Below are 55,690 nucleotides of genomic sequence, written 5' to 3'. Positions count from 1 at the left end.
TGGACCGGCTCTCGACCGACAAGATGCCGATGGCCGGACTGGTGCTCAACCGCACCCACCCGGTCCTGAGCTCGCTGTCCGCCGAGCAGGCGCAGGTCGCGGCGGATCGCCTGGTCCCGGAGTCCGAGAACGGCGCGACGCCGGAACCCGAGACGGAGACGCCGGAAGCGCTCGCGGCCGCGGTACTGCGCATCCACGCCCATCGGGCCGCCACCGCCAAGCGGGAACAGCATCTGCTGCACCGGTTCACGGGCGCCCACCCGAGCGTGCCCATCGTGGCCGTCACCGCGCTGCCCTTCGAGGTGGCCGATCTGGAGGCGCTGCGCGCCGTCGGTGACCAGCTCGTCGAGGCCGGCGCCAAGCCCGCCTGACGCGGACCCGCCGAGGCCTCGCCTCGGTTGTCGGCTTTCGACCCTTTGGTTTGAAATGCCCGATCCGACCCCGGACACGGATCGAGCCCGCATCCCGCGGGCTCGATCCGTTCTGCTTATAGGGGGGATCTAGGTAAGGGATACTCGCTTACATCGCTACCTTCTGTGATCGCTGGACGCGGAAGAAGTCCGCCCAGCTCGTCACCTCCGGGTGCTGCTTCAGCAGCGCACGGCGCTGCCGCTCGGTCATACCGCCCCACACACCGAACTCGACTCGGTTGTCGAGGGCGTCAGCACCGCACTCCATCAGCACCGGGCAGTGCCGGCAGATGGTGGCGGCCTTGCGCTGTGCCGCGCCACGCACGAACAGCTGGTCGGGATCCACTTCCTTGCATCGGGCCTGGGAAACCCAGGCGATTCTCGCTTCGGCCTGCTCCACGTCCAATCGAGCGATCGGGGTAGTCATGTGCATTTGGTGTGCCCCTTTGCAGTCCGAACACCGGGTCACGGCGCTCCAGAATCGCGAGTGCAGCGCGCAGTTACCCAACCCCACTGCGTTCTGCACCACATTCCACTTTGAGTGTTAGCTCTATCACACTGGGTTCTCAATCTAGATAGTCGTGTATCGGCTGCGCAAGACCGTCCCGAGATTTTCTGGTACGTCCGTCCACGCATTCGTTGCCAAGAACCGGGCAGTCCGTACTTTTGGGGACGAAAGGACACCCGTGGCGGGCGAACACCGAGTGTCCGAAAGGCCAATTAGGCTAGGGCCCGTGCCGATCACACGAACGCTCTGGAGACTGGCAGGCGCGTGCGTCTTGGCAGCCGTGCTGCTGGCCGGATTGCTGTTCCCGCTCGCCGGTGGCTTCGGGTTCATCTCCAACCGGGCCGCCGACGCCGTCGACAACGTCTCCGCCGAACTGGTCGAGGGCAGCGTGCCCGCGGTCTCGACCATGGTGGACGCGAATGGGACGCCCTTCGCCTGGCTGTACGAGCAGCGCCGCTTCGAGGTCCCCAGCGACAAGATCTCCAACAATATGAAGCTGGCGCTGGTCTCGGTCGAGGACAAGCGCTTCGCCGACCACCACGGTGTGGACTGGCAGGGCACCTTCCGGGCCTTCCTGACCAACACCTCCGGTGGCCAGGTCTCCCAGGGTGGTTCCACCATCGACCAGCAGTACGTGAAGAACTACCTGCTGCTCGTGGTGGCCAAGACCGACGCCGAACGCCGGGCCGCCACCGAGACCACCCCCGCCCGCAAGATCCGTGAGATCCGCATGGCGCTGACGCTGGACAAGCGGCTCACCAAGGACGAGATCCTCACCCGGTATCTCAACCTGGTGCCCTTCGGCAACGGCTCCTACGGCATCCAGGACGCCGCGCAGACGTACTTCGGCGTGGACGCCAAGGACCTGACCATGACGCAGGCGGCCATGCTGGCCGGCATGGTGCAGTCCAGCTCCAAGCTGAACCCGTACACCAACCCCACGGGCGTGCTGGAGCGCCGCAACACCGTGCTCGACACCCTGATCCAGAACGTGCCCAGCCGGGCGGAGGAGTTCCGTAAGGCCAAGGACACGGGACTGGGCGTGCTGCCCGAGCCCAAGGGCCTCTCGCGCGGCTGCATCGCGGCCAACGACCGCGGCTTCTTCTGCGATTACGCCATGCAGTACCTGACCAACGCCGGCATCAGCCGCGATCAGCTGGAAAAGGGCGGCTACCTGATCAAGACCACCCTGGACCCGGCCGTGCAGGACCAGGTGCGGGACTCGCTGGCCGCCAACACCAACCCGAACCTCGACGACATCGCCGAGGTGATGAACATCATCGCGCCCGGCCAGGATTCGCATCCGCTGCTGGCCATGGGCTCGAGCCGGGTCTACGGCCTGGACGCCAACGCGCATCAGACCGTGCAGCCGCAGCCGTATTCGATGGTCGGCGACGGCGCGGGCTCGATCTTCAAGATCTTCACCACGGCCGCGGCCATGGAGAAGGGCCTGGGCATCAACGCCACCCTCGACGTTCCGGCGTTCTTCTCCGCCAAGGGCATGGGTAACTCCGGCACGCCCGGCTGCCCGCCGGAGACGTACTGCGTGAAGAACGCGGGCGCCTACAAGGGTTCGATGTCGGTGACCGAGGCGCTGGCCACCTCGCCGAACACGGCCTTCGTCAAGCTGATCCAGGCCGTCGGGGTGGCCCCGACCGTGGACATGGCGGTCCGGCTCGGCATGCGCTCGTACACCCTGCCCGGTACCTCCGGCCATGGGAACCAGAGCCTCGCGGACATGGTCAAGGACCAGAACCTGGGCTCGTTCACGCTGGGACCGGTCGCGATCAACCCGGTGGAGCTGTCGAATGTGGCCGCCACCCTGGCCTCCGGCGGCAAGTGGTGCCCGCCCACCCCGATCCGCGAGGTGGTCGACCGCAGCGGCAAGCAGGTACCGCTGACCCAGCAGGCGTGTGAGCAGGTGGTCGATCCGGGTCTGGCCAATACCCTCGCGGTGGCGCTGGGCCAGGACGTGGTGAGCGGCACCGGAGCCGGTTCCGCGCATTCCGTCGGCTGGAACATTCCGACCTCGGCGAAGACCGGCACCACCGAGAGTCACCGGTCCTCGGCCTTCCTGGCCTTCACCAACGGTTTCGCGGGCGCGTCCTACGTGTACGGCGACAGCCCGACCCCCGGTGAGATCTGCTCGTTCCCGCTGCGCAGCTGCGGCAGCGGAAACCTGTACGGCGGTAACGAGCCGGCCCGCACCTACCTGGGCGCGATGAAGAACGTGCTCGACAAGTTCCCGCCGGCCGTGCTGCCGCCGGTCGACGACAAGTACGTGCGCGGATCGAACAATTCGCAGATCCCGGACGTGATCGGCATGCAGCAGGCCGAGGCCAACGCGGCGCTGGTCGGCGCGGGCTTCCAGGTGTCGGTGGTGACCCAGCCGGGCGCGGGCAAGGGCACGGTCATGAACGTGTCGCCCAATGGGTCGGCGATTCCCGGTTCGGTGATCACCATGTACGTGAGTGACGGCTCGCAGATACCGGTGACCGCGCCGCCGAACGCGCCGCCGTCGGTGCCGGGGCTGCCGGGCATCACGATCCCGGCGCTGCCGCCGATCCCGATCCCGATTCCCATCCCGCGCTAGCCGCGAACGAAAGGCCCGGAGCGAGTCACTCGCTCCGGGCCTTTCGTATTAATAGCGGTAGCGCATGAAGCGCCGCGGTGCCGCCTCAGAGGCGGGCCTTCACGGCCGCCGAGAGCCGGGTGCCGTCGGCGCGCCCGGCGGCCAGCGCGGTCGCGGCCTTCATGACCTGACCCATCTGCCGCATGCCGGGCCGTTCACCGATCTGCTCGGCTACCTGGGCGATGGCGGTGTCGGCGATATCGCCGACCTCGGCCTCGGTGAGCTGGGTGGGCAGGTACTCGTCGATGATCGATTCCTCGGCGCGCTCGTTGGCGGCGAGCTCGCCGCGCCCGGCCTGCTCGTAGACCACGGCGGCCTCATTGCGCTTCTTCGCCTCCTTCTGCAGGACGGCGATGATCTCGGGGTCGGAAAGCTCGCGCGCCTCGGGCCCGGCGACCTCGGCGTTCTGGATCGCCGACAGCAGCATCCGCAGGGTGCCCAGGCGCAGCGCGTCCTTGCTCTTCATGGCGGCGGTCATATCCGTGCGCAGCGTGGTTTTGAGTTCCGACATGAGCGACACGGTACGAGGGACTTCTATCGTGGTCCAGCTCATTTGACTCGATGTTTCTCCGCCGGGTCGCCTATTCTGGGCAAATGCCCGTCTTCTCGACCACCGCCCTCAGCCGTGCCGCCCTGGGAGCCGCCGGGGCCGCGGTCGCCGGAATCGGATACGCGACGCTCATCGAGCGCAACGCCTTCACGCTGCGGGAGGCGACGCTGCCGGTGCTGGAACCGGGTAAGCCGTCGCTGCGGGTGCTGCACATCAGCGACCTGCACATGATGCCGGGGCAGCAGCTGAAACAGGCGTGGCTACGCGAGCTGGATCGGCTGGAACCGGACCTGGTGGTGAACACCGGGGACAACCTCTCGCACCTGAAGTCGGTGCCCGCCGTGGTGCAGGCGCTGGGCGGATTGCTCGCGCGTCCCGGCATTTTCGTGTTCGGCTCGAACGACTACTTCGCGCCGGTGCCGAAGAACCCGCTCAAGTACTTCAAGAAGGACCACAAGCGGGTCTACGGCGATCCGCTGCCCTGGCAGGACATGCGGGCGGCGTTCACCGAGCGCGGCTGGCTGGACCTGACCCATGTGCGCCGCGATATCGAGGTCGCGGGCGTGAAGATCTCCACCGCGGGCGTGGACGACCCGCACCTGAAGCGGGACCGCTACGAGACCGTCGCGGGCGCGCCGAATCCGCTGGCGGACTTGAGCATCGGGCTCACCCACTCACCGGAGCCGCGGGTGCTGGACCGGTTCGCGGCCGACGGCTACGACCTGGTGATGGCGGGCCACACCCACGGCGGGCAGTTGTGCGTGCCCGGATTCGGCGCGCTGGTGACCAACTGCGGGATCGACCGGGCCCGGGTGAAGGGCGCGTCGCGCTGGGGCGCGCACACCCGGCTGCACGTGTCGGCCGGTCTGGGCACTTCGCCGTGGGCTCCGTACCGGTTCTGCTGCCGTCCGGAGGCGACGCTGCTGACGCTGGTCGGCGCGCCGCCGAAGAAGCCGGTGGCCGAGTCGGGGCGCGGCCGAGCCGCGTCCTCGGAGGCTGTCGCACGCTGATCGTCCCGCGGCGATATTGCCCCGGGCTCCCGCCGCGATATACAGCGCGGTATGTAGTCGTTTCAGTAGGGGGCCATCGTGACCAGTGGAGACAACCACCGCGACGAGGCCGGCGGTTCGGAGCCCAATCCGGACTGGTGGCAGGGCACGCCGCCCGCGCAGGAGCAGGGTTGGCAGCCGGGTTATCCGGCGCCGCAGCAGAATCAGCCGCCGGGGCAGCCGTGGCCGCAGCCCGGGTATCAGCCGACCACGCCGATGCCCGCGGGCCAGTATGTTCCGCCGCCGCAGTATCCGCCGACGCAGGCGTTCGCCCGGTCGCCGGAATACGCTCAGCAGCCGGGTTACGGCCAACAGCCGGGCTATCCCCCGCCCTCGGGCGGCGGCAGGGGCCGCGGCTGGCTGTTCGGTGGTCTCGCCGCGTTGCTGGTGGCGATCGTCGCGGTGGTGGGGATCGTCGCACTGGTGAACAAGGGCTCGAATTCGCCGTCGGCCCAGTCGAATACGACCCCGTCGCTGATCAGCGCGCTCACCTCGACCACGGCGAAACCGCCGTCCTCGGGCAAGCCGACGCCGGGCAAGACCACCGCCCCGAAGGCGACCGGTACGCCCGGCGCGGTGATTCCCGGCTATCAGGTCGTGACGATCCCGGACAACGGTGCGGCCTATGACATTCCGCAGGGCTGGAAGCCGGACCACACCGGTCAGGACTCGTTCAGCAAGGGCGCGGACTCCGTTCCGGTGGCCGGGCTGGCGCAGGACGGCGTCGACTACTGCCCGGAGAACGTGCGCACCAACGTGTTCCTGACGCAGTCCGACGAGACCGATCCGGGCAAGGCCGCCGCGGACATCGGGACCCGTCTGGGCCGCATCGGCTGGTCCACCTCCACCGGCACCACGCCCGGCGCGCCGGAGTCGTTCCAGTCCTCGGACGGACAGTTGCAGGGCGTCTACCTGGAGACCAAGGGGACGGCCATCCCGTCGACCGCGGGTTGCGCATCGACCTACTCGATCTACACCTTCGCGTTCCCCGGTGACAGCGGCGCTTTCGTGTTCACGATCGCCGCCGATACCGGTGTCGCGCAGGCGGTGGACGCGACCTTGGCGAAGAAGATCCTCGCCAGCATCCGCCCGATCCAGTAGCGGTACGACGCGTCGGACAGGGGGCCTGCGGTGAGCGGCGAACACGACGACCAGAACATCGACCCGGATCGAACGACCTCCAGCGGCGACTGGTGGCAGGGCCCGGTCCACGACCGCCCCGCCACCCCGCCGCGCTATCGGCCAACCCCGAATCCCCTTGTCCCCGGCCAGAACCCGTACGCCTCGGGCGCGGGCCCCCAAGTGCCCGGCCCGAACCCGCACCCTTCCGGACCCAACCCCCAAGTGCCCGGCCCGAACCCGCACCCCTCCGGACCCAACCCCCAAGCGTCCGGCCGGAATCCACACGCCCCCGGACCGAGTCCTCGAGCATCCGGACCGAATCCCCAAGCGCCCGGACGCAACCCCTACGCGTCGGGTCCGAATCCTTACGCGTCTGGTCCGAATCCCTACGTCTCGGGCCCGAATCCGGTTCCACCGGTCGCGAATTCGTACGGCACCGGCCCGGCCCCTGTCGCGCCCGGATCATCACCCCCGGGCAGCTACCCGCCTCCGAGCGGTGATCGCGGCCGCCTGTGGCTGCTGGCGGCCATCGGCGCGGTCGTGGTGGCGATCGTCGCCATCGCCGCGGCCGTCTTCGTCCTGCGCGATTCCGGCTCCTCCCCCTCCCCCGCTACCCCGTCGTCGTCACCCAAGCCGACCACCGCCGCCCCGCGCACCTCCACGACCGCCCCGGCCTCCACGCTGACCCCACGCATCCCCGGCTACCAGGTGGTGGTTCCCAAGGACCTGAAGGCCGCCTGGGACATCCCCCAAGACTGGACCGTCGACCTCTCCACCACCAAGTACGGCACCGACGCCGACCACATCCCGGCCGCCGGTTTCGCCCAGGAGGGCGTCGACTACTGCCCGAACAACGTGCGCACCAACATGTTTCTGTCCACCTCGGACCTCTCCGACGCCACCGCGGCCGCCACCGATATCGGCGCGCACGCCGCCCGCCTGGGCTGGTCCACCCAAACCTCGTCGAAGGCGGGCACCCCCCAACCCCTCGACTCCGGCGACAACACCCTGCACGGCACCTTCCTGGAAACCACCGGCACCTTCACCGCCCCCGCCGGCTGCGCCACCACCTTCTCCGTCTTCACCTACGCCGTCAGCGCCGGCCCCACCAGCGGCTCCCTGGTCCTGGTCATAGTCGCCGACACCGGCGTCGACCGCTCCGTCTCCCCCGATCTGGCCCGCCGGATCTTCGCCTCTTTCCGCCTCCTTTAGCCCTTCTGACCAGCCGATTTAACACCTGGACAACCGGTGCGCTAAGCTACTGCAGGTTCACTTCACGGGGTGTGGCGCAGCTTGGTAGCGCGCTTCGTTCGGGACGAAGAGGTCGCAGGTTCAAATCCTGTCACCCCGACTGTGTGGTTGAGACACAACTCGGCCCCGGCTCTTTCGAGAGCCGGGGTTTTGTGTTTTCCGAGATAAGAGTCCAGCCAAATCGGCTGGACTCCTTCTCGATGGGTGAGAGCTCAGTTCACCCGCGAGTCGTTCCCTGGCGGAAGGTCACTTGGCCGAGAGGCTGCTCAGCAGGCCGCCGATGACCGGGATCGAGCCGGCGCTTCCGGTGCCGCCGGGTTGAGCCGGGGCCGCTGTCACGGATACCTGAGTGGGAATCTGGAAGGTGTAACCGGTCGTCGGCCAGTAGTACCGGACGACCATGTTGTGGTCGCCCACGGTCTTCGGCGCCCACTGGAAGGACAATCGCGAGGCATCCGTGGCCGTCGAAGCTCCGATAGCGTCATAGCTCGCTTCGACGGAGCCGTTGACCGAGTCGACGAGAGTCACCTGGGCGCCATAGTGGCCGTTGCCCGCGTCGCTGAGAATCACCGTGTAGGTGGAGTTCGCGTAGTGCACGTCACCCGGGACCGTAATGGTGCCATACATATTGACAGTGACGATGTCCGCCGACGCGGGCGCCGTTGTCACGGACGCTGCCCCGAGGGAGATTGCGAGCCCGGCAAGGGCGACAGCCAGCCCACGGCCGATTCGTGTCACGTTCAAGAGTTCCTCCTGTGTCGAAAATCCTCATAGATCGAGGACTCGCGCAGACTACCAATGATCTTGAAATGAGCGGTCCGACCTATACAGCGACCGATTCGATGAAGCGCGTGCCTTCCACTTCCTGGGTAGCCTGCAGAAGCTCCCGACCAGGGGCGAGCAAAGGCCAAGTGCCACAGGAATTCTCGAAGGGGGACGGGCTCGAGTACCACACGCATCCGCTGGGCGGTAGCCGTCACGACTGGGCTCGCTGCTATGAGCACCGCGGCGGTGCTCGCCGAATCGCCCGCGATGGCCGACGTTACCGTCAACAACCTGACGGTCTCAGGCGCCAGTCATTACGTAGGTACGACCTACCAAGTCAGCGGGAAGGGACGGGTAGGCACCCTATTGAGATTCGTCGTCATCCACAATGGCACTGCGGAATATCACACCCTGACCATTCAAGACGGCCAGTCCGCGGCGTCATTCACCTGGACTCCGGCCGACGCCGGCACCTACACGTTCTCGGCCGACGTTCAGGATGGTTTTTACACCGGCACAGAAGGTCCGCTGGATGTGACCGTCTCCGCAGCCCCGCCGACCACCCCGGCTGGAACCGGTAGCGCGAGCTCCATCCCGGTGATCGGCGGCCTCCTCAGCAGCCTCTCGGCCTAGAAGTAGTCACGCCTCACGGAAAGCCCTGGCACGCCGGGGCTTTCACAGTCCGCAGGGCGTTCGCAGCAGGACCGCCCAAGGCCCATGATCGGAACGTCACTCACCTTGCTGAAGGCGGACTCGCAGGTGGTGGCTGAGGTCGCCCGTCAAGGTCATGGTGACCCGGCGTTCGGCGAATCGCCACTGGCCGTCGTGGCGGTGGAAGCGGTCGTTGTAGCGGCCTGCGGCTATGGGTTGCAGGGGCAGGTCCGGGAGGGCTTGGAGGACCGTGAAGTAGGCGCGTGTGGTTGCGGTGTCGGGCGATTCGTCGAATTCGATGGCGATATTGGTCGTGACGTGGTGGGTACGCGGGGTGCCGTCCTCGTAGCGGATGACCATGTGCTGGAGCATCCGCTCGACGTTCGCGCTGCCGCGGACCGAGCCGCCGCCACCGACGAACTCACCTTCGGCGAACAGTGCGCCGACTCCGGCGAAGTCTCCGGCGTCGACGAGTTCGGCGTACCGGGCGATCAGATTCATCACGGCGGTGGTGTCAGCGGCTGTGCTCATGGAGCGCGACGATACGCGGGGGTCAGCCTGCTACGGGGCGAAGTCGGGTGGTGGCCAGGCGGTTTGCGTGGGCGGTGAGGAGGGTGCGCAGGGCGGCGGTGGTGGCGGGGTCGGCGGGGGTGAGGATCGTGAGGGTGTGGTCGGGGTCGTTGGGGCTGGTGAGGCTGTCGTAGGCGACGGTGAGGTCGCCGGCTTCGGGGTGGCGGATGCGTTTGGTGCCGTGGCTGCGGTCCTGGACGGTGTGGTCGTCCCACCAGTCGGCGAATTCGGGGCTGTCCGTGCGCAATTCGTCGATGAGGGCGCGCAGGCCGGGGTCGGCGGGGTGGCGGGCCTGGTTGCGGCGGAGGATGCCGACGGTTTCGCGGGCGATGCGCGCCCAGTCGAGTTGACTGGCGCGGATGCCGGGGTCGAGCAGGGTCAGGCGGGCGGTATTGGTGCCGGAGTCGAAGCCGGGGCCGAAGAGGGCTACGGCGGCGGTGTTGCGGGCGAGGACGTCCAGGCGGAAGTCGGTGAGGTAGGCGGGCAGGGCGGGCATGCCGTCGAGGATCGCCAGGAGTGAGGCGGGCGGTGCGGCGACCGGGGTGCGGGCCGGGGGTGTGGCGCGGCGGGCGATGAGATGCAGGTGGGCGCGTTCGGCGTCGGTGAGGCGCAGGGCCTCGGAGAGGGCGTCGAGGACCGCGGCGCCGGGGGTGCCGACGCGACCCTGTTCGAGACGGATGTACCAGTCGATGCTGACGGCGGCGAGCTGGGCCACTTCCTGGCGGCGCAGGCCCGGCGTGCGGCGCTGACCGACGGTGGGCAGACCGGCTGCTTCGGGGGACAAACGCTCGCGCATGGCGCGCAGGAACGAGCCCAGCTGTTGTCCGGGGGTCGGCGTGGCCATGGTCGCGCTCCGTTCTCTCGCGTCCAGCCTAGGAGGCGGGTGGGTGGTATGCGGAATACCAGGGTGCGGAGGCTCTCCCTGGGTGTCCCGGATTTCGGGATGCTCGTCTTGCCAATCGGACATCGAAGGAGAACCGCCATGACTCGCATCGCACGCACCGTTTCCGCGACCTTCGCCGTGGCGGCCCTGCTGTCCGCCGCCGCGTGCGGGAGTGACAAGGAATCGGCGCCGGCCACGACGACCGCGAATCCGAGTGCGTCCGTTCAGGTTCGGCCCGTGGTGCCCGCTTCGGCCGCGCGGTTCACGGTCACCACCGGGGACGCCACCGCCGATCACGCGTTTCCCGCCGACTTCTACGCGGGCGCGTTCGGGTGCACCGCCGCCAATCGCGCACCCCGGCTGCAATGGTCGGGGGCTCCGGCCGGGGCGAAGAGCTTCGCGGTCACCATGTTCGATCCGGATGCCCCGACCGGCGCGGGCTTCTGGCATTGGGTGAACTGGGATATCCCCTCCACCGCAACCGATTTCACCGCCGGCGCGGCGGGTGTGGCCGGAACCAATGACGCGGGTGCGCCGGGGTATCTGGGCCCGTGCCCGCCCAGCGGGGACCGTCCGCACGCCTACCAGATCTCGGTGCTGGCGCTGGACACGCCGAGTCTGGGGTTGCCCGCGACCACGACCCCCACGGTGGCGTCGTTCTCGATGGGATCGCACATCATCGGCGTCGCGCACCTGTCGCTGACCGCGCGACGTCCCTGACTCGGCGCGAAGGGTCCCGGCCGGGCGGCCGGGACCCTTCGTGGTGGAACCGTTTTCAGCGCGGACGGCGGTCAGCCCAGGTGCAGGCGCCGCATGAGGCGCAGCGTGACCAGGGTCGACTTGAGCTGCTTCTCGTACGGCATGGACGAGCGGGAGGCCATGATCTGCTTCTTCTGGACACCGACGTTGATGGTGTCGGTGTACTTCAGCAGACCGGCCGCGCCGTGCCGGGTGCCGACGCCGGACTGCTTGACGCCGCCCGACGGCGTGCCCTTGGCGGCGTAGCTGGTGATGAAGCCGTCGTTGATGTTGATCGAGCCGGAGTCGATGCGCTCGGCGAGTTTCGTTGCGCGGTCGATGTTTCCGGTCCAGATGGCGGCGTTCAAGCCATACGCGGTGTCGTTCGCGAGAGCCACGGCCTCGTCGTCGGTCTTGTACTTGTAGATGCTGACGACGGGCCCGAAGGTCTCCATGGTGGCCAGCGCCATGTCCTTGGTGACGTCGGTGAGGACGGTCGGCTCGAAGAAGGCCGGTCCGAGGTCGGGGCGCGGGTTACCGCCGGTGACGATGGTCGCGCCCTTCTCCCGCGCCTCGTCGACATGCGCCGCCACGCGCTTCATGTGGTCGACGGAGACCAGCGACCCCATCTCGGGTTCGAAGTCGTAGGACGCGCCCGTCTTCCCGGCGAGTTCCTCCGCGGCCGCGCTGAACCGGCGCAGGAACTCGTCGTAGATGCGCTCCTGCACGTAGATGCGCTCGATGTGCATGCAGATCTGGCCGGCGTTGCCGAAGGCGGCGAACAGGATCGACGGGATGGCCTCGTCGAAGTTGACGTCGTCGAGCACGATCATCGGGTTCTTGCCGCCGAGTTCGAGGCTGCAGCCGATGAGGTTGCGCCCGGACTGCTCGCCGATGGTGCGCCCGGTGGCGGTGGAGCCGGTGAACATGACGAAGTCGACATTGTCGATCAGGGTCGGCCCGACGTCGGGGCCGACGCCGCAGACCACCTGGACGAGCCCGCGCGGCAGGCCCGCCTTGTGCAGCAGTTCGATGCCGTACAGGGTGCACAGCGCGGTCTTGTTGTCCGGCTTCATGATCACGCCGTTGCCCGCGATCAGGGCGGGGGTGGAGTCGGACATGGAGATGGCGAACGGGAAGTTCCACGGCGCGATGACCGCGACGACACCCTTGGGCCGGTGCTCCTCGGTGGAGGAGGTGATGACCGGCATGGGCCCGGAGCGCTTCTTGGGCTTGAGCGTCTTCTCGGCGGTCTTGAGGTACTGCGCGATCACCAGCGGGGTGTCGCACACTTCCTCGATGGCCATGCGCCGGGCCTTGCCGCAGCCGATCTGGATCAGGTCGGCGAGCGTCTCGATCTCGGTGAGCAGCAGTTCGTGGGCCCGCTCGAAGACGGCGAGGCGGTCCTTGAGCGGGCGGGCGGCCCACTCCCGCTGCGCGGCGCGCGCCATTTCGGCGGCGGCGACGACGTCCTCGGGGGAGGATTGCGGCAGGTAGCCGACGACGTCGCCGGTGTAGACCTCGGTCATCTCGAAGGGCTCGCGGGCCTCGCCGGCCTTGCCCGCGGTCACCATCGCGGTCAGCCGGTTGATGAGGGATTCCGTGACGCGCGGCGGAAGCTTCGCCTTACTCGTTGTGCTCATGGGACTCTCTCCACTACTTGCCGCCCGTGACGGCGGTCACCATGACTCAAACTAGAACACGTTATTGTTTAGGACAACGGCGCGGGGTACTTTCGTGCCGGAATCTTGGATCGTCCATAGCGAAAGAAGGGTCGGCGATGACCGCGACGACTGCTGAAACCCCCGCCAACACCGAGCCGCACGCGCTGGTCGAGAAGCGTGGCGCGACGCTCATCGTCACCATGAACCGCCCGAAGTCCAAGAACGCGCTGACCGGCGAGATGCTGGCCATCATGACCGAGGCGTGGGACACGGTCGACAACGATCCGGAGATCCGCTCCTGCATCCTCACCGGCGCCGGCGGCGCGTTCTGCGCGGGCGCGGACCTGAAGAACATGAACAAGAACAAGCCCGAGGACGGCATGAAAGAGGGTTCGGCCTTCGACCCGTCCCGCATGCCGGGTCTGCTCAAGGGCCGCCGTCTGACCAAGCCGCTGATCGCGGCGGTCGAGGGCGCGGCCATCGCGGGCGGCACCGAGATCCTGCAGGGCACCGACATCCGCATCGCCGGTGAGAGCGCCAAGTTCGGTGTGTCCGAGGCGAAGTGGAGCCTGTTCCCGATGGGCGGCTCGGCGGTGCGGCTGCCGCGTCAGATCCCGTACACCGTGGCCGCGGAGCTGCTGCTGACCGGCCGCCACATCACCGCCGCGGAGGCGCTGAACTTCGGCCTGATCGGCCACGTGGTGCCGGACGGCACCGCGCTGGACAAGGCGCTGGAGATCGCCGAGCTGATCAACAACAACGGCCCGCTGGCCGTGCAGGCGATCCTGAAGGTCATCCGCGACACCGAGGGCCTGCACGAGGAAGAGGCGTTCAAGATCGACGCCAAGGTCGGCCTGCCGGTCTTCCGCAGCAATGACGCCAAGGAAGGCCCGCGCGCGTTCGCCGAGAAGCGCAAGCCGAACTTCCAGGGCAACTGAGGAATTCGAGGACTTCCGGGGACTGCTCCCCCGGAGCCGAGGTGGCGACGGAACCTCTCCCGTCACCACCTCGACCGATCAGCGGGCGGCCACTTCCTCGGCCAGGAATCCGCCGGACTGGTGCCGCCACAGCTGCGCGTAGGTGCCTTCACCGCGCAGCAGTTCCTCGTGGCTGCCCTGTTCGACGATTCGCCCGCGATCGAGCACGATGAGCCGGTCCATCCCGGCCACGGTGCTCAACCGGTGCGCGACCACCAGCGCCGTACGCCCTTCCATCAACTCCCAGAGCGCCTGTTGCACCAGGAGCTCGCTCTCGGAGTCGAGGGCGCTGGTGGCCTCGTCGAGCAGCAGGATCGGCGCGTCGCGCAGGATGGCCCGCGCGAGCGCGACCCGCTGGCGTTGCCCGCCGGACAGTTTCACGCCGCGCTCGCCGATGAGCGTGTCCATGCCCTCGGGCAGCCCGTCCGCGAATTCGGTGACGTGCGCGGCCTTGGCGGCGCGCCGCACCTCGTCGTCGGTGGCCTCGGGCCGGGCGAAGCGGATGTTGTCGCTCAGTGACCGGTGGAACATGGCCGGGTCCTGCGGCACGTAGGACAGCAGGCTGCGCAGATCGCTCTGGCGCAGTCGTGAGATGTCCTGTCCGCCGATGCGGATCACGCCGCCGTCGATGTCCATCATGCGCAGCAGCAGCTGGGTGAGCGTGCTCTTGCCGCCGCCGGAACGGCCGACCAGGCCGATGCGCGCACCGCTGGGCACGTCCAGGTCCAGGCCGCGGAACAGCGGCTGCGCCCCCGCGTGCGCGAAGTTCACCTGCTCGAACCGGATGTCGGATCCCTTGGGCCGCAAGGGTTCCGGTTCGGCGATGTCGAGCACGGTCGGCGATTCCAGCAGCAGTTCGGTGAACTGCGCGGCCTCGGTGGTGGTGCTCTCCAGCCGCCGGTAGATCTGGTTGAACCGGAACATGATCCCGGTGGCGTTCCAGTAGTAGGTGAAGGCCACCATGATCACCTCGACCGACGCGTGCCCGCCGCCCACGCCGAGGGCAATGAGCAGTCCGGCCACGTTCACGATCACCATCAGCGGGGTGATGGCGGTGTCGATGTAGAGATTGTTGTAATCCCACGACAGCAACGACTTTCGCCGCTGCACCGCGACCCGCCGCCGGTGTTCGGCGATCTCCTCGGGTTCGGCCGCGAAGGCCCGCACCGCCTGCATGTTCGACAGGGTGTCGGAGACGTGCCCGGATACCAGGGCGATGGCCGCCTCGCGGTCGTCGACGAGATGCTGGCGTCGCCGGATGAGCGGGGCGACGACCACGCCGCTGACGGCGATGAGGCCGAGCAGCACGATGACCAGCATCGGGTCGTAGCGCCACAGCACCACCGACGCGAAGGTCAGCGGCACGAAGGCGGCGACGATCTCGAAGGCGAAGGTGTCGGCGAAGTCCTCGAACCGGGTGGCGAAACTCAGCGCGCGCTTGGTCAGCGAGCCCGCGAAGTTGTTGTGGAAGAACGCGGAGTCCTTGGCGAGGAGTTCGTCCATCGCGGTGTTGTAGAGGTTCTCGATCCCGTTGGCGTCCAGGCGGTTCAGGAAGTGGATGCCGACGCGCCAGCACACCTCGGCGATGAACAGCAGCGCGCCGAATCCCACCACGTAGGGTGCGAGCGCGCCGATGGACGAGTCGCCGGTGGCGGCGACCTTGCCGACGACGATCGCGACCAGCAGCGGCGCGATGTAGAGCTGGCAGATATTGCCGAGGGCGGGCCCCAGCATGGCCGTGATCGTGATGGCTTTGCGCCGGGCCATTTCCCGGCCGTAGTAGCGCAGAACCAGCCGAACCGCGGACGTGCGCGTACTCATTCATCCCCCTCTCGGCTAGTGCTTGCAGAGAGCCCAGAGTGCCCGGAGGGGAGTGATAGCGCTACTGAATTATCGCTGGATGGTTGCGGGATACGGGTGCTGGGCGGCCGCAGAGCCCGGCCGCCCAGCACCGGAGCGGATGCCGATCGGAGCACGTGCCGGCATCCACGTTCGGGGGTTCTACTCGGTCGGTTTGATCGTGCGCCGGACGATGGCGCGCACCACGCCGGGCAGGAATCGCCGCATGTAGTAGGCGGTCCGAGCCTCTCCGGGGAAGACGTAGAGCGGCGTCTTCCGTGCCGCCAGCGCCTTTTCCAGGGTGTCGACGACGAATTCCGGGCTGACGGGGACGGCGTTGCCGAGCACGCTGGCGTTCTCCTCGCGGATCACGTCCAGGAACGGGGTCTCGACCCCGGGCGGGCACAGGACCAACAGACGCACGCCGGTGCCGTGCAGTTCGTAGGCGAGGCTGTCGGCGAAGCCGATGACCGCGTGCTTGGACGCGGTGTATCCGGCCATGCCGGGTGAGGGCAGCCAGCCGACCAGCGAGGCGAACAGCACCACGGTCCCCGCGCCCGCGTCCCGCATGGCGGGCACGACCGCCTGCACCAGGTTGACGGTCCCGATGTAGTTGACGTCCATCATCTTCCGGATCAGGGCCACGTCGTGGTCCAGCACCGAGGCGTGCACGTGGCCGATGCCGGCCGCGTGCACCAGCCGGTCGATGGTCCCCAGTTCCGAGCGCACCTTGTCGACGACGGCCCGCACCTGCGCGGTGTCGGAGACGTCGCATTCGTAGGTGTGGGTGTTGGGCGAGCGCGCGGCGGTGACGGCCAGCCCGTCGGCGTTCACGTCGACGGCGGCCACCTGCCAGCCCGCGGCGGCGAGCCGTTGCGCGACGACGCGGCCCTGGCCGCTGGCCGCTCCGGTGACGAGGGCGGTGCGGCTCATCGGGCCTCCTGGGTCTGCAGAACCGTGGTGGCGTCCTCGAAGGTCATGCGGAGCGCGCCGATCCGGCTGGAGAACAGTGCGCGCCCGGGCAGCCCGAGAGCGCGCAGTTGCTGGGAGACGGGGTGGTCTCCGAGGTGGATGTGGGCGCCGCCCGGCCGTCCCCGGACCTGGCCGGGGTTCATGATCCAGGGTGTGCGCCGCAGGATTCCGTTGCGCGAGGTGTAGGCGTCGATGGCGGCCCCGCCCGCGCCGGCGGGCATCGGGACACCGGCGGCGACCCGCAGCGCGAGCACGAACTGCCCGTCGACGCGGACCTCGCACCGGTGCCCGCGCCCGTCGGGCGTGATGTCGATATCGGCCATGAGCTTAGGGAAGCCCCAGATCGATTGTCCCGCTTCGCAGGTGAAGCTCTGGTTCACCGGCAGCCAGTGGATGTAGGCCCCGGTGCTGTCCTTGCGCCCGGGCTGTTTCGCCATGATCGAGAACGCGAATTCGTGGTACGGCCCGAGGTCGCCGTCGACGTAGCGCACGAAGGCCAGCGAGAGCACGGCCTTGCCGAGCAGGGTGAGCGGCTCCAGCCCGGTGCCGGCGAGCAGTTCGGCGGCGGCCCGGGCGTCGACGAGGAACAGCGCCGAACTCGCGTCCGCGTGCCGGATCCGCACCGGCATGCTGACCTGTTCGCCGAGCACGGTGTGGGCATCTACCATGTTCGAATTAGAACAGGTTTCACTAAGGCGCGCCGGTTGTTTCGCGCAGTTCGTCCGCTCACCGGTCACCTACTTTCATGGTCTGGCGCGCGCTCGGCGACATATGCCTGCGCCCACCGGTAATCGGGCTTCCCGCTCGGGGTGCGGGCGACGGTCTCGGCCACCCAGATCCGCCGCGCCAGTTTGTATCCGGCGAGGCGCTCGCGCACATGGGCCTCCAGTGCCGCCAGGTCGATGCCGCCGTCAGCCGGGGACACCACGGCCGCCACCAGCTGACCCCAGCGCTCGTGCGGTACCCCCACCACCACCGCGTCGTAGACCGACGGATGCGCTTTGAGCGTGGCCTCCACCTCCTCGGGGAAGACCTTCTCCCCACCGGTGTTGATGACCATGTTGCCGCGCCCGATCAACGTGACCGACCCGTCGGATTCGACGCGCGCACGATCGTCGGTGATCACCATGCGCACTCCGTCCACCGTGCGGAACAGCTTGCCGGTCTTGACCGGATCCTTGTAGTAGCCGATCGGCACATTGCCGGTCTTGGCCACCCATCCCTCCCCGCCGGGTGCCACGGGCCGTCCGTCATCGTCGACCACCAGCGCGCCGCGACCGGTGGTCACCCGCGGCGCCCGGGCCGGATCATCGTCTTTCTGCGCGAATCCGATTCCGCCGAAACCGGTTTCGGACGACCCGATGGACTCGGTGACCAGGGTGCTCGGGAACAGTTCCAGCAGTGCGTTCTTCACCGGCTGGGTCAGCTGCGCCGCCCCGGATCCGATGGAGACGAGCGAGGAGGCGTCCACGGGTGCGGCCCGATACGAGTCGACCAGCGGCCGGGCGATGGCGTCGCCGGTCACGACCAGGACGTGCGGTCGTTCCCGCGCCACCACCCGCCACACCTCGTCGGGATCGAAGCGCGGCTGGAACAGCACCGCGTTGCCCGACCACAGCGCCGTGAAGGTCGGCATCATGGCGGCGGCGTGGATGAGCGGCGGCAGCACGAACCAGGTCATGGGGAACTCGTTCTGCGCGGCCACCCGGGACTGCTGGTATTCATCGGCGACGGGTTCCCCGGTGTAGAAGTCGATGCCACCGCCGAGCACCCGCCACATGTCCTCCTGCCGCCAGATCACACCCTTGGGCAGGCCGGTGGTGCCGCCGGTGTACATGATGAAGTGGTCATCGGCGCTACGCGGCCCGAAATCCCGCGCGCCGGGGGCGGATTCGAGCGCCTCCTCGTAGGACTGCGATCGGCTGGCCAGCCCCGCGCCCCCTTGGTCGTCCTCCACGACCAGGGTGTGCCGCAGCTTCGGCAGCTGGTCGCGGATCTCCTCGATGAGCGGTGCGTAGCAGCGGTGGTGCACCGCCATCTCGAGGTCGGCGTTGTCGTAGACGTAGCGCAGTTCCTCGGCCCGGTACCGGTAGTTGATATTGACCGGGACCGCGCGAATCTTGTAGCAGCCCAACAGTGTTTCGAGGCTCTCGACGCTGTTGTGCATATGGAACCCGATATGGGTGCCGGGCCCGGCCCCGGCCGCCGCCAGGTGGTGGGCGAGCCGGTTGGCGCGAGCGTCGAGCTGGGCGAAGGTGAGCCGCCGTGTCCCCTCGATCACGGCGGTCCGGTCCGGCACGGCGTCGGCCGAGTGTTCGTAGAGGTCGGCGAAGTTGCACGCCATGGCCGTTTCTCCTGGTGTGTTCCGGCTAGAGGACGGTGAGCGGCAGCGGCGTGCCCCGGTCGGTGAAGGTGAAGGCCGCCCCGGAACTGAACCGGGTGATGGCGACCTCGTCGGCTTCCCGATACGGCAGGTCGGCACAACCGATCTCGACGGTCAGACCGCATTCCGCGGCGGTGCGGACGCGGGTGTGGAAACGCGGGTTCACCCCGCGCACCAGGGCGTCGAGCGGCGCGAGGTGTTCGCCGTCGAGCAGGGCGGGCCACGCGCCGTCGTCGACCGCACCGCAGCCGCGGCCGATACGCAGTTCGACCAGCTGCTCGCCGCCGGTGGTCTCGGCGCAGACCTCGGCGTCGACGTAGGCGGCCGGATTCAACGCCGGATGCAGGCGCAGCACCTTGGCCAGCGCCGCCATGTCATCGCCGAGCCCGAGGGCCGCGCGGATGCGTCCGGCGGTGAGACCCGCGATGCCCGTGAACTGTTTGCGCAGGATATCCAGGGCCACTTCGGGTTTCGCACGCGCTTCGACCGCCGCTCGATACCCGAGGGTGAGCAGATGATGCTGCAGGCACACCTCGTCGGCGATGCGGATGAGCGCGGAGCGGGAGAAGTCCTCGAACCGCAGATCGCTCAGCAGCGGACCCGAATAGTCGGCCTGCCCGGGATCCTCCGGGTCGATGGGGTCGAGCACGGTGGCGGCGGCCTCGGATCCGGCCACCACCTGCGCGTCCTCGTGCGGGGTCGGCGGTTCGTGTGCGGGGTCGATGGTTACCGTCCACGCGCACACCGGCTTCCGATCGGCGGGTACCCGGGGCGGCCGATGCACGGGCCGTACCTGGGCGTGTGGATTGGTGGCCAGGGCGGTCGCGTCGAAGGTGGGGTCCTCGATGTCGTGGCACATGGCCACCACGAATTCGGTCCCCATCGGCTCCACGTCGGCGAGCGCGCCGCAGTGGTCGAGATGAAATTCCCCGTGATCGTGGTCGATCACCCGGTAGCGGAAGTCCATGAACTGCGGTGGCGCGCCGATATCCAGCTGGAAGCCCTTGAAGATGGCGTCCACCCCGTCACCGGTGATGCCGAGCGCGCGCCGCATCCGCCGCGTGTAGACCGGGCTGGCCAGCTGCCATTCGTCGATGGCGACCGCGGTCATGCCTTCCCGGCCGAGCGCGCCCAGCACATGCGCCATCCCGGACCGGTCGATGAGGTGTCCGCACAGCAGCAGTTCCGGAACCAGCAGGGCCAGCTCGGATCGGGTGAGTGACGCGTATCTGCTGGTCACCATAGGGGAATCGGCCCCTTCCCGACCGGGTACCAGCCGGGCAGCGGTTCGCCCGACAGGGACCGCTCCATGCGCTTGCGCATGCCGGACGAGAGCGCGTTGTTCGAGATCATCTCCACGAACAGCGCCGTCACATTGCCGAAGTCGAAGAAGTCGCGCTGCCAGCTCCATCGGAAGTCGCCGGCGTAGCGGAACCAGCTGCCGCCCAGGCCTTCCGGACTGTACGGGCGGCCGTCCGGGCGCTGCTGGTCGTTGACCTGTTTCCAGAATCCGATGACGCTGCCGGTGCGCTCGTCGACCACGAATTCCTGGTACGGATACGTCCAGCCCTCGAGCCCGAACATCTCCTGGCCGAGCGCGATATCACGGATCTCGTCGCGCCCGACGGCCATGAATTCCTGTTGCGGACCGTAGTTCCACCCGTAGGTGGCGTCGTCGGTGTAGAAGTGCTCCAACGACTTCCAGTCGCCGGCGGCCTCACACTGTTTGTTCTCGTCCACCCAGCGGCGGATCATCTCGTCGAGTTCGTCGCGGGACCAGCTCATGGGCTGTCTCCATTCATTCGACAGCGCTGTCGGCTTCGAGCGACAGGGCCTGGGTCGGGCAGTAGCGGACGGCGGCGCGGGCCGCGTCCAGGTCGGCGCCGGGGTCGGCGCGCAGGATCCGCACCTGTCCCTGTTTGGGCACCTCGAAGAGGTCGGGGGCCTCGTCCTGGCAGACGGCGTGGCCCTGGCAGAGGTCGAGATCGACGACGAGGCGCATGGTCATCCCTCCGGGTTCGGTTCGCGCAGTGGCGCTTCCGGCTGGACCTCGACCAGCACCAGGTGCGCGCCGCGCGGGGTGGACACGACCGCCGACACCGCGGCCGCGAGATCGGCGGGCCGCAGGAACTGCGGGTGCCGGGCGAAGCCCCACTTCACCCAGTTCTCCAGCAGCGGCCCGACCACCTCGGGCGTGGCCTGCATGCCCATGCCGGTGAGGGTCTGGCCCGGACGCACGATGGACGAGCGCACGCCGGTGCCCTCCAGTTCCATGCGCAGCTGGGTGGCGAAGGCCTCCACACCGGTCTTGGCCGCGTTGTAGGCGCCCGCGCCGGGCCGGGCCCGCACCGCGCAGTCGGAGCCGATGACCACGAAGTCGCCGCGCTGCCGCTCGATCATGCCGGGCAGCACCCGGTGCGCGAGCCGTTGCGCGCCGACCAGATGGACGCGGACCTGGGATTCGAACAGGTCGGGGTCCATCTCCCAGCCCTGCCCGAATTCGAGATCGCCCGCGCCGGACACCAGCACCTCGGTCGGCCCGAGCGCTTCCTCCGCCGCGGTGACGAATTCGTGCACCGAGGCGGTGTCGCCGACGTCCAGATATCCGGCGAAGGCCTCGCCGCCTTCGGCTCGGATCTTCTCGGCGAGCGTCTCGCAGATCTCGACCCGGCGCGCACCCAGCGCGACCGGATATCCGAGTGCGGCAAGGGCTTCCGCGGTGGCGGCTCCGATTCCGGAGGATCCGCCCGCGATGAGGGCGGGCCGGCGGGCGGGATGCGGTGCGAAGCGGGCCATTCAGCGGACCTCCACGGAGACGGGCAAGTGGGCGAAGCCGCGCACATTCACCGAATGCACGCGCTGGATACCGGTGTCGGCGATACCGTACGAGCGGACGCGAGCGGCGAACTCGCGCAACACGATCGAGGCCTCCAGCCGCGCCAGGTGCGCGCCGAGGCAGAAGTGCACGCCGCGGCCGAAGCTGATCAGCCCGCCCTTGTCGCCGCGTTCGAGGTCGTAGCGGTCCGGGTCGTGGAAGACGGCGTCGTCACGATTGGCGGAACCGATGAGCAGCAGCACCTTCGAGCCCGCCGGGATGGTCCGCCCGTAGTACTCGAGGTCCTCGGCGGCGGTGCGCGCCAGGATCTGGCTGGACGCGTCGTAGCGCAGGGTCTCCTCGACCCAGTCCTCCACGAGTTCGGGGTGGGCGGCGACCTTGGCGTACTGCTCGGGATCGCGGCCCGCCCAGTACAGCGCGTTGCCGAGCAGTTTGGTGGTGGTCTCGTTGCCCGCGACCACCATGAGGAACATGAAGCCGAGGATCTCCTCCTCGGTGAGCCGGTCTCCGTCGGCCTCGGCGTCGAGCAGCGCCGAGGTCAGGTCGTCGGCGCGTACGCGCTTGCGTTCGGCGAGGATCTCGGTGTAGTAGCCCGCCAGTTTCATGGCCGCCTCCATGGCCGCGACCGGCACGTCCAGCACGCCCTCCTCACGATGCACCAGCAGGTCGGCCAGCCGCCGGAGTTCGGCGCGATCGGCCTCGGGCACCCCGAGCAGTTCGGAGATGACGTCCATCGGGACCTGACCCGCGACCGCGTCGATCCAGTCGAAATCGCCACTGGCGAGCGCTGGTTCGAGGTAGCGCAGGGTGATCTCGCGGATCCGCTCGCCCATCTCGGTCACCCGGCGCGGGGTGAAGCCCTGGTAGACGAGTTTGCGCAGGCGCAGGTGCCGGGGGTCGTCCATGGCCAGGAAGGACATGGTCCGCCAGGCGTGCGGCCCCCAGGCGGCGGGGTCGAGGGAGACCCCGTTGGCGCTGGACAGGCGCACGTTGTCCCGGAACCCGGCCGAGACGTCCACGTGCCGTGAGAGCGCCCAGAAGTCCAGTTCGGGGTGGTGGTACACCGGGGCCTCGGTGCGCAACCGCTGGTACACGGGGTAGGGATCCTCGTGGACGCGGTAGTCGTAGGGGTCGAACAGCAGCGGCTCCAGCGAGGCTGCGGTCATGGTGGGTCCACCTCGTATTCGATAACTCGTTCATCGGCTTCGACGAACGTTTTCCAGCAACGGAGACACGTAGCTGGACATGTGTCTGTACGGTACTAGCGACGGGATCACCTCACAACGGAATCCCGCGAAGAAAATCGGCCGTACCGCAGAAACTGAAACCTGTTCTTGCGCGTTTCCGAGCCGCGAACCTATAGTCCGTACACGTGTCCGGACAGCATGGGAGCTACCTATGAGCCCGAGCGATCTCGTCCCCGACGGCGGTTCGCACCTGCTGATCGGCGGCAAGCTGACGCCCGGCGGCGGTGGTGTGTTCACCACCTCCGACCCGGCCACCGGGGAACCCCTCGGCTATGCCGCCAATGCCGACTCCGCCGATATGGACGCGGCCATCGCCGCGGCCCGCACCGCCTTCGACACCACCGACTGGTCCCGCGATCCGGCCTTCCGCGCGGCCTGCCTCCGGCAGCTGCGCGACGCCCTGCGCGGGCATATCGAGGACCTGCGCGAGATCACCATCGCCGAGGCCGGCGCACCCCGCATGCTCACCAGCGGACCACAGCTGGAGGGACCGGTCGGGGATCTCGGCTACTTCGCCGAGCTGGCCGAGAACTACGCGTGGGAAACCGATCTCGGCGTCGCGTCGCCCATGGGGATCAAGAGCTCGCGCCGGCTGCGGCGCGAGCCCATCGGGGTGGTCGGGGCGATCACGCCCTGGAACTTCCCGCACCAGATCAACTTCGCCAAACTGGGCCCGGCCCTGGCGGCCGGGAACACCGTGGTCCTCAAGCCCGCGCCCGACACCCCGTGGTGCGCGGCGGCCGTGGGCCGGATCATCGCCGAGGAGACCGACATTCCGGCCGGGGTGGTCAATATCGTCACCTCCGACGACCACGGCCTCGGCGCGCAGCTGGTCACCGATCCGCGGGTGGACATGATCTCCTTCACCGGGTCCACGCAGACCGGCAAGGCGGTGATGGCCGCGGCGGCAGCGTCTTTGAAGAAGGTGTTCCTGGAGCTGGGCGGCAAGTCGGCGTTCATCGTGCTGGATGACGCGGACATCGCGGCCGCCGCCAGTTACGCGGCATTCGGCGTGTGCGTGCACGCGGGCCAAGGCTGTGCGATCAGCACCCGCCTGCTGGTGCCGCGCGAACGGCACGATCAGGCCGTCGAAGCCGCCGCCCGCACCATGGCGGGCATCAAACCGGGCGATCCGGCCAAGCCCGGAACCGTGTGCGGCCCCGTCATTTCCGAACGGCAGCGGGCGCGGATCGAGCGCTATCTCGACATCGCGCGCGCCGAGGGCGGCACCATCGTCACCGGCGGCAAGCGGCCCGACCGTGCGAACGGCTGGTTCGTCGAGCCGACGCTGATCACCGGCCTGCCCAACAGTTCCACCGTGGCCCAGGAGGAGATCTTCGGGCCCGTCCTCACCGTCATCCCGCACGACGGTGACGCCGATGCCGTCCGCATCGCCAACGACTCCCCCTACGGCCTGTCCGGCACGGTGTGGGGCAGCGATCCCGAGCGGCTGCGCGAGGTCGTGAACGGCGTGCGCACCGGGACGCTCAGCGTCAACGGCGGCATCTGGTATTCGGCCGACGCGCCCTTCGGCGGCTACAAGCAGTCCGGCGTGGGCCGGGAAATGGGCGTCCTCGGATTCGAGGAATACACCGAGACCAAACTCATCGCGACCGGCGTCTGAGGAGTACCGACATGAGCCGATTCACCGACAGGTCGATCATCGTCACCGGCGCCGCGCGCGGCATCGGGGCGGCCTACGCGAAGGCGCTGGCCGCCGAGGGCGCGAAAGTCGTTGTCGCCGACCTGAACAGCGAACTGGGCGAGACGACCGCCAAGGAGATCACCGCCGACGGCGGCACCGCGGTCTTCGCGCAGGTCGACGTCGCCGATCCGGAGTCCGCCAAGGCCCTGGCCGATTTCACCGTCGCCGAGTTCGGCGGCATCAACCACCTGGTCAACAATGCCGCCATTTACGGCGACATGAAGCTGGACCTGCTGGTGTCCGTGCCGTGGGACTACTACAAGAAGTTCATGGCCGTGAACCTCGACGGCGCGCTGAACGTGACGCGCGCGGTCTACAAGCACATCGCCAAGGCGGGCGGCGGGTCCATCGTGAACCAGTCGTCCACCGCCGCCTGGACCTACTCCGGGTTCTACGGGCTGGCCAAGGCCGGGATCAACAGCCTCACCCAGCAGCTGGCACACGAGCTGGGGCACTCCAGGATTCGCGTGAACGCCATCGCGCCGGGTCCCACCGACACCGAGGCCACCCGCAGCATCGTGCCCGAGCAATTCGTCGATCAGCTGGTCAAGCAGATGGCGCTCAAGCGGCTCGGCACCACCGAGGACATGGTCGGGGCCTGCCTGTACCTGCTGTCCGACGACGCGGGCTGGGTCACCGGCCAGGTGCTGAATGTCGATGGCGGGCAGGTGTTCCGGCCATGAGCGAGGACATCACGGTCGGGTTCATCGGACTCGGCAATATGGGTGCGCCGATGGCGCAGCGGCTGGTCGAATGGCCGGGCGGGCTCGTGGTCTGCGATATGCGCGCGGACGCCTTGGGGCCTTTCACCGACGCGGGCGCGACGGCCGCCGCCACGGCGGCCGAAGTGGCCGAACGCTGCCGCGTCATCTCCGTCGTCGTGCTCGACGACGCGCAGGTGCGCATGGTCGTGACCGGCCCCGACGGCCTGCTCCAGACGGCGAAGCCGGGCACGGTGATCGCGGTCCACTCCACCATTTCCGATCGGACCGCCGTGGAACTCGGGGCCGAATGCGCCGCGCACGGTGTGGAATTCGTGGACGCGCCGATCAGCGGCGGTGCTCCCGCCGCGCAGCAGGGCGCGCTCGCGGTGATGGTGGGCGGCAGCACCGCCGCCTTCGAAGCCGTGCGCGAGCCGTTCGGGCGGTTCGGATCACTGGTCATCCATGCCGGCGAGGTCGGCGCGGGCACGCGAATGAAGCTGGCGCGCAACCTGCTCCATTTCGTCGCGTTCACGGCGGCGTCGGAGGCGCAGCGGCTGGCGGAGGCCGCGGGCCTGGATATCGCCGCCCTCGGCAAGGTGGTCCGACATTCCGACTCGCACACCGGCGGGCCGGGCGCGATCATGCTGCGCAAGACCACCGCACCGGTCGAGGCGGACGATTTCTGGTTCCCCATCCTCGGCCATGTGCGCGATCTCGGTGAGAAGGACCTGTCCTTGGCCCTGGATCTGGCGGGGCGGTTGGATCTCGACCTACCGCTGGCGCGGCAGGCTTTGCACAACTTGGGAGACGGACTCGGCGTCGGGCCCGGATCCATTGCGAAGGAGCAGAAATGAGCGACGAGCAGTTGCCCTCCGAACAGCGGCAGCGCGGGCTGAAGACGATGTCGGAGGTGTACGGTTTCGACCTGCCGAACTTCTCCGGCGACCCGTTCTTCGAGGTCACCGCGGATCATCTCTTCGCCGATATCTGGAACCGGCCCGGCCTGTCCATGCGGGACCGGCGGCTGCTGCTGCTCGGCGCGATCACCGCGCAGGGGCATGCGGACATCCTCGAGATCCAGGTGGGCGCGGCCCTGCGCAATGGCGAGCTCGACGCCGACCAGCTGCGCGAGATCACCGTGTTCCTGGCCCACTACGTGGGCTGGCCCAGCGCGACCAAACTCGACGGCGCCGTCCGCAAGACGCTCGCCAAGGACAAGAAGCAGTAGTAATCCCGACCCGCAGTGAGGAATACAGAGACAATGGCGGAAACCGCAAGCGTCAGCCCGATTCTGGCGAATGAGGTCGAGACCTGGGACTACCAGGCCGACGTCGTGGTCGTCGGCTTCGGCATCGCCGGGGTGTGCGCGTCCCTCGAGGCCGCCCGCTCCGGGGCCGATGTCCTGGTGCTGGAACGCACCGGCGGCTGGGGCGGCGCTGCCGCCATGTCCGGCGGCTTCATCTATCTCGGCGGCGGCACGGCGCTGCAGCGGAAGCTGGGCTTCGACGACACCGCCGAGAACATGGAGGCGTTCCTCACCGCGGCGCTGGGCCCCGGCGTCGACAAGGCCAAGATCCACGACTACTGCCAGGGCAGCGTGGAGCACTTCGATTGGCTGGTCGCGCAGGGTGTCCCGTTCAACGAGGTGTTCTGGGGCGAGCCGGGCTACGAGCCGCCCGCCGACGAGGGCCTGATGTTCTCCGGCGGCGAGAACGCCGCCCCCTTCAAGGACAAGATCCCGCCCGCCCCGCGCGGTCACCTGGCCTGGACCAAGGACAAGAAGCTGGGTGAGAAGGGCGGCGGCTACATGCTGATGGAGCCGCTCGCCCAGCAGGCCGAGGAGCTCGGCGTGCGCCACGAATACGACGTGCGCATGCGGCGGCTCATCGTCGACGAGACCGGCCGGGTGGTCGGCGTGGCCGCCACCCGCTACGGCAAGCCGGTGCACGTGCGCGCCGAGCGCGGCGTGGTGCTGGCCACCGGCAGCTTCGCCTACAACCACGAGATGGTGGAACAGTTCGCGCCCAAGATCTCCGGCCGCCCGGCCGCCACGGTCGAGGAGCACGACGGCATCGGCATCCGGGTCGCGCAGGCGCTCGGCGCGGACCTCGCCCACATGGACGCCACCGAGGTGGCGCTGGTGGTCGACCCGCAGCTGGTGGCGCGCGGCATCCTGGTGAACGGGCACGGACAGCGGTTCATCACCGAGGACACCTACCCCGGGCGCATGGGTCAGGCCGTGCTGCAGGATCAGGACAACAAGGCGTACCTGGTGATCGACGAGCTCGCGCTGGAGGAGGCGATGGAGACCAAGTCGTCCATGTCGTTCCTGCGCATCGCGCCGACCTGGGTCGCCGAGACGGTCGCCGAACTGGAGCAGGAGATGGGCCTGCCCGAGCACACGCTGCAGTCGACCATCGACCTCTACAACCACCACGCGGCGCGGGGCGACGACCCGTTCCTGCACAAGAAGACCGAGTGGGTCAAGCCGATCCGGACTCCGCTGGGCGCGTACGACCTGCGCGGCTACACCGGCGGTTTCACCCTCGGCGGCCTGCGTACCGATCTGGACTCACGAGTCCTGCACGTCTCCGGCGAACCGATCCCCGGCCTCTACGCCGCGGGTCGCGTCACCTCCGGCATCTGCGCCGGCGGATACGCGTCCGGTTGTTCCCTCGGCGACGGCAGCTTCTTCGGCCGCCGCGCCGGCGTCTCCGCCGCCAAGCAGCTCTGAAAGGACCCCACCCCCATGCGTTTCGGCATCGTCCTGTTCACCAGCGACCGCGGCATCACGCCCGCGGACGCCGCCAAGGCCGCCGAGGAACGGGGCTTCGACTCGTTCTACGTGCCCGAGCACACCCACATCCCCATCCGGCGCGACGCCGCCCACCCGCACACGGGCACCGCGGAACTGCCCGACGACCGCTACACGCGCACTCTCGACCCGTGGGTGGCGCTGGGCACGGCCGCCGCGGTCACCTCGCGGATCGAGCTGTCCACCGCCGTGGCGCTGCCGACCGAGAGCGACCCCATCACCCTCGCCAAGACCATCGCCACCCTGGACCACCTCTCGGGCGGCCGGGTCACCATCGGCGCCGGATTCGGCTGGAACACCGACGAACTCACCGACCACGGCGTCCCCGGCAACAAGCGCCGCACCGTGCTGCGCGAATACATGGAGGCCATGCGGGCCCTGTGGACCGAGGAAGAGGCCTCCTACACCGGCGATTTCATCTCCTTCGGACCCAGCTGGGCCTGGCCCAAGCCGGTCCAGTCGCACATTCCACTGTTGATCGGCGCGGGCGGCACCGAGAAGACGTTCAAGTGGATCGCCCGCTCCGGCGACGGCTGGATCACCACGCCGTACGAATCCGACATCTCCGCCTCCACCGCCCTGCTCATGAAGCACTGGCAGGAAGCGGGCCGCGAGGGCGCCCCGCGCGTGGTGGCGCTGGCCGGCAAGCCCGACGCCGAACAGTTGTCGGCCTGGGCCGCGGCGGGTGTCACCGACGCGGTGTTCGGTCTGCCCGACAAGTCGGCGGACGAGGTCCTCGCCTACCTGGACCGCCTGGCCGCCAAGCTCGCCCCGATGGGCCTGAACGCGCCGTCCGTCTGATCCGCGCGGTCCCGCGACCTGACACACGTCGGGTCGCGGGACCGGCGATCGGCGTCGGCAGCCGATTCCTCTGTCCGCGAGAGTTGTTCCCCGACTCAGCGATTCGCTGATATCCGAGCACTGCATGCCGAGGTGCCGCGAACGGTCAATTGCAGGCGGCGATCCGCTGGAGGATGCGCACGGCGCCGGCTGTGGCCAGGGTGCGGAATTTGCCGGTGGCCCCGGCTCGGCGGTAGAGGTCCTCGGCATCGCGGAGCGCGAGCAGGCCGCCACCGGCGACCCAGTGGGACCAGTCGTCATACGCGCGGTCGGCGGAGGCCGCGTCCGGGGCGGCGATGAACAGCAGTCGCAAGGGCGTGCGCCATTCGCGGACGGCCGCGCCGTAGACCTCATCGGAATCGCCCGGAGTGATTTCCAGGATCGCGCCCTTGCTCGCATAGGTTCGGGCGGCCTCGGACAAGGCTTCGGCCTCGCCGGCGGGCAGCGTCCGGTCGAATTGCTCGATGAGTTCCGGCAATTCCCGCGAGGTGGCGGAGAGCGCGACGGGCAGCATTCGAAAGCCTTTCTGGGGCGCGCCCATTCATACCGATCGCACATACCGGGAGTTGCTCGGCGGGCCCAGCCATAGTAGCATCCGGACACGTGTCTGATAACCCTTCCGCCCGCTCAGCGGTGAACATGGAGGCCACGCGCCGACGGCTCACCGAGAAGCAGGCCGATACCGTGGACAAGCTCACCCGGGCGGCCATGGACGTGCTCTCGCGCGAAGGGTTCTCGGGGCTCACCGTCCGGATGGTGGCGGCCCAGGCCGGGGTCGGCACCGCCACCGCGTACACCTACTTCTCCTCGAAGGAACACCTGGTCGCGGAGATGTTCTGGCGCCGCCTGGCGGCGACGGAAGCGCCGTCGGACGACGCGGCCGATTCGACCGCGCGGGTGCTGGCGGTCCTGCAGCAGATCGCCCTGCTGCTGGCCGACGAACCCACGCTGGCGGGCGCGGTGACCGCCGCGCTGCTCGGCACCGACCCGGACGTCGCCCATCTCCGGCTCCGCATCGGCGGCGAGATCCGCAGGCGCTTGATCGAGGCGCTGGGCACGGACTCGGATCCCGAGACCGTGGAAACCCTCGAAATGATCTACGCGGGCGCATTGGTGCGCGCGGGCATGGGTTATGCGTCCTATGCCGAAATGGCGGACCTGATGAAGAAGTCCGCACTGCGCGTGCTGCGCGGCTGACAGGCGCGCCGCGCGGCCGATAAACCGCCCTGAATCACCATGACCGAATTTCGCGCGAATTCGCGAGATCCCTTGCCGTGCAATCACTTCCGTAGTACCGTCTGGACAGGTGTCTACCCGGGAGGTCACAGATGACCCTGGTCAAACCGCGCGCGGTATCCGGTGGCGAGCACGAGCACGGCCACTTGGAGGAATTCCGCACCGATCCCATCGCCCTCATGGCCCGGGTTCGGCGCGAATGCGGTGATATCGGCTCGTTCCGATTGGCGGATCGCGATGTCATCCTGCTGACCGGCGCGCAGGCCAATGAGTTCTTCTTCCGCGCGAGCGACGAGGAACTGGATCAGGCCGCGGCCTATCCGTTCATGAAGCCGATCTTCGGCGAGGGCGTGGTCTTCGACGCCCCGCCCGAACGGCGCAAGGAGATGCTGCACAACACGGCCCTGCGCGCCGAGCAGATGCGCGGCCACGCCGCCACCATCGCCCGCGAGGTGGAGCGCATGCTGTCCCGCTGGGGCGACGAGGGCGAGATCGATCTGCTCGAATTCTTCGCCGAACTCACCATTTACACGTCCTCGGCCTGCCTGATCGGGACCAAGTTCCGCGAGGAGCTCGACGACCGCTTCGCGCACCTCTACCACGAGCTGGAACGCGGCACCGACGCCTACTGCTACGTGGACCCGTACGCCGATATCGAGAGCTTCCGCCGCCGCGACGAGGCCCGCCACCAGCTGGTGAAGCTGGTGCGCCACATCATGGCCGGGCGGATGGCGAATCCGCCGACGGGCAAGGACGACCGGGACATGCTCGACGTGCTGGTGTCGGTGCGCGACGACCGCTCCGCCTCCCCGCGCTTCGGGCAGCCCCGCTTCTCGGCCAGCGAGGTCACCGGCATCTTCATCTCCATGATGTTCGCCGGCCACCACACCACCTCGGGCACGGCCGCTTGGACCATCATCGAGCTGCTGCGGCACCCGGAATTCCTGGACCGGGTCGTCACCGAGCTGGACACCCTCTACGCCGACGGCGCGGACGTGAGTTTCCATGCGCTGCGCCAGATTCCGAATCTGGAGGCCGCACTCAAGGAGGCTTTGCGCCTGCACCCGCCGCTCATCATCCTGATGCGGGTGGCGCGCGAGGAGTTCGAGGTGTGCGGCCACCGCATCGATCCCGGCGACCTGGTGGCGGCGAGTCCCGCTGTCTCCAACCGGATTCCGGAGTCCTTCCCGGATCCGGAGCACTTCGACCCCAGCCGTTACCTGGACCCGAACCAGGAGGATCTGGCCAACCGCTGGAACTGGATTCCGTTCGGCGCGGGCCGCCACCGCTGCGTGGGCGCGGCGTTCGCGCTCATGCAGCTGAAGGCGATCTTCTCGATCCTGTTGCGGGACTGGGAGTTCGAACTGGCGCAGCCGTCCGACAGCTACCGCAACGACCACTCCAAGATGGTGGTCCAGCTGGAACAGCCGTGCGCGGTCCGCTACCGCCGCCGCGTCCGGCCGTCCCAGGACTGACCCCGGCCTACCCGGGACTGGCTAGAGCGCGGCCTCGATCGCGGCGACGATCGCCGCGTCCTTGGGCTCGGTGCGCGGGCGGAAGCGGCCCAGCACCGAGCCGTCCCGGCCGATCAGGAACTTCTCGAAGTTCCACTGGATGTCCCCGGCGGCCCCGTCGGCGTCGGCGACCTGGGTCAGCTCCTGGTACAGCGGGATCCGGCCGTCACCGTTCACGTCGCTCTTCTCCAGCAGCGGGAAGTCGACGCCGTAGGTCGCCGAGCAGAACTCGGCGATCTCCTCGGCGGTGCCCGGCTCCTGGCCCATGAACTGGTTGCACGGCACACCGACCACGGTGAACCCGCGCGACCCGTAGGTCTGCTGGAGTTCGACCAGGCCCGAGTACTGCGGAGTGAGCCCGCACTTGGAGGCGACATTGACCAGCAGCACGACCTGGTCGTCGGCCAGCTCGGCCAGCGAGGTGGGCTTGTCGGTCAGGGTGCGCAGCGGAATCTCGCGAAGATTGGTCACAAGGCCGAATTCTAGAACGGGTTCGTCGGGGTCACCGGTTCAGGAGTAGCTGACCTGCCAATGCTTGATCCCATTGATCCAGCCGTGCCGCAGCCGCTGCGGTGGCGCGACCTCGCGAATATTCGGCATGGCGTCGGCGATGGCGTTGAACATCAGGTCGATCTCCAGCCGGGCCAGATTCGCGCCGACGCAGAAATGCGTTCCGGTCCCGCCGAATCCGACATGCGGGTTGGGGTCACGCAGCACATCGAATTCGAAGGGCCGGTCGAAGACCTCTTCGTCGAAGTTGGCGGAACTGTAGAACAGCCCCACCCGCTGCCCTTCCAGGATCTTCTGCCCGCCGAGTTCGGTGTCCTCGGTGGCGGTCCGCTGGAAGGCGGCCACCGGCGTGGCCCAGCGCACGATCTCGTCGGGCGCGGTGCGCGGCCGCCGCTGTTTGTACAGCTCCCATTGCTCGGGATGGTCGATGAAGGCCTTCATGCCGTGCGCGATGGCATTGCGGGTGGTCTCGTTGCCGGCCACCGCCAGCAGGATGACGAAGAACCCGAATTCGTCGGAGCCCAGCGCCTCGCCGTCGACGTCGGCGTTCACCAGCTGGCTGACGATATCGCCGGCCGGGCAGGCGCGACGTTGTTCGGCCATCTCGTAGGCGTAACCGAGCAGTTCGGCATTGGCCGCCAGGTTCTGACCGGCGAATTCCGGATCGTCATTGTTCATCAGCTGGTTGGACCAGTGGAACAGCTTGTACCGATCGTCCTGCGGCACCCCGAGCAGTTCCGCGATGGCCTGCAACGGCAGTTCGGCCGCCACCTGCTGCACGAAATCGCCACCCCCGGCCGACTTCGCCTCTCGGACGATCCTTTCCGCGCGTTCGGTGAGCGCCGCCCGCAGACCTTCGACGGCGCGCGGGGTGAAGCCCTTGGCGACGATGCGCCGGATCTTGGTGTGCTTGGGCGGGTCCATGTTCACCAGCAGCGCGTCCCGCCCGAGTTCGAGCTGCTCGGGCAGGGAGTCCGCGGGCATCCGGATGATCGAGCCCTTGCGCCGGGAGGACCACAGTTCGGGTTTGCGGGAGATCTCCTTGACGTCCTCGTGCCGGGTGATGACCCAGTAGCCGTCGTCCCCCATGGGGGCGGCCTGCTCGGGCGTCTGCGCATTCCACCAGACGGGCGCGGTGCGTCGCAGCTGCGCGAACTCCTCGACCGGACTACGTTCGGCCCAGATCGCGGGATCGGTGAAGTCGAAGCCGGCGGGCAATGACGGAACAGACACTGTTCCTCCTCGGGCAGAGCGCCGCTATGATCACGGAACTGGAACGTGTTTCACAGGGATTCTAACCGTGCGGACCCCCGGTTGGGCGGCGTTTCCGGCCTCCACACCGAAGTCGATCTTGGGACTGGACAGCCCCTCCAGGGTGTCGGCAGACTAGAACCTGTTCTACAGTGATGCCAGGCACACTCGAAGATGAGGTAACTGATATGACCCCTTCCCCGGGCTCCACGTCCGAAGCCGATTACGTCGTCGTTGGCGCGGGTAGCGCCGGCGCGGTGCTGGCCGGGCGCCTCGCGCAGGCCGGCGCGAGCGTGATCCTGTTGGAGGCCGGGCGCAAGGACAACACCCAGCTGGTCACCCGCCCCGGCATGATCTCGATGGTCCACACGGTCCCGCAGCTGAAGAAGCTGGTGACCTGGAAGCAGTACTCGGTCCCGCAGAAGCACGCCAACGACCGCAAGATCCCGATGACCCGCGGCAAGGTGCTCGGCGGCTCGTCCTCGGTCAACGGCATGCTCTACGTGCGCGGCAACAAGGCCAACTTCGACTCCTGGGCCGCCGAGGGCAACAAGGGCTGGTCCTACGACGAGGTCCTGCCCGCCTACAAGCGCCTGGAGAACTGGGTCGACGGCGCGGACGACTACCGCGCCACCGGCGGCCCCATCGAGGTGACCCGCCCGCGCGAGATCACCCCGATCGCCGAGCAGTTCATGACCGCCGCCTCCGAGACCCTCAGCGCGCCGATCATCAAGGACTACAACGGCGAGTCGCAGGAAGGTCTGTCGATCTTCCAGCAGTCCGTCAAGGACGGCATCCGCTACAGCTCCTCGCGCGGCTTCATCACCAACATGCCGAACTCGCACATGACCGTGCTGACGCACGTGCACGCCACCCGCGTGGTCATCGAGAACGGCCGCGCCACCGGCGTCGAGATCGCCGAGAAGAACGGCACCCGCCGGATCGTGAAGGCCGCCAAGGAGGTCATCGTCTCCGGTGGTGTGATCGGCTCCCCGCAGCTGCTCATGCTCTCGGGCATCGGCCCGGCCGCGCAGCTGCGCGAGCACGGCATCGAGGTCGTCGCGGACCTGCCGGTCGGCCAGAACCTGCACGACCACCTCTTCGTGCCCATGACCTTCGTGTCCAAGAAGGCCATCCACCGCGGCATCCCGACCTACTTCGCGCGCGGCATCCTCAAGGAGATGCGCAACCCGGGCAGCTCCTTCATGGGCCGCACCGTCTTCGAGGCCGCGGGCTTCGTCAAGACCAAGTTCGCCGAGGGCGACCACCCGGACATGCAGATCCACACCCTGCCGTGGAGCTACCCGACGCCCAACCAGGACGCCGACAAGCTGCACCTGGTGGACCGCCGCCCGGCCTTCACCATCATGCCGTCGCTGATCTACCCGAAGAGCCGCGGCGAGATGAAGCTGGCCTCGGCGGACCCGTTCGCCTCGCCGCTCATCGACCCGGGCTACCTGACCGACCCGTGGGACACCGAGTTCCTGGTCGAGGGCATCAAGATGATCCAGGAGATCATGTCGCACAAGAGCATCGCGGGCGACTGGACCGAGAACTTCTTCCCGGGCCGGCAGTGGGCCGACGAGACCGCGCTGCGCCGCGAGCTCCCCAACCGCGTGCACTCGATCTACCACCCGGTCGGCACCTGCCGCATGGGTGTGGACGAGCGCGCGGTCGTCGACCCGACCCTGAAGGTGCACGGCGTCGAGGGCCTGCGCGTGGCCGACGCCTCGATCATGCCCAGCATCACCGGCGGCAACACCAACGCGCCGAGCTACATGATCGGCGAGAAGGCCGCCGAGTTCATCAACGGCGGACAGTAATCCCACCGAAACCGCACCGGAGACTGCACTTCCCTGGTAGCTCCGGTGCGCGGGTCAGCGGCCACGACCATCGCTGACCCGCAACAGCCCCGGGCCTCCTACCTCTCGGCCCGGGGCTGTTGTCTTCTTCCCCGAGGAGTCAGCGGTGTCCCTGCCCGTCGATCTGTGGCTCAACGCGCCACTCGCCGAATCCGCCACGCGCGCCGCGCGATTGCGCGACCTCGGAGTGGACGGCGTGTTCACCTTCGAGGGCGCGCACGACGTGTTCGCACCGCTCACCCTGGCCGCCACCGCCGGAACCGACATCATGACCAATGTGGCCATGGCGTTCCCGCGCAGCCCGATGCATCTCGCGCACACCGCGTGGGATCTGCAGGAGCTCTCGGGCGGACGGTTCCGGCTCGGGCTCGGCAGCCAGATCCGGCCGCACATCGAGAAGCGGTACGGCAGCGTCTGGTCCGAGCCGGTCGAGCGGATGCGCGACACCGTACTCGCGGTGCGGGCGATCCTGCGGGCCTGGCAGACCGGGGAGCGGCTCGACCACCGCGGGCGGTTCTGGCAGCACACGCTGATGACACCGCAGTTCGACCCGGGCCCGAATCCCTATGGGCCGCCGCCGGTTCTGGTCGGGGCGCTGGGTCCGCGCATGACGGCCATGGCCGCCGAAGTCGCGGACGGGCTGCTGGTCATGCCGTTCACCACCGAGCGCCACTACCGGGAGCGGACGCTCGCCGCGGTGGCCCGGGGCCGCGGCGACTCCACCCGGCCATTCGAGATCATCGTGGAAGCCATCGTGGCCATGGGTGATACCGAGGAAGAGCTGCTCGCGGCGCGCAAGGCGGTGCGAAACCTGCTGGCGTTCTACGGTTCCACGCCCGCCTACCGCCCGGTGCTGGAGGTCGAGGGCTGGGGGGATCTGCAGCCCGAGCTCAATCTGCTGTCCAAGCAGGGGCGCTGGCGGGAGATGGCCGGACTGATCGACGACACCATGGTGGACGCCCTCACCGTCAGCGGCGCCCCCGCGGACTGTGCCGAGCAGATCCGAAACCGCTTCGGGGACACCGCCGCTCGCGTCTGCTGTTACTTCCCCGGCTACCAGGTCGGCGATGCGGCCATCGCCGACCTGGTGACCGCGCTGCACGGCTGATCAGCCCACGGTGATGGGCTCGGCCAGCTCGTACAGGCTGCGCCGGCCGGTCATATCGGTGACCACCAGCCGCGGCAGGTTCGGGCCGCGCCCGTTGTAGACATGCGAGGCCACCGGATCGGTGGTGGTCTGATGCGAACCGTCACCGAAATACCAGTCGTATCGGCGGATGGCGCCGCCCGCCCGTTCGGCGTCGAAATCGACCGCATTACCGGACCGGGCGGTCACCTTCGACGCGGTGAAGCCGATGCCGAACGGCCCACCGCCGCCGAACCATTCGCTGATCCGCGGATTCATCAGGAAGGCGTCGGCGTACCTGCGCGACACCTCCAGATCCGGGGGAGACAGCGCCGGAATGGCCCGGCACTGCGGCAGGTCGGCGGCCTGCGGGCAGACCAGCAGGCGCAGCGACGCCGCCTCGTCGCCGAGCGGGTTCAGCGTCGGCGCAGGTTCGGCGGGCTGGGCGACGTCCCGCGGCGTCCCCACGGCCTCCGGCGCCATCGGCGCCGGATCCTGGCCTCCCGCAACGCCTTCGGTGAACAGCCCGTCGGCGGCCGTGGCGTACTCCTCGCCCGCCTCGGCATTCGCGTCGGCGACGGCCTGCCGGAACAACTCCGAGGACACCCGCACGAATTCCGACCAGCGCTGGGTCAGCGACTCCGGCACCCGGTCCCCGTCGTAGCCGTGGAAGTAGTCGCCCACCAGCACTTTCGGCGTACCGGGCAGTTGGTGGGCGGCCTGTACCGCCTCTCGCATACCGCGACCGCCGTAGCCGAGGGTGGCGCCGCTGTAGTAGGGCACGGCGGCGGCGGGGTTCACCGCGTCCGCGCCCACGCCGCCGCATTCGCGACGCACGGCGGCCGCCAGATCCTGGGTGCCCGGCGTGACGCCGACCGGAATGCCGAAGATCGGGTCCAGATCGTTGAGGCAGCCGTCGATCAGCACCAGATCGACCGGGTAGCCGTTCGCGGTGGCGTCGCCGGTGGCCTTGGCGAGCTGACAGAACACGTCGAGGGTGGCGTCACCGCCGGGGCATTTGCCGGTCGGGTGCTCACCCGGCGCGTCCAGGGCGGTGCCGGAGGCGGTGTAGTCGTGCAAGGTGGCGCCGCGGCCGGTCCTGGATCCCAGGGCATCGGCCACCACGTTGGCGAAGCTGTGCTTGCGCGGGGCGCTCACGCCGCCGAGCACCGACTGACCCCACAGCACCGAGTCGCCGACCGAGACCACGTGCAGCGGGCGGCAATCCCGGTTCACCCGGAAGTTCCACGGCTTGCCGTAGCCGGTGACGTCACCGCCGGGGATCCGGGCGCGGGCATCCACGCGGAGCAGGCCGTCGGCGGGCAACTCGTCGTGGCCGAGGTCGAATCCGACGGTCATCACGTCGTTCTCCACCACGGTGATACCGCTGCGAATCGGCTGACCGCCCCCGAGGATCCGCCACTCCACCTCCGCGTGCGAGTCGACGCCCGGCGGGAAGTAGACCGCGGCGGTGCCGTGCAGCGGGCCGGCGCAGGGCCCGTCGGGGGGTGCGCTGACGTCGATGACGCGGGGAAGCTCGCTCGCGGGTTCGGCGGCGGCGGGTAGCGGCCACCCGGCCTGCGCCACGATTCCGGCCACCGCGATCGCACCCGCCAGGGCCGGCGGCAGGGCCGCGCGACACCGGCGGGATCGCCACACTTTCATTGCTCCTCCTGGAGATGCGCAATCCGACAGCAGACATGGTGCGGACGCGGCGGCACGGCACCCGGAGGCGCGCCGAAATCGGCCCAATTTAGCCCGTTCTACCTGCGAGTCTGTTAGACAAAAGGGATGAACGCGAGAAATCTGACACTCGCTACAACCGCCTTCGCCCTGACCTTCTGGGCATGGAATCTGATTGGTCCGCTATCGAGCAGCTATACCAAGCAGCTGGACCTCTCCCCCGGGCAGCAATCGCTGCTGGTCGCCACCCCGGTGCTGGTCGGCTCGCTGGGCCGGATTCCGGTCGGCGTGCTCACCGACAAGCTCGGCGGGCGGTTGATGTTCACCGCCGTCTGCTTCATCTCGATCATCCCGGTGCTCCTGGTCGGCTGGTCGAATTCCTTTGCGGCACTGATCTTCTGGGGATTCTTCCTGGGCATCCCGGGCACCTCGTTCGCGGTCGGCGTGTCCTTCGTCAACGCCTGGTTCGAACCGGCCCGCCGCGGCTTCGCGACCGGCATGTTCGGCCTCGGCATGGGCGGCACCGCGGCCTCGGCCCTGCTCACCCCGCGCCTGGTCGACCACCTCGGCCGCGCGCAGACCCACGTGCTGATGGCCGTCGCGCTGGCTGTCCTGGGCGTGATCATGTGGCTGTTCGCCCGCGACGCCCCGCAGTGGAAACCGGCCACCGAACCGGCGCTGCCGCGAATCATGGACGCGCTGAAGCAGCAGGCCACCTGGCAGGGCTCCATCCTGTACGCGCTCGCGTTCGGCGGTTTCGTCGCGTTCTCCACCTACCTGCCGACCGTGCTGAAGAACGTCTACGAGTTCACCCAATCCGAAGCCGGTCTGCGCACCGCGGGCTTCTCCATCGCGGGCGTCCTGGCCCGCCCGCTCGGCGGCACGCTGTCGGACAAGATCGGGCCGATCAAGGTGCTGGTCATCGCGTTCGCGGGCGCGGCGATCATGGCGGTCGTGCTGGGCTTCGAACCCCGGCCCGAGATTCCCGCCGGGATCAGCCTGATCCTCATGGCCTTCTTCCTCGGCCTGGGCACCGGCGGCGTCTTCGCGCTGATCGCCAAGCTCGTCGAACCCGCGCGCGTCGGCACCGTCACCGGTCTGGTCGGCGCGGCCGGCGGACTCGGCGGCTACTTCCCGCCGCTGGTGATGGGCGCGGTCTACAGCGCCGACGACGATTACACCGTCGGCTACATACTGCTGGCCCTCACGGCCGTGGCAGTCCTGCTCTTCACCCTGAGAATCGGTCGCGAGCTACGCCGGACAGCACCGGCCGTCGCAGTCCGCCAACATGTTTGACACCTCCGGAAGGGACCGTATGCGTACCGCTCTCTTCGTCACCTGTATCAATGATGTGCTCTTCCCCGGCACCGGGCAGGCCACGGTGAAACTGCTGCGGCGGCTCGGTGTCGAGGTGGAATTCCCGATGGCGCAGAGCTGCTGCGGGCAGATGCACTGCAATACCGGGTACCGCGCCGACACCGCCGCACTGGCACGACACTTCGTCAAGGTGCTGGGCGCCTACGACCGCATCATCATGCCGTCGGCCTCGTGCGGACAGGCGCCGCGCGAGTTCTACATGAAAGTCGCCGAGGCCACCGAGGATTCGAAGCTCGCCCTCGACACCCAGGCCATCCTGCCCAGGATTCGCGAGGTCACCGAATTCATTACCGACGACCTCGGAATCCAGGATGTGGGCGCGTATTTCCCGCACCGGGTCACCTATCACCCGACCTGCCATTCCCTGCGCGTCCAGCACATCGGCGACCGGCCGCTGACGCTGCTGCGCGCGGTGGCGGGCATCGACCTGGTGGAACTGCCCGCCGCCGAGGAATGCTGCGGCTTCGGCGGCACCTTCGCGGTCAAGAACGGGGCCGTGTCCGGGGCGATGAACGGCGACAAGGCCCGGCATGTGCGCGAGAGCGGCGCGAATGTGCTGACGGCCGTGGACAATTCGTGCCTGATGAACATCGGCGGGCGACTCGCCAAGGACGGGACCGACGTGCGCAGCCTGCACCTGGTGGAGATCCTGGCCCGCACCACCGCCGACGGGCCGATGCCCGGGGTGCCGCTCGCCGCCGCGGGAGTGGCGTCATGAGCAAGAGCTTCGTGGGCTGGCCGCCGTTCCCGAAGGCGGCCGAACGATCCACCCAGGATCCGCGACTGCGTGCCAATGTGCACCGGGCCACCCACACCATTCGCGCCAAACGTGACGCGCTGGTCGACGAACGCCCCGACTGGCAGCAGCTGCGCGACAGCGCCGCCGCCATCAAAGACACTGTGCTGCATCATCTCGACTCCTATCTGGTGCAGACGGAGTCCGCGGTGGAGGCGGCGGGCGGGGTGGTGCACTGGGCGCGCGACGCCGCCGAGGCCTGCCTGATCGTCACCGAACTGGTGCGGCGCACCGGCGAGACGCGGATCGTCAAGGCCAAATCCATGCTCACCGAGGAGATCGGGCTCGACGACGCGCTGCGCGCCGCCGGGATCGACGCCCGCGAAACCGATCTCGCCGAGATCATCCTGCAGCTCGGCGACGACCTGCCCTCGCATATCGTGGTGCCCTCGATGCACCTGAACCGCGGGCAGATTCGCGACATCTTCACCGCGGAGATGGGCAAGCACGGGCGGCCCGCCCCGGCCGGACTCACCGACGATCCGAACGACCTGGCCGACGCCGCGCGACTGCATCTGCGTGAGAAGTTCCTGGCCGCCAAGGTCGGCGTCACCGGCGGCAATTTCCTGGTCGCCGAGACCGGCACCGTGGTGATGGTGGAATCCGAGGGCAACGGCCGCATGTGCCTGACCCTGCCCGAGACCCTCATCTCCGTGGTCGGCATCGAGAAGGTGGTGCCGACCTGGCGCGACCTCGAGGTGTTCCTGCAACTGCTGGCCCGCAGCGCCACCGGCGAACGCATGTCGCCGTACGTGTCCACGTGGACCGGCGTCACCGACCGCGACGGGCCCGGCGCCTTCCACCTGGTGCTGGTCGACAACGGCCGGACCCGGGCGCTCGCCGACCCGCTGGGGCGACAAGCCTTGCGCTGCATCCGATGCGGCGCGTGCATGAACATCTGCCCGGTCTACGAGCGCACCGGCGGGCAGACCTACGGCTCGGTGTACCCGGGACCGATCGGGGCGATCCTCAACCCGCTGCTCAAAGGCGCGGACGATCCGCAGACCGCGTCACTGCCGTACGCGTCCTCCTTGTGCGGAGCGTGCAACGAGGTGTGTCCGGTGCGCATCGACATCACGGGCAACCTCCTCGAACTGCGCAACGATATCGCCGAGGGACCGGCCGAGGTGAAGCATCGCGGTGAACGCGCGGCACTCGACGCGGTCGAGCGCGTGATGTACCACCCGCACGTGTGGGCAGCGGCGGTGAAGGCGGCGGGCATCGCGGGCGTGCTCGCGCCGAAAAAGTATCTGCCGCCACCGCTTTCGGGCTGGACACAGAGCCGGTATGTGCCCGCCGTGCCCAAGGAGTCCTTCCGGAGCTGGTGGGCGCGGACCAATGGCGGGCGCAAGGAAAACGGGCAGGTGAATGTCATGGGCAACGGTCATGGGAGCGCCGACGGCAACGGTCACGCGGCACGCGGGGGCAACGGTCATGGCGGGTCGCGATGAGCGCCCGCGAGGTCGTGCTGTCGCGGATCCGGGAGTCGCTGTCGGATCTGCCCGCCGAGCGGCGCGCCACCACCGTGCCGCGGGAATACCTCAGGCAGGCACCGGGAATTGACGCGCGGGACCCGGCCGCGGTCACCGCGTTGTTCTTCGAACGGCTGCAGCACTATGGCGCGCAATCGCATCGGGTGCGGGCCGCGGAGCTGCCCGCCGCCATCGCGGCGGCACTGCGCGAGCACGGGGCACGCAGTGTGGTCGCCCCGGCCGGGCTGCCGGCGTCGTGGCTGGCGGACTGGGCGAGCGGGTCCGGGAATCACGTCATCTCCGATGATCCACAGTTGTCCCCAGCCGAACTCGACGCGGTGGATGCCGTGGTCACCGGTTGCGCCGCGGCGATCGCCGATTCTGGCACCGTGGTGCTCGACGGCGGTCCGGGTCAGGGCCGGCGCGCGCCGACGCTGGTACCCGACTGCCATGTCTGCGTGGTGGGAGCCGAGCAGATCGCCTCGTCGATCCCGGAGGTGATCGGCGTGCTGGATCCGCACCGGCCGCTGACCTGGTTCAGCGGGCCGTCCGCGACGGTGGACATCGAGATGATCCGGGTACAGGGCGTGCACGGCCCCCGGCGGCTGGTGGTCATCGTGGTCGAATAGCCCTCGAAAAGGGGGCATCAGCAGGACTTTTCACTGCTACAAGATCTTGTTAAGGCCGTGCCAAGCACGGCTGGGCATCGTTGTGTCCAACGCCGGAACACACCGGCGGACCCACCGAGCCACCTTCCTGGGGCGGGAACGCTGGGGCCGGCCCGTCCACGAGGGGTGACGGGCCGCCCACAGCACACCGATCGATGGTCGGCTCGCTGGGTATCCGGCCTGCCGCGAAGGGGGTGGCAGGCCGGCGCAGAACCCGCGAGTCCGTCCACGAGGGGTGACGGACACGCGGGTTGTGTGCTTTCCACCCTCCGCGTCGATCGCCCGGTGCGGCAAAGCCGAATGATCTTGTTATCGACGAATGTGGCCCTCGCGACTCGAGAGACGGCATCATGGAAGGCAAGAGCGCCAAGCAGATTGGGATGGACGATGGAAACCGTGGTCGTACTGGCTCTGGCCTGCCTGATCTACTGGTGGGGCCTACTCTGATCGGGGAGTTCGCGCGACCGCGTAGAGAGCGTCGGCGATCCGGCGGCTGAAGTGGTCGGCGTTCTCGGTGCCGTGGGTGAGCGCGCGCATCAAGGTCGCACCCCGCAGGAATTCGAAGACCGCCTCGGTGTCGCACGTCCGGGCCGCCTGACCGGAGTCGGCGGCCGCCGTCAACAGCTCACCCAGCGCCTGAATCGTGGGGCGCTCGCCGCCGTCGAGCAGGCGGCGGTAACTCTCCCGATCGTCGTGATACTCCGACAGCAGGCCCGGAATGGCCGAGCGGGCGGCGGGATGCGCGGCCGCGTTCAGGAACAGGCGCGTCCACGCCAATAGGTCGGCGCGCAGATCGCCGGTGGGGACCGGATGGTTCTCGGTGTCCAATGCGAAGATCGCGTCCTCCACCAGTGCCCGCTTTCCGGGCCAGCGCCGGTAGATCGAGGTGGTGACCACTCCGGCCCGGCGCGCCACCGCCGCGATGGTGGTGGCCTGGTAGCCGTCCCGCACCAGGAGTTCCTGGGTGGCGGTCAGCACCTGCGCGTCCAGTTGCGGATCCCGGGGACGGCCGGGGCCGGTACGGGCGGTCCCTGTCGCTGCGGTCACGTGGTCTCCCTCTGGTCGGCCGTGCGAATCTTCTGGAACAGGTTACATTCTCGTCGTATTTGGAATACGCTGCGCCTCGTATTCTAATTCAGAGTGGCGCAGGCCACACGCGGAGAGGCAGCCGTCGATGTTGACGCCCCAGGACGAACTACTCGCCCACCAGCTCCCCACCACCTTCGACCACGTGCAGCAGAGCGATCTGCGCTGGACCGAACGCGTCGTCCTGTACGGCTTCGACACCACCGGCGAGATCAGCGTCATGACCGGCATGGCGCGCTACCCCAACCGCAATGTGCTCGACGCGTACGCCATGGTCACCATCGGCAACAAGACCGCGCACGTGGTCCGGCTCTCCCGCGAGATCGGCGACCGCTACGACGGCATCGCCGACTGGACCGTCGGACCGTTCACGTACGAGATCGTCGAACCGCTGCGCAAGGTCCGCGCCACCCTCGGCGACAACGACCACGGCATCCGGCTCGAGCTCGAACTCGACGGCGAATTCCCCGCCTACGAACAGGAACCGGCCTTCTTCCGCAGCCGCGGCCGGGTCCGCGAGGACGCGCGGCGCTACTACCAGAACGGGCGCGTCTCGGGCTGGATCGAGGTCGAGGGCAGGCGCTTCGAGATCGACCCGGACACCTGGTGGTTCGGGCGCGACCACTCCTGGGGCACCCGCCACGGCGGAGGCGGCGGCAGCCTCGGCGAGGGCGAGGGCCTGCAGCCCGGCGACATCCCCGACGGCGTCCTCTATTACATGGGCATCTTCCAGTTCGACGACGAACTGGTGCACTTCGCGCAGCGCGAGACCGCCGACGGGCAGCGCTGGCACTTCGAGGGCACCGTGCTGCCGCCGCTGGACTCGGGCAGCCAGCCCATTCCCATCGCCACCACCGACCACGCGCTCACCTTCCGCGACGACTTCCGCATCGTCAGCGGCGGCGGCTTCACCGTGCACTCCGCCGACGGGCGTGAACGCGAATTCACCATCACGCCGGTCTCCGGCTTCTGGCCCGGCCTGGCCGGATACGACTACTACCGCGGCTACGCCTCCGGGCTGTGGAAGGGCCCGGACTGGAGCGACGGCTTCACCGCCGACCTCACCGACACCGCCGACCTGAAGCAGGTCAGCATGCTCAGCGAGACCTTCTGCCGGGTCGAGACCGAGGGCAAGGTCGGCTACGGGCTGGTCGAAATGGTCTTCCTGGGCCGCAACGCGCGGTACGGCTACGAGGGGTACTGACCGTGACCACCACCCGAATTCCCGCCGAGCACCTGGGCACGGCGCTGGAACCGCAGGTGCGCGCACGGCTCCCGGTCTCCGGCGCGGCCCGCGTCCGCGATCTGGCGCGCACCGAGCGCGGATTCGCCACCGAGACCTACCTTTTCACCGTCGAGGACGAATCCGGCAGCACTCCCCTGGTACTGCGCCGCCCACCGGATTTGTCGCTGTTCCCCGACTACGACCTGCTGCGGCAGGTGCTGGTCATGCGCCGGCTGGCGGGCACCGGGCTACCGGTCCCCGAGGTGGCCTGGCTCGAGCGCGGCGACAATCCGCTCGGCAGCCCGTATTTCGTCATGCACCGGCTGGCCGGGCAGGCCCCCAGCGACTATCCGTCGTATCACGCCGCCGGGAACTACTTCGAGGCCACACCCGAACAGCGGGCCCGCATGTGGTGGGGGTGCGTGGACACCATCGCCACCGTCAACCAACTGGATTGGCGGGCACTGGGATTGGACTTCCTCGCTTTTCCCCGGCACGGGAGCGGGGTCGTCGAACAGGGGGTGAACTATCTCGAGGCGGCACTGCGCTGGGCCTGCGCGGGGGAACCGCCCGAGACCTTCCGGCGGGCGGTCTCCTACCTCCGCGACAACCTGTACGAACCGGATCAGCCCTGCCTGTGCTGGGGCGACGCTCGCATGTCGAACATCCTCTACGACAACGACTTCCAGGTCTGCGGAGTCCTCGACTGGGAGATCGCCCATCTCGGCGCGCCCGAATCGGATCTGGCCTGGCTGTTGTTCCTGGACTGGGCGTGCAGCGAATACGAGGGCCATCCCCGGTTGCCGGGTACACCGACTCGTGAGGAGACCATCGCCCACTACGAGAAACGCACTGGATACCAGGTTCGCGATCTCGAATACCAGGAGATCTTCTCCGCCGCCCTGCTGTCGATTCCCCTGCTGCGTATGACCCATCGCGTGCGGCTGCCACCGGAAATGAACATCACCGGCTTCTGCACCGCCCGCATCGAGGAATTACTGGGCTGACAGTGTCGCCGTCCACCGTTACGCTGTCGCTGCACATTTCATTTCGATCGGGGGGTCCCTAATGCTGCGTCTGGGTATCTGGATGGCGATTCTCGGCTTCGGTTCGCTGTTCTTGGAGCGGGCCAACATGCACTTCATCATCTTGGCCTGGGCTGACGACATGCAGCCCGGCTTCGGCATCGTGCTCGGTGCCATCGGAGTGCTGGTGGCGCTGGTCTCGTTCGGCATGCAGGCCAAGAACGAACAGGCCTGAGCGGCAACGCCGCAGGCCTGAGCACCAGGCGAGGAACGATTACGCCCCCGGCGGTCTGCCGGGGGCGTACTCGTTATCGGGTGTCGGCTAGCGGGCCTCGACCAGTTCCGCCTCGGCCGGAATTCCTTCCGGCGCCGCCGCCTTCGCGCCCTTCATCAGGAAGAAGGCGATCACCGTGGCGGTCAGGACCGCCGCGCCGCCCGCCAGGAAGGTGGTCGACATGGCGTGGGTGAAGGCGTCACGGGCCGCGTTCAGCAGGGTGGCGTCACCGGTGGCGAAGGCGCCGGCGATGCTGTCGCGGGCCGCGGCCGGAGCGTCGGAAGGCATTCCGTCGGTGTAGGTTCCGGCCAGGATCGCACCCAGCACGGCCACCCCCAGCGCGCCACCGGTCTGCTGGATGGTGTCGTTCAGCGCCGAACCGACACCGGCCTGCTCCGGCGGGATGGCGCCCATCAGCGCGCCGATCGCGGCGGGCATGGCCAGACCGGCGCCCGCGCCGACCAGCGCCATGGCCAGGGCCGCGGCCCAGAAGCCGGAATCGGTGTCGAGCGCGGCCAGCGCGCCCGAACCGGCGGCCAGCACCAGCATGCCGAGCAGGGTCAGCGGGCGGACGCCCAGCTTGCGCACCAGACCCGCGCCCACACCCTGCGCCACCAGGGCGGCGAAGGCCAGCGGGGTGAAGGCCAGCGCGGTCTTCATCGGCGTGTAACCGAGCACGAACTGCAGGTACTGGGTCAGCAGCAGGAGCAGACCGGCATTGGCGAAGGTGACCAGCACCAGCGAGAAGCTGGATCCGGTGAAGACGCGGTTGCGGAAGAGCTGCAGCGGCACCATCGGATGCTCGGCCTGCAGCTCGCGAATCAGGAAGGCCACCAGGAAGACCGCGGCGATCAGCAGCGAAACCCAGGTTCCGGCAAGGCCCTTGGTGGGGAACTCGATGATGCCCCACACCAGCGATACGGTGCCGACGATCGACAGCGCCATGCCCGGCAGATCGGTCGGACGGGCCGGGCCCTTGGACTCCGGCATCAGGGTCATGGCCGCCACGATGGCCACCGCCGCGATCGGCACGTTCAGCAGGAAGACCGCGCCCCACCACACGTGCTCGAGCATGACGCCGCCCAGCACCGGGCCGCCGACCATGCCGATCATGGCGACACTGCTCCAGGCCGCGATCGCCTTCGGCCGCTCCTGCTCGTCGAACACGGTGATCAGGATGGACAGCGTGCTCGGCATGATGAGCGCGCCGCCGATGCCCATGATCACCCGGCCGCCGATCAGCATCTCGGGGCTGGTGGCGTAGGCGGCCAGCAGTGAGGCCGCGCCGAAGAGCACCAGGCCCAGCACCATCACGAGTCGGCGGCCGAAGCGGTCGGAGAGACTGCCCGTGGTGAGCAGCAGGCCCGCGAAGACCAGGATGTAGGAGTCGATCACCCACTGCAGCGCCTGCGGGCCGGCGTGCAGGTCGGTGGCGATCTGGGGCAGGGCGACGGTGAGCACCATATTGTCGATCACCAGCACCAGGGAGCTCAGGCAGAGCACCACCAGGATCAGCCAGCGGCGTGGATCGCGCTGGGCGACCGGCGCTGCCACCGCCTCGGCCAGGTTTTTCGCAGTCATTGTCGGGTCCCCTTCGAGAGCATCCCCGCACACTGTGCGGCGTTGTCGAACACTGTACGGTCTCCGTACACTGTTCGCAACGAGGAACGGTGTACTGCTGGACGAACGGCGTTCTAGCTGGGGTTACGCTGTTCGGCAGACAAAGGAGGAAGAGCCATGGCGGCCAAGGCACAGGAGTTCTCGTCGGTGTGGACCCGACCGGAACGACAGCGCAAGGATCAGCCCGCGCTGAGCCGCGAACAGATCGTCACCGAGGCGCTCGCCCTGCTCGATACCGAGGGCTACGACGCGCTCAGCATGCGCCGCCTCGGCAGCCGCCTCAACGCCGGCGCCACCTCGCTCTACACCCACGTCACCAACAAGGACGAGATCCTCGAACTCGCCATCGACGAGGCCTTCGGCGACGTCCCCGCGCTCCCCGGCGTCGCCGAGAACTGGCGCGCCGAACTACTCACCCTGAGCCGCGACATCCGCGCCGCCATCCTGCGGCACCCGTGGATCAGCACCGCCATGACCGGCGCCGGACTCGCCTACCTCGGCCCCAACCTGCTGCGGCTGTCCGAGACCATGCTCGCCCTGCTCGAGGCGGTCGGCTTCGACGACTACTCCGCCGACCGCGCCGCCAACGCCATCTGGTCCTACGTGCTCGGCACCACCAGCGGCGAGACCGCCATGGTCACCACCATCGCCCGCAGCGGCCAGAGCCAGCACGAGTGGTTCACCACCTTCATGACCGTGGCCGAGCAGGCGACTCGCGGCTATCCGCACATCAGCAAGCGCCATCGGACCATGAGCGGTATCGATGTCGCCCAGTCCCGCGAGGATTTCTTCGACGACGAACTCGGGCTCATCCTCGACGGGCTGGAAGTGCGCCTCGCCCGGGCAACCGGGACATAGGCTGCCGCGCCGGCGGATTCAGCGACCGGACGCCAGACTGGTCCCGCCGTTGACATCCAGGACGACACCGGTGGTGAAGCCATTGCCCGCCAGCAGGTGAATCGCGGCCGCGACATCCTCCGGACGGCCGACCCGGCCCACCGGAGTGGTGGCGACCAGACCGTCGAACAGGGCGGCGCGCTGCGCCTCGGGAACCCGGTCCCACCAGGGGGTATCGATAACACCCGGGGCGACCGCGTTGACCCGCAGCGGGGCGAGTTCGACCGCCAGCGGCGCGACCATGGCATTGAGCGCGCCATTGATGGCGGCCAGCCCCGCGGTGCCGGGGAAGGCCGATCGGGCCGAGGCGGCGGTCACCAGGGTCACCGAACCGTGCGAATCCAGGTGCGGCAGCGCCGCTTTCAGAATGCGGAGCTGCGGCCAGAACTTGCCGTCGAAACCGGCCGCCAGCTGATCCAGGCCGAGCTCGGCGAACGGGCCGCCGCCGGCCGAGCCGCTCACCGAGATGACCAGGTGGTCAACGGTTCCCAGGCCGGCGAAGAAGGCGTCGACCTCGGCCTGGTCGGTGGCGTCCACCGCGTATCCGGTGATGTCGCCGCCGATGCGGGCCACGGCCGCGTCCAGCTTGGCCCGGTCGCGACCGACGATGACGACCTCGGCGCCCTCGGCCGCGAAGACGGCGGCGGTGGCCTCGCCGATGCCGGAACTGCCGCCCATGATGACGATGCGCTGCTTGGTGGTCATTGCCGGAACCTCCAGTTTGTTGGAACTGATAGTCTCCACAACAGCGGAACCGAGACTTTTAGTCTCGACAAATCAGTGAGCCGCGCCACAGGAGGGAAGTCGATGAAAGACGTGGAGCCGCGGTCCGATCCCGCGCGACCCCATACCGGCCGCCGCCGCAACGAGGCCACCCACCAGGCCATCCTCGACACGGCGCTGCGGCTGCTCGGCGAATCCGGGGGCGCGCCCGTCACCATCGACGCCATCGCGCGGGCGGCCGGGGTCGGGAAACAGACCGTCTATCGCTGGTGGCCGTCCAAGGGCGCGCTGCTGCTGGACGCGCTCACCGAACGGTCGGCCCTGCACGTGCCGACGCCCGACAGCGGTTCGGTGCGCGCCGACCTGCTCGCGATCGTCGACGCGACCTTCCGTGGCGCGCAGAGTGATTCGACCGCGCCCGCGCTGCGCACCCTGGTTCGCGAGGCGGCGCAGGATCCGCACCTGGCCGAGCTGCTGGAAACCTTTACGGCGCAACGACGTCAGGCCGCCCGGGCCGTCCTCGAGCGTGGGCGCGAGCACGGCGAACTGTCCGATGACGCCGATCTCGATCTCATGGTCGATCAGTTCTACGGCGTGTTCTGGTACCGCTTCCTCCTCGGCCACGCGCCCCTGGATACCGCCGTGGCGGAACGGCTCACCGATGCGATTCTGGCCGGGAACACATGAAAGGCCCGCGTCACCACAGGCGACGCGGGCCTCGATCGGGGGTTCGGGGGTGCCCCCCCGAGCGTTGGTCAGAGCTGTTCGCGGACAGCCACTTCGATGCGCTTGCCGAGGTCGGCGTCCACGCTCTTCCAGTAGTCGAAGACGCGGCTCAGGATCGGCTCGCGCACACCGCCCAGGATGTGGCCGGCCACATTGCTCACCAGGCGATCCCGCTGCGCGTCGTCCATGACCTCCCGCACCAGGGTGCCGGCCTGCGCGAAGTCGTTGTCTTCGCGGTGGGTGACGTACCCGGCGCGGATCATGGTGGGGTCGAACGCCCACGCGCCGTCGTCGATGGCGCGGGCCGGGTCGGCGTGCGCGCCGCCGAAGGAGTTGGGCGCGTACACCGGGACGGTCGGCGCGTTGTGGCCGAAGCGCATGGCGCCGTCCTGCGAGTAGGAGTTCACCGGGGCGGCCTTGGGCCGGTTCGGCGGCAGCTGCGCGTGGTTGGCGCCGATCCGGTAGCGGTGCGCGTCGGCGTAGGCGAAGACACGGCCGAGCAGCATCTTGTCGGGCGAGAAGGCAATGCCGGGAACCACATTGGAGGGCGCGAAGGCGGCCTGCTCGATGTCCACGAAGTAGTTCGCGGGGTTGCGGTTCAGGGTCCAGCGGCCGACCTCGATGAGCGGGTAGTCCTGCTGCGACCAGACCTTGGTCAGGTCGAAGGGGTTGAAGCGGTAGTTCTCCGCCTCGGCGACCGGCATGATCTGCACCTTGAGCGTCCAGCTCGGGTGGTCGCCACGCTCGATGGCCTGGTACAGGTCGCGCCGGTGGTAGTCGGCGTCCTTGCCGGCCAGCTCGTCGGCCTCGGCCTGGGTGAGGGTCTTGATGCCCTGGTCGGTCTTGAAGTGGTACTTCACCCAGAAGCGTTCGCCCGCTTCGTTGATCCACTGGTAGGTGTGCGAGCCGAAGCCGTCCATGTGACGCAGGGTGGCCGGGATGCCGCGATCGCCCATCAGCCAGGTGACCTGGTGGGCGGTCTCCGGACGCAGGGTCCAGAAGTCCCACTGCATGTTCGCGTCGCGCAGGCCGGAACCGGGCAGGCGCTTCTGCGAGTGGATGAAGTCGGGGAACTTGATCGGGTCCTTGATGAAGAACACCGGGGTGTTGTTGCCGACGATGTCGTAGTTGCCCTCGGTGGTGTAGAACTTCACCGCGAAACCGCGCGGATCGCGCCAGGTGTCGGGGCTGCCCTGCTCACCGGCGACGGTGGAGAAGCGCACCAGCGATTCGGTGCGGGTGCCCGGCTGGAACAGCGCGGCTTTGGTGTAGCGGCTGACGTCGCCGGTGACCACCAGTTCGCCGAACGCGCCCGCGCCCTTGGCGTGCACCACGCGCTCCGGGACGCGCTCCCGGTTGAAGTGCGCGAGCTTCTCGATCAGGTAGTGATCGTGCAGCAGGATCGGGCCCTGGGTGCCCGCGGTGAGCGATTCGTTGTCGCTGGGCACCGGGGCGCCGGAGTTGGTGGTGGTCGCCTTGGTCATGAACCCGAGCCTGCTCCGCTTTCTGGAACTAGTCAAGAAAACAGCGCAGGGTCGCGAGTAAACAAAGATGTATACAGTCCGGGCCTCAGCGCGGAGCCGGCGGGCGATAGGTCGGGAAGTTCTGGGGCGGGAGGTAGGTGGGCGGGTACTCGAGCCGGCTGGGCATCGGGGCCACGGTGAGCGGGTATTGCCGCAGGTACGACGGGAGCGTCGGCGGAGCGGTGTAGAGCGGCGGCGGGTAGTGGGTCGTGGCCGGCGCGGAATCGTGGTCCGCGCCCAGGGCGGCGATCCCCAGGCGAATCACGATCAGCACCGCGAAAATCGCGGCCCACCGGCCGAAGCGCCCGCCACGCGCACTCGACCGCCGGACCGGGGCCGGCAGCCGAGCCAGCCGTTCGAGCAGCGGACGCACCGCATCGCCGTAGCTGGGATCCAGGGCCGCCACGCGCCGCAATTCGCTTGCGCCCCTCTCCCTCTCGCCCCGCCGCAGGGTGAGCAACGCGAGCTGGTAGAGCGCCTCGGGATGCTCGGGCGACAGCCGCAGCGCCTCCCGGAAGGACGCCTCGGCGCGCGCCCTGGCCTTCCGCCCCCGTCGGTGCAGCCGCAGCGTCACCCCGCGCAACAGGTGCGCCTGCGCGTTGTCGGGCTCCAGTTCGAGCGCCCTGTCGATATTCGCCAGCGCCGCGGTCGGATCCGTATCCCGCTGTGTCGCAGCCAGAATCCGGAAACTGTTGGCCGCACCGGAGGTCAGCTCCGCGCCCCGCCGCGCGGACGCCACCGCCCGGGCGTACCACTCGGCGGCCACCGCCCCGCTCGCCGCCCGCGCGCACTGCAACTCCGTCAGCGCCCGCACTTCCCAGACGTACACGCTGTCCGGCGTCAGCCGCAGCGCCCGCCCCACATACTCCAGGGCCCGCTCGTACTCGTCGAGCTGATAGCTCGCCTCGGCCATCTCCGCCAAGGCATCCGCATTGTCCGGCTCGCTCGCCAGCACCTCGGCCAGCAACTCCCGGGCGGCCTCGTACCGCCCGAGCTCCCCCAGTACCCGAGCCTTCTCGATCTTCTCGCTCATCTACCGCCTACCAGCGCGCACGCCGTACCCGGGGCTCATTCCTCGTCATCGGTTGTGCCGGAACCGCATGTAGGCGGCGAGCTCGTCGTAGCTGCCGTCGTTATTCGCGAATTCGACGACATTGCGGGCGGATTCGAACCAGGCGCCCGTGCTCGGGCGGGTCTGGTTCAGTGCGACGGCGATGTCGTCCATGCGGACGGGGCGCACGGCGCCGGTGCGGATGGAGTCGGCCATGGCGAGTTGGGTGGCGGATTTGCAGATTTGGGCCAGGTCGGCGCCGGAGTAGTTCTCGGTGCGGGCGGCGATGGCGTTGAGGTCGATGCCCTCGACGGGGCGGTCCTTCAGGTGATGGCGCAGGATCGCGACCCGGGCCTCCGGGTCGGGAAGCGCGACCAGGACCATGCGGTCGAAGCGGCCGGGGCGGCGCAGGGCCACGTCGACGTCCCAGGGGTGGTTGGTGGCGCCGATGACATAGACGCCCTCGTTGTCGCTGGTCATCGAATCCATCTCGGTGAGCAGCTGATTGACGGTGGAGCGCAGGGAGCTGGAGCCGGAGAGGTGGCTGCGCTTGTGGCCGAGAGCGTCGATCTCGTCGAAGAACAGGACGCAGGGGGCCTTGCGGCGGGCGGTGCGGAAGACCTGCTTCAGGTTGTGCTCACTGCGGCCGGTGTACCAGTTCAGGATGTCGGCGATCTCGATGGCGTAGAAGTTCGCGCCCAGCTCCCCCGCCACCGCCGAGGCCACGAACGTCTTGCCGCAGCCGGGCGGGCCGTAGAGCAGCAGGCCGCCGCGGGCGCTGGTGCCGAAGGCCTTGGCCAGTTCCGGATTTCGGACCGGGCCCAGCAACGACAACTCCAGCTGCTGCTTGACATGCTCCATGCCACCGACGTCGGCGAGGGTCAGCTGCGGCCGCTCGAACAGGCCGACATCACCCTCGGCGTACGGCTCGGACCGCTCGTTCACGAAGGCGGGCTGAATGATGTCACCCACCTGCTCCTCGGCGGCCGCCCAGTCGTAGCCGGAATCGGCCGCCGCGGGCTCCACCGCGGACGACATCGCGGAAGCCGGTGTGACCGCGGTCGCGCCACCGGCCTCGGTCCCCGCCAGCGCCGCGGTGCAGCGTTGCAGCAGCGCCGTCACCTGCGCGTTGACCGGATCCTGGGCCAGCGCCGTGGCGCACTGCGACAGCGCCTCCGCGTAGCGTCCGCGCGCGGCCAGCAGTTCGATCACACTGATCCGCACCGGCAGCAGCTCGGGATTGGCGTCGAGCACGGTCAGCAGATTGGCGATCACCGGATCGTCGGTCAAAGCTCCCCCAGAAAGAAGTGCAGGTTGTTCCTCGCCGAATGCTAAACGCTCCCGGTGACACCGGTCACCACGGCGAAGACGTCACCCGGATCACACCGCCTGGGCTGGAATAGATCCGGCGGGCGCTCGGTTGACCCACACTGCCGGCGTCGGAACAGCCCCGGGCCGCACCCTTTGTCGCTACGAGCGACCACTCGCCGAGAGGCGCTTGTTGGGCGTCGGCTTCAACTTTCCGGGTTAGCCTGAACCTCATGCGGCGCATGCGCAGGGGGATGGCCGGCGTGTTGGCGACGGTGGTGATGGCGGGCAGCGTGCTCGTGGGCGGAGCGGCCGCGGCCGCCACCGATCCGGCGCGGTGCGCGCAACCCACGGGGCGCGACTTCGCGCGCGCCGTACCCGAGGACACCGGGGTCGACTCCGGCGCGCTGGCCGATGCCCTGGCCTTCGCGGCCACCCGAAACCGCTTGAACGTCCAGGTCTTTCGGCACAACTGCCTGATCGGCGCCGGCCCCACGAACGCCGAGACCGACACCGTGCCGTGGAACGTCTGGAGCGTCACCAAGAGCGTCGTCTCCCTGCTCGCCGGAATCGCCTGGGACCGTGGACAACTCGATATCGACGCGACCCTGGACACCTATCTCCCGCCGGGCGTCGGCGATGCCGGACACCGCGCCATCACCGTGGAGAATCTGCTGCAGGAGTCCTCGGGCCTGCGGGTCGGCGCGGCCACCGAGGGCATCACCGGCGTCGTGCCCATCGACCCGTTCAGCGCGGTCCAGGCGCTGGGCGTGCCCTTCGACACCCCGCCGGGCAGCGCCTTCCAGTACAGCCAGCGCAATGTCGACCTGCTGTCGTACGTGATCGAACTGGCCACCGGCGAACCGCTCCAGGACTTCGCGCAACGGGAACTGTTCGGCCCCTTGGGCATCGAGCGCGGCGACTACTACTGGGCGCGAGACCGTTCCGGCCACACCTACGGGTACGCGCACCTGTTCATCCCGCCCGCCGATCTGGCGCGGCTGGGCATGCTGGCCGCCGCGCACGGACACTGGAACGGCCGCGCCGTCGTCTCGGAGGCCTACCTGGATCGGGCCGTCACGCCGTCGAACACCAACCGCTGCTACGGCTACCTGTTCTGGCTCGGTCCGGGCTGCGCGGAGAATCCCGAATTCCTGCCCGCCGACACCTATTCCATGTCCGGCCTCGGCCTGCAGAACGTCTTCGTCGTGCCCGGCCTGGACCTGATGGTGGTGTGGACCGGCGTGTTCGGCGTGCACAGCGGGCAAGGCCCCGGCGGCCTGCTGCAATACGGCGACGAGCCGTCGCACGAGTTCTTCCGCCGCCTGCTGTCCGGGTTCCGCGACCATCCGATGCCGGATCCGGGGCCGTACGTGGAGACGCCGCTGCGGGTGGACTACCGCGCCTACTTCGACACCGATATCGCGCTCGCGGTCTTCGGCGTCGGCGCGGACGCCTTTCCCGGCTGTACCGTGTTGTCCTGCTTGAACCTTCCCCTCGCCCCGCCGTTCAGTGACGCGCCCCCGGGCTGGCCATGGGTGTGCCGGCGCATGACGGCGAGTTCTACACGATTGTCGACATCTGGCCGCGCGCCTTCTGCGACTACGCCACCAAGAAGGTGCGGAC

At 68.6% G+C, this 55,690-nt stretch carries 53 protein-coding genes and 1 tRNA gene (1 of these 54 cut by a window edge); 29 read left to right on the top strand and 25 right to left on the bottom strand.

Going from position 1 to position 55,690, the window contains the following annotated elements; genetic code table 11:
* Positions 1 to 371, top strand: partial view of an ArsA family ATPase gene (locus ACWELJ_RS06800; RefSeq protein WP_452365211.1) — the 3' end only. The gene continues 805 nt to the left of window position 1, outside the view; only the last 371 of its 1,176 coding nucleotides appear in the window; the start codon falls outside the window, past its left edge; its stop codon occupies positions 369 to 371.
* Between the two features lie 148 nt (positions 372 to 519).
* On the opposite strand, the gene ACWELJ_RS06795 is transcribed toward ACWELJ_RS06800, so the two are convergent.
* A complete protein-coding gene (locus ACWELJ_RS06795; RefSeq protein ID WP_033089817.1) occupies positions 520 to 843 on the bottom strand; it encodes a WhiB family transcriptional regulator in 324 nt (107 codons plus the stop codon).
* A 301-nt stretch (positions 844 to 1,144) separates the two neighbouring features.
* Between ACWELJ_RS06795 and ACWELJ_RS06790 the strand changes: the two genes are divergently transcribed.
* The gene (locus ACWELJ_RS06790) at positions 1,145 to 3,511 is read left to right on the top strand and encodes a penicillin-binding protein (RefSeq protein WP_452365210.1); all 2,367 of its coding nucleotides are present in this window, start codon (positions 1,145 to 1,147) and stop codon (positions 3,509 to 3,511) included.
* An 85-nt stretch (positions 3,512 to 3,596) separates the two neighbouring features.
* Here the strand turns inward: ACWELJ_RS06790 and ACWELJ_RS06785 are convergent, their stop codons facing one another.
* On the bottom strand, positions 3,597 to 4,061 hold the full coding sequence (locus tag ACWELJ_RS06785) for a GatB/YqeY domain-containing protein (protein ID WP_452365209.1): 465 nt from the start codon (positions 4,059 to 4,061) through the stop codon (positions 3,597 to 3,599).
* Between the two features lie 83 nt (positions 4,062 to 4,144).
* Here ACWELJ_RS06785 and ACWELJ_RS06780 point away from each other — a divergent pair, with 83 nt between their 5' ends.
* From ACWELJ_RS06780 to ACWELJ_RS06765, 4 genes are all read left to right on the top strand, one after another.
* On the top strand, positions 4,145 to 5,110 hold the full coding sequence (locus tag ACWELJ_RS06780) for a metallophosphoesterase (RefSeq protein ID WP_452365208.1): 966 nt from the start codon (positions 4,145 to 4,147) through the stop codon (positions 5,108 to 5,110).
* Positions 5,111 to 5,188: 78 nt separating this feature from the next.
* The gene (locus ACWELJ_RS06775; protein WP_452365207.1) at positions 5,189 to 6,250 is read left to right on the top strand and encodes a hypothetical protein; all 1,062 of its coding nucleotides are present in this window, start codon (positions 5,189 to 5,191) and stop codon (positions 6,248 to 6,250) included.
* Positions 6,251 to 6,280: 30 nt separating this feature from the next.
* Positions 6,281 to 7,483: a hypothetical protein gene (locus tag ACWELJ_RS06770; RefSeq protein WP_452365206.1), complete on the top strand. Its 1,203-nt coding sequence runs from the start codon at positions 6,281 to 6,283 to the stop codon at positions 7,481 to 7,483.
* 65 nt (positions 7,484 to 7,548) lie between these two features.
* Positions 7,549 to 7,622, top strand: a tRNA-Pro gene (locus tag ACWELJ_RS06765).
* A gap of 146 nt (positions 7,623 to 7,768) precedes the next feature.
* Here ACWELJ_RS06765 and ACWELJ_RS06760 read toward each other — a convergent pair.
* A complete protein-coding gene (locus ACWELJ_RS06760; protein WP_452365205.1) occupies positions 7,769 to 8,266 on the bottom strand; it encodes a hypothetical protein in 498 nt (165 codons plus the stop codon).
* 252 nt (positions 8,267 to 8,518) lie between these two features.
* Here ACWELJ_RS06760 and ACWELJ_RS06755 point away from each other — a divergent pair, with 252 nt between their 5' ends.
* Positions 8,519 to 8,920, top strand: coding sequence for a hypothetical protein (locus ACWELJ_RS06755; RefSeq protein WP_452365204.1), 402 nt, complete (start codon positions 8,519 to 8,521; stop codon positions 8,918 to 8,920).
* Positions 8,921 to 9,016: 96 nt separating this feature from the next.
* Here ACWELJ_RS06755 and ACWELJ_RS06750 read toward each other — a convergent pair whose 3' ends face one another.
* Together ACWELJ_RS06750 and ACWELJ_RS06745 are read right to left on the bottom strand one after the other, a co-directional pair.
* Complete coding sequence (locus ACWELJ_RS06750; RefSeq protein ID WP_452365203.1) at positions 9,017 to 9,469, bottom strand: nuclear transport factor 2 family protein; 453 nt, start codon at positions 9,467 to 9,469, stop codon at positions 9,017 to 9,019.
* 22 nt (positions 9,470 to 9,491) lie between these two features.
* Positions 9,492 to 10,352 (bottom strand): helix-turn-helix transcriptional regulator, encoded by an 861-nt coding sequence (locus ACWELJ_RS06745; protein WP_452365202.1) that lies wholly within the window; start codon positions 10,350 to 10,352, stop codon positions 9,492 to 9,494.
* A gap of 138 nt (positions 10,353 to 10,490) precedes the next feature.
* Between ACWELJ_RS06745 and ACWELJ_RS06740 the strand changes: the two genes are divergently transcribed.
* Positions 10,491 to 11,111, top strand: a complete 621-nt coding sequence (locus ACWELJ_RS06740; protein WP_452365201.1) for a YbhB/YbcL family Raf kinase inhibitor-like protein — start codon at positions 10,491 to 10,493, stop codon at positions 11,109 to 11,111.
* A gap of 71 nt (positions 11,112 to 11,182) precedes the next feature.
* Here ACWELJ_RS06740 and ACWELJ_RS06735 read toward each other — a convergent pair whose 3' ends face one another.
* Positions 11,183 to 12,772, bottom strand: a complete 1,590-nt coding sequence (locus tag ACWELJ_RS06735; RefSeq protein ID WP_452365200.1) for a succinic semialdehyde dehydrogenase — start codon at positions 12,770 to 12,772, stop codon at positions 11,183 to 11,185.
* Positions 12,773 to 12,909: 137 nt separating this feature from the next.
* Here ACWELJ_RS06735 and ACWELJ_RS06730 point away from each other — a divergent pair, with 137 nt between their 5' ends.
* Entirely contained in the window at positions 12,910 to 13,731 is an 822-nt protein-coding gene (locus ACWELJ_RS06730) for a crotonase/enoyl-CoA hydratase family protein (protein WP_452365199.1), read from the top strand.
* 78 nt (positions 13,732 to 13,809) lie between these two features.
* Here the strand turns inward: ACWELJ_RS06730 and ACWELJ_RS06725 are convergent, their stop codons facing one another.
* The 9 genes from ACWELJ_RS06725 to ACWELJ_RS06685 all read right to left on the bottom strand — a co-directional run bounded on the left by ACWELJ_RS06725 (position 13,810) and on the right by ACWELJ_RS06685 (position 22,966).
* Positions 13,810 to 15,591: an ABC transporter ATP-binding protein gene (locus ACWELJ_RS06725; protein WP_452365198.1), complete on the bottom strand. Its 1,782-nt coding sequence runs from the start codon at positions 15,589 to 15,591 to the stop codon at positions 13,810 to 13,812.
* A 180-nt stretch (positions 15,592 to 15,771) separates the two neighbouring features.
* Positions 15,772 to 16,542 carry an SDR family NAD(P)-dependent oxidoreductase gene (locus ACWELJ_RS06720; protein ID WP_452365197.1) on the bottom strand — a complete coding sequence of 257 codons (771 nt, stop codon included), beginning with the start codon at positions 16,540 to 16,542 and terminating at the stop codon, positions 15,772 to 15,774.
* Positions 16,539 to 17,249 (bottom strand): acetoacetate decarboxylase family protein, encoded by a 711-nt coding sequence (locus tag ACWELJ_RS06715; protein ID WP_452365196.1) that lies wholly within the window; start codon positions 17,247 to 17,249, stop codon positions 16,539 to 16,541. The genes ACWELJ_RS06720 and ACWELJ_RS06715 overlap by 4 nt, the downstream gene beginning before the upstream one ends.
* 65 nt (positions 17,250 to 17,314) lie before the next feature.
* Entirely contained in the window at positions 17,315 to 18,925 is a 1,611-nt protein-coding gene (locus ACWELJ_RS06710; RefSeq protein WP_452365195.1) for an acyl-CoA synthetase, read from the bottom strand.
* Between the two features lie 25 nt (positions 18,926 to 18,950).
* Positions 18,951 to 20,207, bottom strand: coding sequence for a hypothetical protein (locus ACWELJ_RS06705; protein ID WP_452365194.1), 1,257 nt, complete (start codon positions 20,205 to 20,207; stop codon positions 18,951 to 18,953).
* Positions 20,201 to 20,749, bottom strand: coding sequence for a nuclear transport factor 2 family protein (locus ACWELJ_RS06700; protein WP_452365193.1), 549 nt, complete (start codon positions 20,747 to 20,749; stop codon positions 20,201 to 20,203). The genes ACWELJ_RS06705 and ACWELJ_RS06700 overlap by 7 nt, the downstream gene beginning before the upstream one ends.
* 13 nt (positions 20,750 to 20,762) lie before the next feature.
* Entirely contained in the window at positions 20,763 to 20,966 is a 204-nt protein-coding gene (locus tag ACWELJ_RS06695) for a ferredoxin (RefSeq protein ID WP_452365192.1), read from the bottom strand.
* 2 nt (positions 20,967 to 20,968) lie between these two features.
* Positions 20,969 to 21,760 carry an SDR family oxidoreductase gene (locus tag ACWELJ_RS06690; RefSeq protein WP_452365191.1) on the bottom strand — a complete coding sequence of 264 codons (792 nt, stop codon included), beginning with the start codon at positions 21,758 to 21,760 and terminating at the stop codon, positions 20,969 to 20,971.
* Positions 21,761 to 22,966 (bottom strand): cytochrome P450, encoded by a 1,206-nt coding sequence (locus tag ACWELJ_RS06685; RefSeq protein ID WP_452365190.1) that lies wholly within the window; start codon positions 22,964 to 22,966, stop codon positions 21,761 to 21,763.
* A gap of 232 nt (positions 22,967 to 23,198) precedes the next feature.
* On the opposite strand from ACWELJ_RS06685, the gene ACWELJ_RS06680 reads away from it, so the two are divergent.
* From ACWELJ_RS06680 to ACWELJ_RS06655, 6 genes are read left to right on the top strand one after another with little or no spacing between them, the layout of a single operon-like run.
* Positions 23,199 to 24,671, top strand: coding sequence for an aldehyde dehydrogenase (locus tag ACWELJ_RS06680; RefSeq protein ID WP_452365189.1), 1,473 nt, complete (start codon positions 23,199 to 23,201; stop codon positions 24,669 to 24,671).
* Between the two features lie 11 nt (positions 24,672 to 24,682).
* Entirely contained in the window at positions 24,683 to 25,435 is a 753-nt protein-coding gene (locus ACWELJ_RS06675; protein ID WP_452365188.1) for an SDR family oxidoreductase, read from the top strand.
* Positions 25,432 to 26,310 (top strand): NAD(P)-dependent oxidoreductase, encoded by an 879-nt coding sequence (locus ACWELJ_RS06670; protein WP_452365187.1) that lies wholly within the window; start codon positions 25,432 to 25,434, stop codon positions 26,308 to 26,310. The genes ACWELJ_RS06675 and ACWELJ_RS06670 overlap by 4 nt, the downstream gene beginning before the upstream one ends.
* 11 nt (positions 26,311 to 26,321) lie before the next feature.
* Entirely contained in the window at positions 26,322 to 26,684 is a 363-nt protein-coding gene (locus ACWELJ_RS06665) for a carboxymuconolactone decarboxylase family protein (protein WP_452365230.1), read from the top strand.
* Between the two features lie 33 nt (positions 26,685 to 26,717).
* On the top strand, positions 26,718 to 28,190 hold the full coding sequence (locus ACWELJ_RS06660; protein WP_452365186.1) for an FAD-dependent oxidoreductase: 1,473 nt from the start codon (positions 26,718 to 26,720) through the stop codon (positions 28,188 to 28,190).
* Positions 28,191 to 28,205: 15 nt separating this feature from the next.
* On the top strand, positions 28,206 to 29,072 hold the full coding sequence (locus ACWELJ_RS06655) for an LLM class F420-dependent oxidoreductase (protein WP_452365185.1): 867 nt from the start codon (positions 28,206 to 28,208) through the stop codon (positions 29,070 to 29,072).
* Between the two features lie 145 nt (positions 29,073 to 29,217).
* Here the strand turns inward: ACWELJ_RS06655 and ACWELJ_RS06650 are convergent, their stop codons facing one another.
* On the bottom strand, positions 29,218 to 29,625 hold the full coding sequence (locus ACWELJ_RS06650) for a hypothetical protein (protein WP_452365184.1): 408 nt from the start codon (positions 29,623 to 29,625) through the stop codon (positions 29,218 to 29,220).
* Positions 29,626 to 29,744: 119 nt separating this feature from the next.
* Between ACWELJ_RS06650 and ACWELJ_RS06645 the strand changes: the two genes are divergently transcribed.
* Entirely contained in the window at positions 29,745 to 30,308 is a 564-nt protein-coding gene (locus ACWELJ_RS06645) for a TetR/AcrR family transcriptional regulator (protein ID WP_452365229.1), read from the top strand.
* A gap of 131 nt (positions 30,309 to 30,439) precedes the next feature.
* Positions 30,440 to 31,822 carry a cytochrome P450 gene (locus tag ACWELJ_RS06640; RefSeq protein WP_452365183.1) on the top strand — a complete coding sequence of 461 codons (1,383 nt, stop codon included), beginning with the start codon at positions 30,440 to 30,442 and terminating at the stop codon, positions 31,820 to 31,822.
* Between the two features lie 21 nt (positions 31,823 to 31,843).
* On the opposite strand, the gene ACWELJ_RS06635 is transcribed toward ACWELJ_RS06640, so the two are convergent.
* On the bottom strand, positions 31,844 to 32,308 hold the full coding sequence (locus tag ACWELJ_RS06635) for a glutathione peroxidase (protein ID WP_357275946.1): 465 nt from the start codon (positions 32,306 to 32,308) through the stop codon (positions 31,844 to 31,846).
* 63 nt (positions 32,309 to 32,371) lie between these two features.
* Positions 32,372 to 33,604: a cytochrome P450 gene (locus ACWELJ_RS06630; protein ID WP_452365182.1), complete on the bottom strand. Its 1,233-nt coding sequence runs from the start codon at positions 33,602 to 33,604 to the stop codon at positions 32,372 to 32,374.
* Positions 33,605 to 33,810: 206 nt separating this feature from the next.
* Here ACWELJ_RS06630 and ACWELJ_RS06625 point away from each other — a divergent pair, with 206 nt between their 5' ends.
* Complete coding sequence (locus tag ACWELJ_RS06625) at positions 33,811 to 35,445, top strand: GMC family oxidoreductase (RefSeq protein ID WP_452365181.1); 1,635 nt, start codon at positions 33,811 to 33,813, stop codon at positions 35,443 to 35,445.
* Between the two features lie 151 nt (positions 35,446 to 35,596).
* Positions 35,597 to 36,592 carry a TIGR03617 family F420-dependent LLM class oxidoreductase gene (locus ACWELJ_RS06620; protein ID WP_452365228.1) on the top strand — a complete coding sequence of 332 codons (996 nt, stop codon included), beginning with the start codon at positions 35,597 to 35,599 and terminating at the stop codon, positions 36,590 to 36,592.
* On the opposite strand, the gene ACWELJ_RS06615 is transcribed toward ACWELJ_RS06620, so the two are convergent.
* A complete protein-coding gene (locus tag ACWELJ_RS06615; RefSeq protein ID WP_452365180.1) occupies positions 36,593 to 38,275 on the bottom strand; it encodes a PKD domain-containing protein in 1,683 nt (560 codons plus the stop codon).
* A gap of 126 nt (positions 38,276 to 38,401) precedes the next feature.
* Between ACWELJ_RS06615 and ACWELJ_RS06610 the strand changes: the two genes are divergently transcribed.
* From ACWELJ_RS06610 to ACWELJ_RS06595, 4 genes are read left to right on the top strand one after another with little or no spacing between them, the layout of a single operon-like run.
* The gene (locus ACWELJ_RS06610; protein ID WP_452365179.1) at positions 38,402 to 39,589 is read left to right on the top strand and encodes an MFS transporter; all 1,188 of its coding nucleotides are present in this window, start codon (positions 38,402 to 38,404) and stop codon (positions 39,587 to 39,589) included.
* Between the two features lie 19 nt (positions 39,590 to 39,608).
* Entirely contained in the window at positions 39,609 to 40,388 is a 780-nt protein-coding gene (locus tag ACWELJ_RS06605; protein ID WP_452365178.1) for a (Fe-S)-binding protein, read from the top strand.
* Complete coding sequence (locus ACWELJ_RS06600; protein ID WP_452365177.1) at positions 40,385 to 41,917, top strand: lactate utilization protein B; 1,533 nt, start codon at positions 40,385 to 40,387, stop codon at positions 41,915 to 41,917. Before ACWELJ_RS06605 ends, ACWELJ_RS06600 begins: the two co-directional genes overlap by 4 nt.
* A complete protein-coding gene (locus ACWELJ_RS06595) occupies positions 41,914 to 42,567 on the top strand; it encodes a LutC/YkgG family protein (protein WP_452365176.1) in 654 nt (217 codons plus the stop codon). Before ACWELJ_RS06600 ends, ACWELJ_RS06595 begins: the two co-directional genes overlap by 4 nt.
* A 477-nt stretch (positions 42,568 to 43,044) precedes the next feature.
* On the opposite strand, the gene ACWELJ_RS06590 is transcribed toward ACWELJ_RS06595, so the two are convergent.
* Complete coding sequence (locus ACWELJ_RS06590; RefSeq protein WP_452365175.1) at positions 43,045 to 43,653, bottom strand: TetR/AcrR family transcriptional regulator; 609 nt, start codon at positions 43,651 to 43,653, stop codon at positions 43,045 to 43,047.
* Between the two features lie 127 nt (positions 43,654 to 43,780).
* On the opposite strand from ACWELJ_RS06590, the gene ACWELJ_RS06585 reads away from it, so the two are divergent.
* The 3 genes from ACWELJ_RS06585 to ACWELJ_RS06575 all read left to right on the top strand — a co-directional run bounded on the left by ACWELJ_RS06585 (position 43,781) and on the right by ACWELJ_RS06575 (position 46,177).
* Positions 43,781 to 44,896 (top strand): hypothetical protein, encoded by a 1,116-nt coding sequence (locus tag ACWELJ_RS06585; RefSeq protein ID WP_452365174.1) that lies wholly within the window; start codon positions 43,781 to 43,783, stop codon positions 44,894 to 44,896.
* A 2-nt stretch (positions 44,897 to 44,898) separates the two neighbouring features.
* Positions 44,899 to 45,924 (top strand): phosphotransferase family protein, encoded by a 1,026-nt coding sequence (locus ACWELJ_RS06580; protein ID WP_452365173.1) that lies wholly within the window; start codon positions 44,899 to 44,901, stop codon positions 45,922 to 45,924.
* A gap of 61 nt (positions 45,925 to 45,985) precedes the next feature.
* Positions 45,986 to 46,177, top strand: a complete 192-nt coding sequence (locus tag ACWELJ_RS06575) for a hypothetical protein (RefSeq protein WP_452365172.1) — start codon at positions 45,986 to 45,988, stop codon at positions 46,175 to 46,177.
* 87 nt (positions 46,178 to 46,264) lie between these two features.
* Here ACWELJ_RS06575 and ACWELJ_RS06570 read toward each other — a convergent pair whose 3' ends face one another.
* Positions 46,265 to 47,797 carry an MFS transporter gene (locus tag ACWELJ_RS06570; RefSeq protein WP_452365171.1) on the bottom strand — a complete coding sequence of 511 codons (1,533 nt, stop codon included), beginning with the start codon at positions 47,795 to 47,797 and terminating at the stop codon, positions 46,265 to 46,267.
* 156 nt (positions 47,798 to 47,953) lie between these two features.
* Here ACWELJ_RS06570 and ACWELJ_RS06565 point away from each other — a divergent pair, with 156 nt between their 5' ends.
* A complete protein-coding gene (locus tag ACWELJ_RS06565) occupies positions 47,954 to 48,694 on the top strand; it encodes a TetR/AcrR family transcriptional regulator (protein ID WP_452365170.1) in 741 nt (246 codons plus the stop codon).
* An 18-nt stretch (positions 48,695 to 48,712) separates the two neighbouring features.
* On the opposite strand, the gene ACWELJ_RS06560 is transcribed toward ACWELJ_RS06565, so the two are convergent.
* Positions 48,713 to 49,438 (bottom strand): SDR family oxidoreductase, encoded by a 726-nt coding sequence (locus ACWELJ_RS06560; protein ID WP_452365169.1) that lies wholly within the window; start codon positions 49,436 to 49,438, stop codon positions 48,713 to 48,715.
* 102 nt (positions 49,439 to 49,540) lie between these two features.
* Here ACWELJ_RS06560 and ACWELJ_RS06555 point away from each other — a divergent pair, with 102 nt between their 5' ends.
* Entirely contained in the window at positions 49,541 to 50,143 is a 603-nt protein-coding gene (locus ACWELJ_RS06555) for a TetR/AcrR family transcriptional regulator (protein WP_452365168.1), read from the top strand.
* A gap of 68 nt (positions 50,144 to 50,211) precedes the next feature.
* Here ACWELJ_RS06555 and ACWELJ_RS06550 read toward each other — a convergent pair whose 3' ends face one another.
* The 3 genes from ACWELJ_RS06550 to ACWELJ_RS06540 all read right to left on the bottom strand — a co-directional run bounded on the left by ACWELJ_RS06550 (position 50,212) and on the right by ACWELJ_RS06540 (position 54,046).
* Complete coding sequence (locus ACWELJ_RS06550) at positions 50,212 to 51,666, bottom strand: catalase (protein ID WP_452365167.1); 1,455 nt, start codon at positions 51,664 to 51,666, stop codon at positions 50,212 to 50,214.
* Between the two features lie 85 nt (positions 51,667 to 51,751).
* Positions 51,752 to 52,738 carry a tetratricopeptide repeat protein gene (locus ACWELJ_RS06545; RefSeq protein ID WP_452365166.1) on the bottom strand — a complete coding sequence of 329 codons (987 nt, stop codon included), beginning with the start codon at positions 52,736 to 52,738 and terminating at the stop codon, positions 51,752 to 51,754.
* A gap of 45 nt (positions 52,739 to 52,783) precedes the next feature.
* Positions 52,784 to 54,046, bottom strand: a complete 1,263-nt coding sequence (locus tag ACWELJ_RS06540; protein ID WP_452365165.1) for an AAA family ATPase — start codon at positions 54,044 to 54,046, stop codon at positions 52,784 to 52,786.
* A 251-nt stretch (positions 54,047 to 54,297) separates the two neighbouring features.
* Here ACWELJ_RS06540 and ACWELJ_RS06535 point away from each other — a divergent pair.
* On the top strand, positions 54,298 to 55,690 hold a 1,393-nt coding region (locus tag ACWELJ_RS06535), incomplete at its 3' end, for a serine hydrolase domain-containing protein (RefSeq protein WP_452365164.1).

It is taken from the genome of Nocardia sp. NPDC004582 (assembly GCF_053602115.1).
The sequence above is the reverse complement of the archived record's forward strand: the minus strand, read 5'-3'. Positions and strand labels throughout refer to the sequence as shown.

What these genes read in the sequence shown, in the direction of transcription:
- ACWELJ_RS06795 (WP_033089817.1), bottom strand. Translation starts at nt 843, where the DNA reads ATGCACATGACTACCCCGATCGCTCGATTGGACGTGGAGCAGGCCGAA.
- ACWELJ_RS06785 (WP_452365209.1), bottom strand. Translation starts at nt 4,061, where the DNA reads ATGTCGGAACTCAAAACCACGCTGCGCACGGATATGACCGCCGCCATG.
- ACWELJ_RS06780 (WP_452365208.1), top strand. Translation starts at nt 4,145, where the DNA reads ATGCCCGTCTTCTCGACCACCGCCCTCAGCCGTGCCGCCCTGGGAGCC.
- ACWELJ_RS06755 (WP_452365204.1), top strand. Translation starts at nt 8,519, where the DNA reads ATGAGCACCGCGGCGGTGCTCGCCGAATCGCCCGCGATGGCCGACGTT.
- ACWELJ_RS06750 (WP_452365203.1), bottom strand. Translation starts at nt 9,469, where the DNA reads ATGAGCACAGCCGCTGACACCACCGCCGTGATGAATCTGATCGCCCGG.
- ACWELJ_RS06745 (WP_452365202.1), bottom strand. Translation starts at nt 10,352, where the DNA reads ATGGCCACGCCGACCCCCGGACAACAGCTGGGCTCGTTCCTGCGCGCC.
- ACWELJ_RS06740 (WP_452365201.1), top strand. Translation starts at nt 10,491, where the DNA reads ATGACTCGCATCGCACGCACCGTTTCCGCGACCTTCGCCGTGGCGGCC.
- ACWELJ_RS06735 (WP_452365200.1), bottom strand. Translation starts at nt 12,772, where the DNA reads ATGAGCACAACGAGTAAGGCGAAGCTTCCGCCGCGCGTCACGGAATCC.
- ACWELJ_RS06730 (WP_452365199.1), top strand. Translation starts at nt 12,910, where the DNA reads ATGACCGCGACGACTGCTGAAACCCCCGCCAACACCGAGCCGCACGCG.
- ACWELJ_RS06725 (WP_452365198.1), bottom strand. Translation starts at nt 15,591, where the DNA reads ATGAGTACGCGCACGTCCGCGGTTCGGCTGGTTCTGCGCTACTACGGC.
- ACWELJ_RS06720 (WP_452365197.1), bottom strand. Translation starts at nt 16,542, where the DNA reads ATGAGCCGCACCGCCCTCGTCACCGGAGCGGCCAGCGGCCAGGGCCGC.
- ACWELJ_RS06715 (WP_452365196.1), bottom strand. Translation starts at nt 17,249, where the DNA reads ATGGTAGATGCCCACACCGTGCTCGGCGAACAGGTCAGCATGCCGGTG.
- ACWELJ_RS06710 (WP_452365195.1), bottom strand. Translation starts at nt 18,925, where the DNA reads ATGGCGTGCAACTTCGCCGACCTCTACGAACACTCGGCCGACGCCGTG.
- ACWELJ_RS06705 (WP_452365194.1), bottom strand. Translation starts at nt 20,207, where the DNA reads ATGGTGACCAGCAGATACGCGTCACTCACCCGATCCGAGCTGGCCCTG.
- ACWELJ_RS06700 (WP_452365193.1), bottom strand. Translation starts at nt 20,749, where the DNA reads ATGAGCTGGTCCCGCGACGAACTCGACGAGATGATCCGCCGCTGGGTG.
- ACWELJ_RS06695 (WP_452365192.1), bottom strand. Translation starts at nt 20,966, where the DNA reads ATGCGCCTCGTCGTCGATCTCGACCTCTGCCAGGGCCACGCCGTCTGC.
- ACWELJ_RS06690 (WP_452365191.1), bottom strand. Translation starts at nt 21,760, where the DNA reads ATGGCCCGCTTCGCACCGCATCCCGCCCGCCGGCCCGCCCTCATCGCG.
- ACWELJ_RS06685 (WP_452365190.1), bottom strand. Translation starts at nt 22,966, where the DNA reads ATGACCGCAGCCTCGCTGGAGCCGCTGCTGTTCGACCCCTACGACTAC.
- ACWELJ_RS06680 (WP_452365189.1), top strand. Translation starts at nt 23,199, where the DNA reads ATGAGCCCGAGCGATCTCGTCCCCGACGGCGGTTCGCACCTGCTGATC.
- ACWELJ_RS06675 (WP_452365188.1), top strand. Translation starts at nt 24,683, where the DNA reads ATGAGCCGATTCACCGACAGGTCGATCATCGTCACCGGCGCCGCGCGC.
- ACWELJ_RS06670 (WP_452365187.1), top strand. Translation starts at nt 25,432, where the DNA reads ATGAGCGAGGACATCACGGTCGGGTTCATCGGACTCGGCAATATGGGT.
- ACWELJ_RS06660 (WP_452365186.1), top strand. Translation starts at nt 26,718, where the DNA reads ATGGCGGAAACCGCAAGCGTCAGCCCGATTCTGGCGAATGAGGTCGAG.
- ACWELJ_RS06655 (WP_452365185.1), top strand. Translation starts at nt 28,206, where the DNA reads ATGCGTTTCGGCATCGTCCTGTTCACCAGCGACCGCGGCATCACGCCC.
- ACWELJ_RS06650 (WP_452365184.1), bottom strand. Translation starts at nt 29,625, where the DNA reads ATGCTGCCCGTCGCGCTCTCCGCCACCTCGCGGGAATTGCCGGAACTC.
- ACWELJ_RS06640 (WP_452365183.1), top strand. Translation starts at nt 30,440, where the DNA reads ATGACCCTGGTCAAACCGCGCGCGGTATCCGGTGGCGAGCACGAGCAC.
- ACWELJ_RS06625 (WP_452365181.1), top strand. Translation starts at nt 33,811, where the DNA reads ATGACCCCTTCCCCGGGCTCCACGTCCGAAGCCGATTACGTCGTCGTT.
- ACWELJ_RS06615 (WP_452365180.1), bottom strand. Translation starts at nt 38,275, where the DNA reads ATGAAAGTGTGGCGATCCCGCCGGTGTCGCGCGGCCCTGCCGCCGGCC.
- ACWELJ_RS06610 (WP_452365179.1), top strand. Translation starts at nt 38,402, where the DNA reads ATGAACGCGAGAAATCTGACACTCGCTACAACCGCCTTCGCCCTGACC.
- ACWELJ_RS06605 (WP_452365178.1), top strand. Translation starts at nt 39,609, where the DNA reads ATGCGTACCGCTCTCTTCGTCACCTGTATCAATGATGTGCTCTTCCCC.
- ACWELJ_RS06600 (WP_452365177.1), top strand. Translation starts at nt 40,385, where the DNA reads ATGAGCAAGAGCTTCGTGGGCTGGCCGCCGTTCCCGAAGGCGGCCGAA.
- ACWELJ_RS06595 (WP_452365176.1), top strand. Translation starts at nt 41,914, where the DNA reads ATGAGCGCCCGCGAGGTCGTGCTGTCGCGGATCCGGGAGTCGCTGTCG.
- ACWELJ_RS06585 (WP_452365174.1), top strand. Translation starts at nt 43,781, where the DNA reads ATGTTGACGCCCCAGGACGAACTACTCGCCCACCAGCTCCCCACCACC.
- ACWELJ_RS06575 (WP_452365172.1), top strand. Translation starts at nt 45,986, where the DNA reads ATGCTGCGTCTGGGTATCTGGATGGCGATTCTCGGCTTCGGTTCGCTG.
- ACWELJ_RS06570 (WP_452365171.1), bottom strand. Translation starts at nt 47,797, where the DNA reads ATGACTGCGAAAAACCTGGCCGAGGCGGTGGCAGCGCCGGTCGCCCAG.
- ACWELJ_RS06565 (WP_452365170.1), top strand. Translation starts at nt 47,954, where the DNA reads ATGGCGGCCAAGGCACAGGAGTTCTCGTCGGTGTGGACCCGACCGGAA.
- ACWELJ_RS06560 (WP_452365169.1), bottom strand. Translation starts at nt 49,438, where the DNA reads ATGACCACCAAGCAGCGCATCGTCATCATGGGCGGCAGTTCCGGCATC.
- ACWELJ_RS06555 (WP_452365168.1), top strand. Translation starts at nt 49,541, where the DNA reads ATGAAAGACGTGGAGCCGCGGTCCGATCCCGCGCGACCCCATACCGGC.
- ACWELJ_RS06550 (WP_452365167.1), bottom strand. Translation starts at nt 51,666, where the DNA reads ATGACCAAGGCGACCACCACCAACTCCGGCGCCCCGGTGCCCAGCGAC.
- ACWELJ_RS06545 (WP_452365166.1), bottom strand. Translation starts at nt 52,738, where the DNA reads ATGAGCGAGAAGATCGAGAAGGCTCGGGTACTGGGGGAGCTCGGGCGG.